The sequence below is a fragment of the Halobellus inordinatus genome (assembly GCF_024464655.1).
GTDB classification, from domain to species: domain Archaea; phylum Halobacteriota; class Halobacteria; order Halobacteriales; family Haloferacaceae; genus Haloquadratum; species Haloquadratum inordinatus.
This window is the reverse complement of record NZ_JANHAV010000009.1, coordinates 56,036-112,995: the sequence shown is the minus strand read 5'-3', so window position 1 is coordinate 112,995 and position 56,960 is coordinate 56,036. Positions and strand designations below refer to the sequence as shown.

The window sequence follows — 56,960 nt, the reverse complement described above, 5'->3', positions numbered from 1 at the left end:
GCGGATTCGTCCCGCCGACGCGGACGGATGACTTTTTGACTGGGGAGCGAGACGGGAGGTGTATGGTAATGGGCGATATCGCGACGGCGACGGATCTTCTCGTGATCGGTGCGGGGCCTGGGGGCTACGTCGCTGCGATCAGAGGCGCACAGTTGGGATTGGACACGACGCTCGTCGAGAAAGACGCCTACGGCGGCGCCTGTCTGAACCGCGGCTGTATCCCATCGAAAGCCTTCATCCACGGCGCCGACGTCGCCCACGAGGCGGGCAACGCCGAGGAGATGGGGATCCACGCCGATCCGGCGATCGATATGCTGCAGATGCAGGAGTGGAAGTCCGACGTCGTCGACCAGCTCACGAGCGGCGTCGAGAAGCTCTGTAAGGCAAACGGCGTCTCGCTGCTCGAAGGGACGGCCGCGTTCGAGGACGAACACACCGCCCGCATCGCCCACGGCGGGGAGGGACAGGGGATGGAGACCGTCGAGTTCGAGCACGCGGTGATCGCGACAGGCTCGCGACCGATTCAGATTCCCGGGTTCGACTTCGCGGACGACCCCGTGCTCTCCTCCTCTCAGCTCCTCCAGATGGAGTCCGTCCCGGATCGCCTCGTCGTCGTCGGCGCGGGCTACATCGGGATGGAACTCTCGACGATGCTCACGAAACTCGGCACCGAGGTGACCGTCGTCGAAATGCTCGACGACGTGCTCCCGGCGTACGAGGCCGACGTCAAGCGAATCGTCCGCAAGCGCGCCGAGGAACTCGGCATCGACTTCCACTTCGGTGAGGGCGCGACCGGCTGGGAGGAGACGGCCGACGGCGTGCTCGTCTCGACCGAAACCGAAGCCGGAGACGTGTCACAGTACGAGGGCGACGCCGTCCTCGTCGCAGTCGGGCGACAGCCTGTCACCGACACGATGGAACTTGACGCGATCGGCCTCGAACCGAACGACGCCGGATTCATCGAGACGGACGACCGTGCGCGAACGGACGTCGAGAACGTCTTCGCGGTCGGGGACGTCGCGGGCGAACCGATGCTCGCGCACAAAGCGAGCGCCGAGGGAATCGTCGCCGCCGAAGTCGCCGCCGGCGAACCGGCCGCGCTCGACCAGCAGGCGATCCCCGCCGCGGTGTTCACCGATCCTGAAATCGCCACGGTGGGTCTGACCGAGGACGATGCCGCAGACGCCGGCTTCGACCCCGTCGTCGGGGAGATGCCGCTCCGGGCTAGCGGGCGCGCGCTCTCGATGGGCGAGTCCGACGGGTTCGTCCGAATCGTCGCCGACGAGGCGAGCGAAATCGTCCTCGGCGGGCAGATTGTCGGCCCGAACGCCTCCGAGATCGTCGCCGAGGTCGCACTCGCAGTCGAGATGAGCGCGACGCTCGAAGACGTCGCCGGCACGGTGCACACGCATCCGACGCTCGCCGAGGCCGTGATGGAAGCGGCCGAAAACGCGCAGGGACAGGCGATTCACACGCTGAATCGCTGATCTGGGGGCAGTCACCGCTCGCGTCACGCTGCAATCAATTCGGTTTCACCCAAGGAACTTTCCCTCCGCAGTCGGTGGATCGGGTATGCCGAACGATCGAGCGATCCAGCGCGTCGGTATCCACGAGTGGGGAACGCATCCGGTTCCACCCGCACATCTCCGCGACCTTCTGCGGGAGATGGACGGACTCGACTGCGAGTTCGCGGTGTGTGACACCGACGACGTGAGCGACTTCGACGGCGTCGTCACTCTCTTTCATCACGACGAGTTCGTCGGGGCTGTCGAGTGGGTGCACAACATCCGATCGGGGTACAACGATTTCCCACTCGACGACTACCGCGAGGCCGGCGTGACGATGACCAACAGCACCGGCGTCGCGGGCGACCTCGTCGCCGAGACGGTCACCGGTTTGGTCCTGACGCTGGCGAAGGGACTCCACCGCTTCCGCGACCGACAGAACGACGGCGAGTGGGAGCGACTCCCCTGGCAGCGGCCCTTCGAGATAAGCGGTGCGAACGCCTGCGTCGTCGGTCTCGGCGAACTCGGGGGCAGCGTCGCGACCCGACTCGGCGTGCTTGGAATGAACGTCGAGGGCGTCGACATCCGTCCGGTCTCGGGCCTCGGACTCGACCGCGTCCACGACGTGTCGCGCATCGAGGAGGCCGTCGCCGATGCTCGTTTCGTCGTCCTCACGACCCCACTGACGGACGCGACCCGCGGACTCGTCGATGGAGACGTCCTCGACGCGATGCGCGAGGACGCATATCTGATCAACGTCAGCCGCGGACCGATCGTCGAGCAACACGCGCTCGTCGACGCCCTCGAAAACGACGACATCGCGGGCGCAGCCCTCGACGTCTTCGATCCAGAGCCACTTCCCGGAGACTCCCCGCTCTGGGAGATGGACGAAGTCGTCGTGACGCCGCACGCCGCCGCCCAAGCGAACACCTACGGCGATCGGATCGCCGACCTCGTCGAAACGAACATCGGCCGACTCAACGAGAGCGCGACGCCGTGGAACGAGATCGTGTGAGCCGAAGCGCGCGCGGACGTCTTTCCACTCCATCGCTCGTCGCTTCCGATCCGGGCCATCGGAACCGTTCATAGATTCTCGCCGGACGATACGACGTGAAGTTCACGAGACTGACGACAATCTCTACGAGTGGCTGGACAATTTTCGCCTACGACGTAGTCTCGTTCTGATCTCGCGAAATCTGCTAGCTAAGAGCGGCTCCCACGATCCGGACTCCTCACACTTCGTGTACGTTATCACCCAATTGACGATTCTCTCCGTGGTTCGAGCGGGAAAATTCTCACAGAGTCGTTCTTTTCTTACGAACAACTATTCGTATTTAGTTTGGACCGAGTAGTCTCTCGGTGCAAATGGGTTCGTCCGAAGGCGTGGTCCGACGCGATCCAGATGCCGACGCGCGTCACTGTTCGATACGTTCCGCCAACAAAAGCGGCCGACGGGGACTACGAATGTGTCTGGTTGAGTTCGATGATGTTCGCGGCCCGCCGAAGTTCCGGGAGGATTTCCTCGTCGATTCGCTCTTGATCCATTCGACTGACGGGGCCCGACACGCTCAGCGCGCCGGTGATGTCGCCGTCGCTCAGGATCGGCACGGCCACGCAGTTGAGTCCCTTGATACGCTCTTCGCGGTCGTACGCGCACTCGCGCTGTCTGATCTCGGCCAGTGCCTCGAACAGTTCCGCCCGGTCGGTGATCGTTCGGTCGGTTTTCGCCGGGAGGCCGTGGCGCTCGATGATCGCATCGACGCGGTCGCGCGGGAGATACGCGAGAACCGTCTTTCCGAGCGCGGTCGTGTGCAGTCGGACGGACTGTCCCGTGTACGAGTCGAGGCTGACGGCGTTCTCTCCGCGCTCGCGGGCCAGAAACACCCCGAGGCCGTGCTCTTCGACCAGCAGGTTGGCGTACTCGCCGGTGGCCGCCGCGAGGCGCTCCATCTCCGGGGTGGCAACCGTGTAGAGGCGCTCTCTGGACCGTGCGTAGCCGCCGAGGTCGAGGAACTGAAGCCCGACCTCGTACTGTTGGCCGTGCTGAACGACGTAGCCTTCGTGTTCGAGGGTCCGGAGGTAGTTGTGGGCGCTGCTCTTCGGGATGTCGAGATGAGTCGCGAGTTCGGTGACGGTCGCGCCGTCGTGGGACTTGAGCGCCTCGACGATCCGAAACGTCGTCTGCGCCGTCTTCACGGGCGTTTTCGGCTCCCCGCTTGTTCCATCCATACGATGTGCATCATCGTTCAGAATATAATAGTTGTCGTTCGTTTCTCGTGTACGCCCGTTCGAAGATCGGCGTATCGCGCTATGATTGCTCCCCACGCCGAGCACCACCCAGGGTGTCCCACACACTGGGATACCGACTGCCGTGTCTCGAATCGGGCTAGCGGACCCGGTAGACGGCCAGTCGCACGCCGTTCGGCTGGCGAGTCCCGGCGGCGACGAAGACGCTCTCGGTGAGCCACTCCAGATCGGGGGCGGCCGTCTCGAACTCCGGGACGGACGCGAAGTAGACGTCGTCGGGTTCGACCGGGAGTCCGTCGCGCAATCGCTGGCTCGTCTCCGGATCGGCGAGTCGCATCCCGCGGTTCTCGACGTACACTCGCTCGCCGTCGGTCGTCTCGAACGCGTACTTGGCGACGAGTTCCGTCGGTCGCCGCTCCCGGTAGAGTTGGTAGTCCGCACCCGCTTCGAGAACAGTCCCTTCGATACGCCCCGACACAGTCCCGCCCAGGATGGGGATGATCCGCCGCTGTCCGTCGCCGGTTTGACCGATCTCGATCGGCGACTCGACGTCGATCTCCAGTTCCATCACGCGTTCGAGGCCCAGTTCCAAGTTCGGATCGTCGGTCTGCCAGGTATCGTCTGCCATATTCTCCCTGTACCTCCAATATACATAATCGTTGCGCGTGAAACTCGATCCGCCGTCCGTCAATCCATCTCCGGCGGCGGGTATAACATATGTACCAGTGTTATCTTAATGTACTTTCGCCGCCAAGTGAAATCTAAACATTACGGTACAAGTAGTATATAATCTATATTTTGAATCTCTATTAGAACATTTGTAAATTTACTTAATGACATTGAATAACCGAGTTCTAACAGATATAGAGGACTGAATTTATTATATGGTATATGGTATAACACCGTAAATAACACTGAACAGATTGTACTCGGATGCAAAAGCCCCGATCAGTCTCGTCGACTCACTAGCTCCGACTCGAACGGAACGACGGCGTTCGGCTCGGCGGGCCGACCCCCGTCAGGCCCGTAACTCCGCTTCGACGAGCTCGACGGCATCTCGGACCGCGCCCACCGAGCCCAGGTGTCCCGCACCGACGGCCGTCTTCATCGCTTTCGCTGCCGCGCCGGTCACGACCTCCGGACCGAGTTGAGCTACCGTCCCTTCACCGACTGTCACGATCCAGCCCGGGACCTCGAAGCGGTAGGGATCGAGTCTGGGCGCGAAATCGTCACCGTTGGCACTCTCGTAGTCGACGAGGCGGGCGATGTTTGCAGCGACCGTTCGCGCCTCACGGAGCGCGGCGGACGCAGAGGCGGGCACGGGCTCGCCGTCGGCGTCGACGGCGCGGGCGGCGTCGCCGACAACGAACGTGTGCGTGTCGAGCCGCAGGTCCTTGCGAACGATCGGGCGGTCCCCAGCCATCGCGTCCGTGCCTCGGATTCCGCCGGTCCAGACGAACACGTCGGCGTCGAACCTTCCGCGGTCGGTCTCGACAGCGTCCGCCGTCGCGCGCTCTACCGTCGTTCCGGTCGAGATCGACACCCCACGGGGTTGGAGTTCCTCGCGAACCGCCTCCCGGAAGTTCGGCGGGAAGTTCGGCGCGACGTCGTCCAGTTGTTCGAGAAGCGTGACCTCGGCGTCGACGCCTTCCTCGCGTGCCAGCGCGGCCAGTTCGCCCGCGGTCTGGACGCCCGACAGGCCTGCGCCACCGACCACGACGTGCACCGCCTCACTTCCGCCATCGGCCGAATCTGCTCCGAGCGCGTCGAAGAAGGCCTCCCGGATCGCGAGCGCGTCGTCGACGGACGTCAGGGGGAGTCCGTGTTCTGCGACGCCCGGGATACCGTAGTCGGCGGTCGTCGATCCGAGACAGACGGCCGCGTAGTCGTACGCAAGCACATCGCCGCTGGCGAGGTGGACCCTCCGTTCGTCGCGATCCACTTCGGTTACGTGGTCGGTTCGGACTGTCGCCCGATCGAAAAGCTCCGACAGCGGGACCTGAATCGCGTCGGCGACGCTCGGGCGTCGGATGACGCGGTGGACTTCGTGTTTGACCAGGTGCGTGTCAGATTCGTCGACGACGACGAGGTCGACCGATGGCGGGAGTGTCGATTCGAGACGGCGCGCCAGCGTCACGCCGGCGTAGCCGGCTCCGAGGATCACGACTCGCATAGCCTGTCGTTCGGACCGGAGGGCAAAAGGGCGAACGGCCGTTTCGCGGCGACGACGAGAAACGCGGGTCGAGACGGGGCGACGTACGAGGGGCAGAGACGACGCGAGCGGCTGTGACGGCGCGAGCGCGGTCAGAACAGGGCGTCGGACTCCGGGAGGATCTGTGCGGGGCCGCCGACCTCCCAGACGTCGGTGTCGACGCCGACCGCTGCGATCCGGTTCTTGACGGCTTCGACGTGCTCGGCGGTCGTGTTGACGTAGACGCTCGCGCCCGTGTCGGTCGAGAAGAAGACCGGGACATCCTCGTCCTCGCGCAGCTCGCGGACGGCGTTGAACACGGCGATCGTGTCCGGCTGCCAGTAGACCCAGCCCGCGGGTCCGGTCATCGTCGTCGCCGTCAGCGACAGCGAGTCGTGTTCGGCCAACTCGAACGCGCGGTCGAAGTCGGCGTCGTAGAGTGCGTCGCGCATCTCGTCGATCTGGTGGTGGACGTGCGCCATTCGCGCCTGGAACATATGGCTCTCGGCGGCCTCGCGGTGGGCCTGCTCGGTCTCCTTGTAGGCGGGGACGTGCGCGGCGACGATCCGAAGATCGTCTTCGAGGTCCGTCTCGATCCGTTCGGACCGGCAGTCCCGATCGTTCATCCCCGAGTAGAGGTGCGAGAACGCGCCGGTGACGGCGCGGGCAGCCGACGACGAACCCCGACGTGCGATCGTCGAGACCTCGGGGCGAGTCATATCGAGGCCGGCAGCTTCTGCGAGGGCCATAGCGGCCGCGGCAAAGCCCGAGGACGAGGAGCCGAAGCCGATGTTCGAGGGGAAGGAGTTCTCGGATTCGAGTCGGACCGGGTGCTCGATATCGGCGAGGTCGCGGACGTGCTCGACGACGGCGTCGATGCGCTCGGCTCCGCGGCCCTCGACGCGGTCGCCGCCGATCAGGTAGACGTCCTCCTCGGCGTCCGGCTGAAATTCGACCGTCGTCGTCGTGGCGCTCGGTGCGGTGCAGACGCTGATGCTGTCGTGGTACGGGAGGCGAAGCTCCTCGTCGCGCATCCCGTGATACTTGATCAGTCCCTGGATCGGGTGCGCCTTGGCGGTCGCCTTCATACCCCTACGCGGGAGGGACGGCGGGTTAAACGTCCCGATGACTCGATCGGGTGGGTAGAAACGGTCCGTTCAGCGAGTACTTACAGCCCGACACCGACCGCGTACGGCCACGGGGCCCCGGAGAGCGCGAGAAAGACGAGCGCGCCGCCGAGAAGCGCGACGTTCTTCAGGAAGTTCGTCATCTCCGCCTGCTGCTGCTCTTGAGGTACGGCCCAGAAGTCGTGCATCGCCGGGGTCGAGACGAGCAGGAACAGCGCGACTGCGCCCGCAGCCAGCGCCGGGAACGCGCCGATCGCGATTCCGAGGCCGCCGAAGAGCAACATCCCGCCGCTGAAGACGACAGCCAGGCGCCCGGCCGGGATGCCCTTCGACTCGGCGTACCCGGCCATCTGGCCGACTCCCTGGAAGTGATTCAGTCCCATAAACGCCAGTACGACGCCGAACAGAACGCGTGCCAGGAGGAACGCGATTCCTTCGGAGCCTGCGTCGAGTTGCAGTACAACCGATGAGATATCAGGTATCATCACAGTATGTAGTTCGGAGACGAACCGATATATAATTTTCCTGACTTTAATGATACCTGGTGACGTCACTGTAACGTGCTGAAACGGCCAACGCTTTCTTGTTCTGACGGCGAGAAGTAGAATGGGAAATAGCCACTACGGGCCCGAGAGAGCATTTTCGCGTTCCGGCGTCGAGAACACGAACACTGTTTGTAGAAATTTACAATACCTTATATAGCAGGCGGTCGATAGTGTGGTATCGACCGTAATTCGCGTCGACAGTCGGTGGACTGTAGTGGTAGCACGCCGACTACGCCGGCGACGCGAGCGGGTCCCCACCTATGACACGCAAGGCACTGGCAGTCCTGATCGTCGCATCGCTCCTCGTAAGTACGGTTCCTGCTGCCGCGCTCACCTCCAATCCGAACATCCAGACAATCACGCCCGATCCCTCGCTCCAACCCGGCGGCGTGAACGAACTCTCCTTCCAGTTGGTGAACGACGGCGAGGGTGCCGAAGACGAAACTCGCTCGGCGCACAACGTCCACATTCGTCCGCGTGACGTCGGCCGGATCGACGTCGAGACCAGACACCTCTACGTCGAACAACTGCCCGACGGCACGCCCGCCGGTCTCTCGCTGAAACTGAACGTCCCTTCAGACATCGAGAGCGGCACCTACCGGATTCCCCTCCGACTCTCGTATGAGTACGACAGCGGCGCGGGCAACGACGTCGAACGGAAGACCACCATCTACCTCCCCGTTCGCGTCGAGTCCGGCCCCCGATTCGACGTCGTCGACACCAGTTCGACGGCGACCGTGAGCGGACAGGGAACCCTCGAAGTGACGGTCAAGAACGTCGGCGACTCCGCGGCGTACGACTCGACGTTCACGCTCTCGTCGTCGGCCCCGGACGTGCAACTCGGTGCCAGCCAATCGAGCACGCGCTTCGTCGACACCTGGGAACGCGGCGCGAACCGGACCTTCGAGTTCGAAACGACGCTCGGTGACAGCGCAACCGTCGGCAACTACTCGCTCGGCGCGCAGATCGACTTCGAGAAGCCCAGCGGCACGACCGGATCGACGCCCTCCCTCACCGTACCGTTGCGGGCACTCCCCGAGATGACGTTCTCGGTGGCCGACGTGAGCAGTTCGCTCCGCGTCGGTGAGACCGGAACGCTCTCCGGGACGGTCACCAACACGGGTCCGAAGGCCGCAAACAACGCGGTCGTTACGTTCCCCGATCCGGGTCCGACAGTCACGCCGATCGAAACGTCGGTCGCCGTCGGGTCGCTCGAACCGGGTGAGTCCGCGCCGTTCGAGTTCGACGTCGAAGTGACGAGCAGTGGGTCCGCAGGCCCGCGACAGTTCGACCTCGCCGTCGACTACCGCGATCAGGACGGCTCCTCGCGACAGGCCGACGACATTCCCACGCGCGTCGAGGTCGGTCCCCAGACGCCCGAGTTCGACGTCGAACCGGTCAACGGGACGCTCAGCGCGGGCTCCGACGGTGAGTTCGAGGTGACTGTGACGAACACCCGCGACTACGCGGTCTCGGACGTCTCCGCGAAGATCTATATGGACTCGCCGCTGTCGTCGGACGACGACGAGGCGTTCGTCGACCGCCTCGAACCCGGCGAGTCGGAGACGATCGTCTTCCAACTCAGCGCCGGCGGCGGCGCGACGGCGAAGACCTACCCGGTCAAGATGGACTTCCAGTACGACGACGAGGACGGTGACACGATCATCTCCGACACGTACCAGATCCCCGTCGACGTGACCGCTAGTTCCGGCGGCGGGCTTCCGATCGTCCCGATCCTCGTCGTGGTGGCGCTCGTCGTCGTCGCCGGCGGGTATCTCTACTACCGCCGGCAGGGCTGACCGATGCGGCTCGACTACCAGCGGTTCGTCGACTGGGCCGACGACAAGATCGTCAACTACTCCACGCGGGTGATTCTGACGTTCTTGCTCGTCACGGCGGTCTTCGCGGTCGGTCTGGGTGGCGTTTCGACCGAGGCGGGGACCCAGCAGTTCGCCGAAGACATCCCGGCAGCGAACGCGCTCGAACGGATCGAAAACGAGTTCCTGCCGGTGTTCTCGCCCAGCCCCGGTAGCACACAGCTCGTCCAGAAGGACGCCAACGTCCTCTCGAAGCAGTCGTTGCTCGCGATGCTCAGGGCACAGGAGGCGCTCGAAGATCGAAACGATATGTACGTCTCCGAGACCTCTTCGGCGGCGTCTGTCGTCGCCCAGACGATCGACCCGTCGGCGACGACGCTCGAAGAGCAGATCATCGCGCTGGAACGAGCGACCCAGACCGACGTCCGCCGGGCCGTGCGTGAGAACGCGGACAACCCCGGCTTCACGGGCACACTGAGCAACGACTTCAACCGGAAGGCGGCGTCGGCGTCGTCGACGATCGGCGTTGTCACGCACGATCTGCCGCAGGACGTCGGCGGCGGTGGGTCCGGACAGTCTGGCGATAGCCCGATGACTCCGATCCAGAACCAGGCCCAGCGGATCATCGACGCCGAACTGGATGCTGACATCACCGTCTTCGGGAGCGGGATCATCGCCGACGAGTTCGGGACTGTCGTTACCGATTCACTGCTCATCGTCACGCCCGCGGCCGTCCTCCTCATCGTCGGCTTCCTCGTCGTCGCCTACCGCGACCTGCTAGACCTGCTGTTGGGCGTCATTTCGCTCGGGATGGCCGTAATCTGGACGTTCGGCTTCCTTGGACTTGCAGGCATCCCGTTCAACCAGATTATGATCTCGGTCCCGCCGTTGCTTCTGGCGGTCGGGATCGACTTCGGAATCCACGCGATCAACCGCTATCGGGAGGACAGAGCGACCGGCCTCGACGTCGAGGAGGCGATGACCGTCGCGACCGATCAGTTGCTCGTCGCCTTCTTCATCGTCACCGGCACTACCGTCATCGGTTTCCTCTCGAATCTCGCCTCGGACCTGCCGCCGATCCGCGACTTCGGGATCGTCGCCGGCGTCGGCATCATCTTCACGTTCCTGATCTTCGGCATCTTCCTCCCCGCCGCGAAGGTGTGGCTCGACCGCCGCCGCTACGACTGGCCCATCCCGACGTTCAGCCAGAGCCCGATCGGTGAGGAGGGGTCGGCGCTCGGCGAGGTCCTCTCGGTCGGCGTCACGCTCGCGCGGTACGTGCCGATCGTCGTCCTCGTCTTCGCGCTGGTCTTCAGTGCCGGCGCCGGCGCGTATGCCACCGGCGTCGACACCTCGTTCACCCAGGAGGATTTCCTCCCGCCGGAGGAGGTCTCACCGCTGTTGAAGTCGCTTCCAGAACCGTTTGCACCCAGCGACTACGGCGTCGTCGGGACGCTGAACTTCCTCGAAGACAAATTCACGAGGACGCAGGGAGGGTCAGTGACCATATACGTCGAGACGCGGATGGAGAACGACGCCGCGCTCGAACAGATCTATCGCGCCGGACAAGACCCGCCCGAGGAGTTCGTCAGCGCGGACGACCGGCGCGCCGAGGCCACGAGCATCGTCACCATCATCCAGGACTACGCGGAGCAGAACCCCGAGTTCGCCGCGCTGGTCGAGCGGAACGACCGCAACGACAACGGCGTTCCGGACGACAACCTCCCGACGATCTACCGGGAACTGGAGACCTCACCGGTCGGCGACCGCGCGTCCGAGTACCTCTCTGAGGATCGCCGGAGCGCGCGAATCGTCTACTCGGTCTCCGCTGACGTGTCCGACGACGAAGCGACCGTGGCCGCGAGAGAGGTCGCAGAGCGGTTCCGCGGGGACGCGACGGCGACTGGCAACACCATCGTCTTCCAGGAGGTCTCCGATCTCATCTTCGAGTCCGCGGTGACGAGCCTCGGACTCGCACTCGGGGCCACGGTCGTCTTCCTCGTGGTCATCTACTGGGTGCTCGAAGGGCTCCCATCGCTTGGCGTCGCGAACCTGGCCCCGATCGTCGTCTCCGTCGCGGCCGTCGCCGGGACGATGCGAGCGCTCGGCATCTCGTTCAACGCGTTCACGGCGACGATCCTCTCGCTCACGATCGGGTTGGGGATCGACTACTCGGTGCACGTCGTCCACCGGTTCATCGACGAGCGTCGCGAGCGGGCGCTCATCCCGGCTCTCAGACGGACCGTCATCGGGACCGGTGGCGCACTCCTGAGTAGTATGGCGACCACGGCCTTCGGAATCGGCGTCCTCGTCCTCGCCGTCCTCTCGGTGCTCGGACAGTTCGGCGTGTTGACGGCGATTTCGATCATTTACTCGTTCCTCACGTCCCTGCTCGTGCTCCCCTCGGCGCTCGTCGTGTGGGATCGGATCGTCAACGACGACCCCGACGTGCCGATGGGGCATCCAACGGGCGAAACACCCGAGGAAACCGTCGCCGAGCCATCGCTCGACGAATCCAACGGCATCGACGGAGACCCGTTATGAACGCTGGACCCGGCTCCGATACGAACCAGAATCTCTCCGAGCACGAGGCGGTTTCGTCGCTCGAACGCCTCGGCCTGTCGAACTACGCCGCGCGGGTGTTCATCGCGCTGCAGCGACTCGGCGTCGGCACGGCCAAGCAGATCCACGAGGAGACGGACGTCCCGCGCTCGCAGGTGTATGGTGCGGCCGAGGAACTCGCGGATCTCGGCCTCGTGGAACTCCAGCAGTCCACGCCGAAACGCTACCGTCCGGTGAGCCTCGACACGGCGCGGCGGCAACTCGCCGAGTCGTTGAAACGGGAAGCCGATCGCGCTTTCGCCTTTTTAGAAGCCCAGCGCGCGGCCCGAACCGAAGAGGAGACGCGCGACGACGTCTGGACGGTCCGCGGTCGAGAGCCGGTGAACAGGCGGGTCGTCGAACTGGCCCGGCAGGCCACCGAGACCCTGTTGTTCGGCGCCCCAGCCCCCGAGTTCGTCCCCGAGGAATTCGTCGAGATCGTCGAGGAGCGTCGTGACGCCGGCGTCGCTGTCCGGATCGTCAGTGAGAGTCCGACTGTCCGCGAGATGTTCGCGGAGGTCGAAGGGATCGAAGTGGATACGCCCGTCCAAACGGAGGGGATGAATCACATCGGCCGCGTCCTCCGAATCGACGAACGCGCCGTTCTTCTCTCGGCCGTCTCTGCGGACGACCCGTCGGAGGAGACCGCGATCTGGTCGGCCGATACCGCGATGGCCGAGATCCTCGCCGGCGCGATCTCGGGGAGTATCGATTCGCTCGTTCGCGGTTCTAGATGAGGCCGAGGGCCGCCACGCCGTGCGTCAGGGCGGCGGCGATCGGGATCAAGAGCGCGGTCCGGAGCACCAGGATGAGGGTGAGATCACGGAACCGCATCGGGACGTCGTCGAACATATCGACCATCATCGGGGCCGACGCGGCGAAGAAGATTGCCTGCGCGCTCGTGATGATGACGACGAACACCTTCGTAGCGATGTCCGTCCCGACGGCGAGCGTCGCGCCGATGAAGTACTCGGCCGCGCCGCCGATGATGGCCGTCGCGGCCATCTGCGGATCCGGAATCGCGAGCGCCGACATCACAGGCACGAGCGGGGCCGCGAGATACTCGAAGACCGGGGTGTGTGCTTCCAGCAGGAGCACGGTCGTCGCGATCGTCAGGACCGTTCCGAGGATCATCGCCGTGAGCTTCGTCCCGTCGACGAAGCCGTCGATCGCGGCGCGGTGGATCGGGTCGCCGTCTTCGGCCGTCTGCATCGCCTGATTGAGGGCGAACGTGAAGTACTCACCGACCGTCCCGGTGAAGGCCGGCTCGGGGTTGGGCTCGGCGACGTACTCCTGTGGGACGTTCGAGAGCGGCGGCACGCGGACGAGGATCGCGGCGACGATGAGCGTCGCGATCATATAGAGCGCGACGAGCAGCGGGAAGATGTGGAGCAGTTCCAGCACGGCGGCGACCGCACCGACCGTCCCGAGATTTGCCGTCGCGAAGCAGGTACAGATCACGAACACCTCGCGCTTGTCGTAGCCGCCCCGATCAAAGACGTTCCGCGTGAGGTAGTACCCGACGCTGAACGATCCGAGCCAAGAGGCGGCACTGTCGAGGGCCGCCCGCCCGGGCAGATTGAACAGCGGTTTCATAATCGGCTGTGCGAGCGTCCCGATGAACTGGAGCCCGCCGAGTTCAGCGAGCAGGTTGACGAAGATCCCGCCCAGCGGGATCACGAGGACGATCGTGATCATCAGGACGTCCCAGACGATCCCGGCGATCCCGTCGGCGAGGATCAGTTCGGGACCGAACCCGAAGAACATCGGTACGCCGAGGAAGATCGCGATGACGCGGAACGCCCAGAACGGCTTCGACGTCTTCCAGTAGCCGATCTGGAGCAGTCGTTGCGTCCGGTCGTTCAGCGAGATCATACCCTGATAATGCAGCATCGAGATCGTCGTCAGGATCCCGCCGGCGAACAGGATCAAGAGCACGAAGACCTCGACCGCGAAGAAAGAGAAGTCCGTGATGAACGACATCAGGATGTCGAGCGGGATCGTCGTCTGTCCCTCCCACTGGACCGGGAAGAGGAAGAAGAACCCGCCCGTGATGAACGAAATGAGGAATTTCAGTAGCGGTCGCGTCCGCCATTCGATCGTTACGTCGTCTATGGACTTCTGTTCGGGCTGAACTGACTCGCCCGAGATGTGGTCGCTGTTTTCCCAGCTCTGGCCACCTATCATAGGTTGCCAAAAAATAATGCTATAAAAAAATACTCCGATCTTCTGTGAGCAACGACTACATTATTTATGAACAATACGGGTGAATTGTGTTACAATACGTAACAATACCTTATCCACCCAGTTTTTTGTCCCGTATCCCGGGACACCGTTCAGTGGCGTTGGCGCCGGCGTCACTCAGCCGTACTGAGGATCACCGGGCGGTCGGATTTGAGGCTGACGTCCTGGGTGACGCTCCCGAAGAGCGCTTTGCCGGCGGGCGACCGTTTTCGCCCGGCGAGACAGAGCATCGCGGCGTCGACTTCCTCTGCCTTCTCTATGATGTGCTGGACGGCGTCGCCGCTGGATTGACTCACTTCCACGGGGAACCCGGCCGCTTCGAGACTCTCGGTGGCCGCTTGCACCGATTTGAGGTCTTCGGCGTTCGCCCCCTCGTCGTCGGTCCGGAAGACGTGATAAATCACGACCCGGACCTGCTCGGTATCCATCGGCAGCGCGGTGATCGCTGAAACCTGTTCGTTCGCCCGTTCGACGTCCGTGTCGATGCAGAGTAGTATCGTTTTCATCGTGGGTCAGTTGTGTGATTGCGGGTGGCGCGCACGGTCGGTGTCGGAAACCGACGGTCGCACTCCGCCGTGTTCGGAGTATCCTCTCGGTCTCCCATTAATGCCTATCGTTACCGCGGTCCCGGTCGTCGAAGCCGCGGTTCCGGTCATCCCTGCCCGTTGCGTGCCGCGTTCTCACCAGCGGACCTTGAAGCCTGACGCACCCGCTGGTGCTTCGTACTCGACCTCGACGTCGTCGACTGAAGCGGCCGAACTGCCGGTGTGGCACCAATCGATCATCTCTTCGACCGCGGACTCGGGACCCTCGAAGACGGCCTCGACGCGGCCATCGTCGAGATTCTTCACCCATCCGTCGACGTCGCGCTCGCGGGCCGCATCGCGTGTCGACGCGCGGTAGTAGACCCCCTGGACGGTTCCGCTGACGAAGACGTGCGCTCTGGTTCGATCGTCGCTCATCCCGCTCGACGATTGCGGCGGCGGACAAAAAGAGGCTGTCGTCAGGTGGCCTGTCGGAACCACCTCGAAGGCGCAGATGCGACCCCTCGCTCGAACTCACGGCTGAGCGGCTGTCACGAGTGGGTCTCGCTGGCGTACGAGTCCGACCCGACGGTCGTTGTCCTCGGCGTGCTCCTCGCGCTCGCGCTCGGCGGTCTGTCTCAGCTATGCGACGGCATCTGCTCCTGTGTGACCCGGATCATCACCCACACCGAGAACCACGCGAAGATGAACAGGAAGACGAGCGCGGTGGTCGACAGCACTCCGAGAGGGTTCGCCAACTCGACCAAGATCGGCATCGCGAACAGAAAGACGACCGCGACCGTAGCCCCACCTGCGAGGAATTCGAGGTACGTCGAAAGCGTGATGCAGTCCGCACTGGGCTCTGGCTCCCGGCGACTATGGTGCTCCGCTTCCGTGGTGTCTGGTGTGAACATACATACCACTGTTTGAAATTACAGGGTCGATTGTGATAAATATATCTCGTCGCCGATCGTACGTGTGACGACGTGCTCTAGATGGGATCCGGTGTTACCCGAGTAGATATCGCGCCCAGGGGTACCGTTCGACGAGCGTCTCACCGCCGAGATCGTACTGTTCGATGTACGCATCCAGGCCGAGGATCCGACCGGCACCGAACGCCGCCACCGAGAGGAACACGAGCATATACGCGAAGTCGCCGTTGATGTACCCGTGGGAGACGCTCCAATTCCCGAGGTAGAACATAAGCATCATAAACGCGCCGAAGAACGCCGCGAGGCGGGTCAGCGCGCCGAAAATCAGCCCTAAACCGATGAGTACCTCTCCCCACGGGACGGCGACGTTCACGAAGTCGACGAACCAGGGCGTCTGCCCCATCGCGACGAACAGTCCAGCCACTGGGCTGCCGTTCGCCGGCGGTGCGTTCTGGAGGTAGCCCGCCGCGCTGAAACTCCCCGAGAGCACCTTGTCGAAGCCGCTCTGGAAGAACGCCAAGCCCATCATTAACCTGAGCGCGAGGATGAACCAGACGCTCAGCGAGTGTAGTTTGCCTTCCGCTGTGAACCCTGCCAGTGTACTGCGGAGTTGAACTTCTTGTACAGACATCGTTGAAGCATCTCGAAGGTGGCTATTAAATGTATGTGCCCAAATCGAATCTAAATCCAGAATACGCCGTAAATATGTACACTATATTTTCAATATTGTACAATACATAAAATGCGGGTGTACGATCGTCGCGGACCGCGGGCGACGCCTCCAGTCCACTGTTAAGGCGACGTGAGACCGACGCGATTCGGAACGCAAGCGTGAGTTTATAGGCGATCGGCGGGCCAGATAGCGTATGGAACTTTTCGGGACCGCCGGGATTCGCGGATCGGCCACAGAGCGGGTGACGCCTGAACTCGCACTCGACGTGGGACGGGCGGTCGGCGCCGACGCCGTCGAATCTGCGGGCCCACCGACGGTCGTCGTCGGTCGCGACGGACGGACGACCGGCCCGGCGCTTGCGGCGGCCGTCGAGGCGGGACTCGAATCAGCCGGGGCGGACGTCAGACTGGTCGGTGTCCTCCCGACGCCGGCACTCGCATATGCCTCACAGGGACGACACGGCGTGATGCTGACTGCGTCGCACAACCCACCGACCGACAACGGAATCAAACTGTTCGTCGACGGGGAGGAGTACGATCGGACGCTCGAACAGACGATCGAAGCGCGGGTCGCGAGCGATCACCCGCCCACCGCGTGGGACGAGTGGGGGGCGTCCGAGGATCTCGCTGTCCTCGAAGACTACCGACAGGCGGTCGTCGAGTACGCCCGCGACTACGGCGCGGCCGCCGACGGTCTCGACGTCGCGGTGGACAGCGGGAACGGAATGGCCGCGCTCGGAACGCCGCAGGTCCTCCGGGAACTCGGCGCTCGCGTCGTCACGCTGAACGGACAGGTCGACGGCCACTTCCCCGGTCGGGAGTCGAAGCCGACGCCGGAGTCGCTCGCCGACCTCCGGGAGTTCGTCCGCGAGGGCGCGTTCGACTTCGGAATCGGGCACGACGGCGACGCCGACCGGATCGTGATCGTCGGTGCCGACGGGGAGGTCGTCCACGAGGATACGATCGTGGCGATTCTGGCCGCACACTTCGTTCGCGCCAGCGACGCGGCCGACCCGGTCGTCGTGACGACGCCGAACGCCTCCGGTCGGATCGACGAGCGGGTGCGCGACGCCGGCGGGCGCGTCGAACGCGTCCGACTCGGGGCGCTCCACGAGGGCATCGCTGCGGCCCGCGCCGAGGGCGGCGACGTGGTCTTCGCCGCCGAGCCGTGGAAGCACATTCACCCGCGACACGGCGGCTGGATCGACGGTGTCGCCTCCGCGGCCGTCTTGACGCGCCTCGTCGCGTCCAAAGGCCTCGACGGCCTCCGCGCACCCGTGACGGAACGGCCCTACCGGAAAGCGAGCGTCGACTGCCCCGACGACCTGAAATCGACTGTGATGGAGCGACTCGAGACGGCGCTTCCGGAGGCGTTCCCCGACGCCGGCGTCGACACCGAATACGGCGTCCGACTGGAGTTCCCCGACGCGTCGTGGACGCTCGTGCGACCCTCGGGGACGGAACCGTACGTCCGTGTGTACGCGGAAGCCGACGACGTGGACGCGCTCGTCGGCGAGGTGACTGACGTCGTCGCGGCCGCCGTCGACCGGGCGGACGCCTGATCTGCGTCTTCCGGGCTGCTCGACACGCACTCGCTGGCCGACGCACACCTCGCTACCCGACGCATACCTCGGCTCCGCAAACTCTCGGATGCGTGTCCAGTTTTTCGTCCACACAGAGACGTGTGCAGACGCGGAAACGACGAATTTATGCACATCTCGCTTCCCAGTGTTCAATAGGAGTACATAATATGGATAGACGTACGTTTGTCAAGGCCACTGGTGTCGCGGGAATCGCTGGACTAGCCGGCTGTAGCGGCGGTCCCTCTGGGGGATCCACGGCCGAACCGACGACCGAGTCGGGCGGTTCTGACAGCAGCGGCGAAGGCGGCGAGACGACCGCTGCGGAGACGACCGAGAGCAACGTGGCGGCCAACGTCGGGATGGTCTACGCGACTGGCGGCCTCGGCGACGGCTCGTTCAACGATCAGGCCCAGCAGGGCGCGCTCCAGGCCGAAGAGGAGCTCAGCATCTCGTTCAACGAGGCACAGCCCGACGAGGTGGCCCAGTTCAAGACGTTCCAGCAGCAGTTCGCGCAGTCGACGGACCCGAACTACGACCTGATCTGTGCGATCGGGTTCCTGCAGGCTGACGCGCTCTCGCAGACGTCCGAGAGCTATCCGGACCAGAACTTTATGCTGGTCGACAGCGTCGTCGACGCGCCGAACGTCGCGAGCTACACGTTCAAGGAACACGAGGGCTCGTACCTCGCGGGCCTGATGGCGAGTCTCCTCACCACGCGAGACTTCTCGGCCGGCGCGGGATCAACCGCCGGCGACTCGACGAGCGTCGGCTTCGTCGGCGGCGTCGAGTCCGACCTGATCAAGAAGTTCCAGGCCGGATTCGAGGCGGGCGTGAACGCCGGCAGCGGCGACGTCGACGTCCTGACGAACTACGTCGGCGGCTTCAACGACGTGGCCGGTGGCAAAGAGGCCGCGACGGCGATGTACAACAGCGGTGCCGACATCGTCTATCACGCCGCGGGGAACACCGGAACGGGCGTCTTCCAGGCCGCCCAAGAGCAGGGCAAGTTCGCGATCGGCGTCGACCGCGACCAGTCGATCACGAAGCCCTCCTACGCCGACGTCATCCTCGGGAGTATGGTCAAGCGGGTCGACACGGCCGTGTACAACGCGATCGAGTCGATCGTAAACGACAACTTCCAGGGCGGTAGCGTCGTCTCCCTCGGCCTCGAACAGGACGGCGTCGCGCTGATCGAAGGCGACCAGCTCGGCTCGGAGCTTCCGCAGGACGTCACAGACGAGGTCGCCAGCGCACGTGAGAGCATCATCGCGGGCGACATCTCGGTCCCCTCGACCCCGCAGTAGGCCGACGCAGCGGAGTTCGAGCCACTACACATCCAAACCTATTCGTTTATCACCGAACCACGGAGAAACAGATCTATGGCCACAGCCGTCCACCTCGACGGAATCACGAAGCGGTTCCCCGGGGTCGTGGCGAACGACGACGTGGACCTCGCCGTCGAGCGCGGGACCGTACACGCACTCTTAGGAGAGAACGGGGCCGGGAAGACGACGCTTATGAACGTCCTCTACGGACTCTACGAACCCACCTCTGGTCGCGTACTCGTCGACGAGGAGGTCCGCTCGTTCGACTCGCCGAGAGACGCGATCGACGCCGGCGTCGGGATGATCCACCAGCACTTCATGCTCGTGGATCCGATGACGGTCACCGAGAACATCACCCTCGGCAACGAACCGCGGAAGTGGGGCGGCCTCGCTGTCGACCGCGCGGCCGCCCGCGAAGCGGTCGTCGAACTCTCGGATCGCTACGGTTTCGACGTCGATCCCGACGCCCGAGTCGAGGACATCTCAGTCGGCGAGCAACAGCGCGTCGAGATCCTCAAAGCACTGTATCGCGGCGCCGACGTACTCATTCTCGACGAACCGACGGCCGTCCTGACGCCGCAGGAAGTCGAGGAACTGTTCGGCGTCCTCGAAGAACTGACCGCTCAGGGCAAGACGATCATCTTCATCACGCACAAACTGGGCGAAGCGATGCGCGCAGCCGACGATATCACCGTCCTCCGGGACGGTCGCAACGTCGGCAGCGTCAAAGCCGACGAGACGACCCGCGAGGACCTCGCGGAGTTGATGGTCGGCCGCGAGGTCTTACTCGACGTCGATCGCCCACCCGCGGAGACGGGCGACGTCGTCGCCTCCGTCTCGAACGTCGTCGTCGACGACGACCGGGGCGTTCGCGCCGTCGACGACGTCTCGTTCGACGTTCGGGCGGGCGAAGTGTTCGGAATCGCCGGGGTGGACGGCAACGGACAGTCCGAACTCGTCGAGGCACTGACGGGACTTCGACGCCCCCAACACGGCCGGATCGAATTTCTGGGCGACGACGTCACCGCCGACTCCCGCCGACAGCGGATCGAGGAGGGGATGGCATACATCCCCGAAGACAGACAGGAACGCGGCCTCGTGATGGACTTCGACCTCACCGAGAACGCGCTGTTGGGGAGTCAGCATAGCAAAGAGTTCGGTCCGAACGGCCGCATCGACTGGCCGGCGACCAGAACCCACGCCGAGGCGATCATCGACGAGTACGACGTTCGACCGCCGGACGCCGACGCAATCTCGGAGTCGCTGTCGGGCGGGAACCAACAGAAGTTCATCGTCGGCCGCGAGTTCGAGCGCGACCCCGAACTCGTCGTCGCCTCACATCCCACTCGCGGCGTCGACGTCGGCTCGATCGAGTTCATTCACGAGCGGCTCTTGGAACTCCGCCAGCAGGGCGTCGCGGTCCTGCTCGTCTCCTCGAAGTTAGAGGAGGTACAGGGGCTCTCGGATCGACTCGGCGTGATTTACGAGGGCGAGTTCATCGACGTGGTCGACCCCGACGAGACGACAGAAGAGGAGCTCGGATTACTGATGGCCGGAGAGCACCCGGACGAAGACGACGCGGACGCATCGACCGACGCGACAGAGAGCGGTTCGGCCGAGGCAGCCACGGGCGGTGACCGCCCGTGAGCGTCGGCGACCGCGCCCGCGACGTGCTCGCCCGCCTGGCCAACGCCTCGGCGACCGAGCGGATCCTCATCAGCACGGCGGCGCTCCTGCTCTCGATCCTCGTCGGTGCCGTCTTAGTGCTCGTCGCCGGTCGGATGACGGCGTGTACGCCGAACGAGGCGGTCTACTACTTCGGCACCGGCTTCTGTTACGACCCGATCCTCGTCTTCGATCGGCTCTTCCTCGGCGCACTGGGTGACCCCCTCAGCGGTGGCTGGTCGCCCGACGGGCAGTTCTCGGTCACGCTCCGCGAGACGACGCTCCTGATCTTCGCTGGGCTGTCAGTCGCGCTCGCGTTCCGCGCCGGCATCTTCAACATCGGGACGCAGGGCCAGATGGTCGTCGGCGCGCTGGCGACGGCGGTCGCCGTCCTCTGGGGCGCGACGCTCGTCTCGGGCGTCCTCGGAACCGTCGTGTTGGTCCCGTTCGGGATCCTCGTCGGCGCGGTCTTCGGCGGCCTCTACGGCGCCATCCCCGGGTTCCTGAAGGCGTACGCCGACGCCAACGAGGTCATCACCACGATTATGCTCAACTTCATCGCGACCGGAGTGACGCTGTATCTGGTCAGCGGTGTGTTCAAAGACCCCGAGAGCGCGGCGAATCAGACCGTCCCGTTGCCGGAGTACGCGCAGTTCCCGACGGTGCTCTTCGGCGGTCGCCAGGACTTCTCGCTCGTGGCGCTGTTCTTCGGACTTCTCGCGATCGCCGGGCTGTACTACCTCCTCGAACACACGGCGTTCGGATACGACGTCCGCACCAGCGGGATTCAGCCCGAGGCCGCCGAGTACAGCGGCGTCGACGCCCCGCGGACGGTCGTCGCGAGTCTGACGCTGTCGGGTGCACTCGGCGGCGTCGCCGGGGCGATGTACGTGATGATGATCCTCGGGACGTTCCAGACGGGCGTGCCCTCCTACGGATTCGACGGCATCACGGTCTCGATCCTCGCCGGCAACAACCCGCTCGGGGTCGGTATCGCCGCGCTCCTCTTCGGCGTGCTCAAGAGCGGGACGACCGTCGTGCAGTTCGCGACCGACGTCCCGCCGCAGTTGGTCGGCGTGCTCCGCGGGCTCATCATCCTCTTCGTCGCGATGCCGGAGTTCTTCCGGCTCGTCGGCAAGCGCATCACAGACACCGGATCTCGCGCGGTCGCAACCGACGGCGGACGACCGGAGCCGGCCGCCGGAAGTTCTGGCACGTCCGGCGACGACGGGGGTGAATCCGATGAGTGACGCGACGGGCAGCGCGCCGGAGGAGCCCCGACGCGACGAATCGGACGGCCTGCTCGATACGCACTCGCCGCGGAAGATCGTGGCGTGGGCCACGGTCGGCGGACTGGCCGTCCTGCTCGCGGCCGGCGCGCTCTTTCCGGACTCGCTCGCCGGCACGCTCTCGGACGTCATCACCAGCCGCAACACGCTCGCGTCGGCGCTGCGGCTCTCGGTTCCGATCGCCTTTGCCGCGCTCGGCGGCATATTCGCCGAGAAGTCCGGCGTGATCAACATCGGACTCGAAGGCCTGCTCATCATCTCGGCGTTCACCGCCGTCTACGTGACCGACGTCACGGGCGGCGTCTGGCTCGGCTTCGGTGGCGGAATCATCGCGAGCACGCTTCTCGCGGCGCTCTTTGCGGTCGTCACGATCCGGTTCCGGGCCGATCAGATCATCGCCGGGCTCGCGGTGTGGCTGATCGCGCTCGGTCTCGCGCCGTTCGCCTCGCAGGTCATCTACGGCGGGCCGAACACGTCGACCGTTCCGACGATCGGCGCCATTTCGGTGCCGGTCCTCTCAGAGATCCCGTTCTTCGGAGCGCTCTTTTCGGCGTCGCCGTCGGTGTATCTGCTCTTTCTGGCGGTCGCACTCTCGTGGTACGTCTTCGAGCGCACGTCGTTCGGTCGGTGGATCCGCGCCAGCGGCGAGAACCCGAAGGCGCTCGACACCGCCGGGGTGAACGTCGCACACGTCCGGTACGCCGCGGTCCTTCTCTCCGGTGTGCTCTCTGGGATGGGTGGCGCGGCGCTGTCGCTCGACCTCGGGCAGTTCACCGGAAACGGTCCGACGATGGTCAACGGCAAGGGATTCATCGCCATCGTCGCGTACCTGTTCGGCAACTACAATCCGATCGGCGCGTTCCTCTCGACGATGCTGTTTGCGGGCCTGGACGCGATACAGACCGCACTCCAGCTGCAGGGCATCGGCGTCCCCCGACAGCTCATCCGGATCACGCCGTTCGTGATCGTGATCGTCATCCTCGCGCTGGTCGGCCGGACGCGGACGCCCGAGGCGGCCGGCGAGTACTACGAATCCGGCGAGGAGTGAGGCTGCGACCGGCCCACTCGGGCCGTCGCACAGATAAAGAGTTTTCCGCTCGCACGCGAGAGACGGAACGATGAGTACCTCCCACGAGTACGACGTCGTGGTCGTCGGTGCGGGGACGGCTGGCTGCTACGCGGCGGCCACCGTCGCCAGAGAGGGCCTCGACGTCGCCATCGTCGAGCGGAAGACAGCCGAGGAAGCCGGACACATCGCGTGCGGTGACGCGCTGAAGGGCGCGGACGCGTTCCCGGAGGCGATTCCGAAGTCCCAGATCGAGGGCGCCTTCACGAACACGGGCGTCGACCACGGGCGCTTCGAGATCCCACAGGAAGACACCGTCCTCGATATCCCCGTTCCGGGTGAACTCGCGGTCATCGACCGCTGGGAGTACGGTCGTCTGCTCATCGAGGGCGCAGAGTCCGCCGGCGTCGACTTCCACTACGACACGGTGGTTCAGGACGTCACCCAGGACGACGGCGGAACTGTCACCGGCATCCGCGGGACGCACAAAGGCGACGTCGTCACCTACGACGCCGACGTCGTCGTCGACGGTGCGGGCTCGCTGTCGCTCCTGCAGGACAAGACCGACTTCTCGAACGCCACCTTCGATACGAACGTCTCGTACTCGCAGTTCTGCTCTGCGTATCGGGAGATCGTCGAAGTCCCCGAACCCGTCGAGTGGGACGACGCGCTCGTGTTCAAGCCCACCGAGCGCGCCGCGGGCTACCTCTGGTACTTCCCGCGCACCGAGACCACGATCAACGCCGGATTGGGCTTCCAGATGAACGAAGAGCCGATGAAGCTCGTCGACGACTTGCGCCGCGACCTCCGGCACCGCCCCGAGTTCGAGGGTGCGACGGTCACGGACAAACTCGGCGCGGCGCTGCCGACGCGCCGCCCCTACGACTCCGCGGTCGCCCCCGGCTTCCTCGCCGCTGGCGACTCGGCGGGCCACGTCAACCCCACGACCGGCGGCGGCATCGCCGGCGCGGCTTACGCGGGCACCTACGCCGGCGAGCAGGCGGTCAAAGCGATCTCCGAGGGCGACGTCGGCGAGGAGAACCTCTGGCGCTACAACGAGCGCGTGATGGACCACTTCGGCGCGCGTTACGCCGGCCTCGACGTCTACAACATCCTCTCTACTGCGGTCGACGTCGACGACCTGATGGGCCTTCTCGCGTCGCTCCCCGGCGAAAAGCTCGCCGAGGCGCTGTACTCCGGCACGACCTCTTTCGGCCCGACGCTGCTCGCGAAGACCGTCAAGGATTCGTACGGCTACTGGGGGCAGATCCTGCACTTCTACAAGACGAAGAACCTCGCAGACGACCTGATGCAGCACTACGGCCGGTATCCGGGTCGTCCAGAGGCGCTCGACGTCTGGCAGGAAGAGCGCGACCGCCTGATGGACGACATCTACGCGGTCACCGGCGCGGAACCGAAGTACTGATCTCTACCCAGGTTCCGGTTTCGATCCTCGTTTACGGCGTTCTCTATCCGCTACGACTCGCGTTACCGCCGGAGCCGAGCGATCGCGCCGGCGTCGTCTGTCGCGTCGGGGTCCTCCTGTAACTCGACCAGCCCGTCGTCGACGAGATCGTCGAGCAGCCCCCGGAGCCACTCTCTCCCGTACGTTCCGTCGGGCGAGTAGTCGACTCGCACCCGCGGCCCCAACTCGTCCAGCGCGAGTTCGTCGTACTCTTTGAGCGTCGAGACGACCCGCCCGCGCATCTGTCGACGGCTTCCCTCGAACTCGGGTTGTGTGGGCACGTCGGGCGCGGTGAAATCGCCCGTCTCGTAGGCGTGACACCACTCGCGCCACGGGCAGCCGGCCTCGTCGCACTTTGGCACCTTCTCGCAGGCGACGCCGCCGAGTTCCATTATCGCGTTGTTCCAGACGCGAGATCGGCCGTCGGGCATCAGTCGTTCGGCCCCGCGTTCGAACGCCGCGTCGTCGTCGGGGAGGTCGAAGGCGCGGTACAGCACTCGCTTGACGTTCGTGTCGACGACGGCGTCGCCGTTGTTGAACGCGAACGACGCGACCGCGTTCGCCGTGTACGGGCCGACGCCCATCAGTTCGGAGAGTTCGCCGGGCGTCCGCGGGAACGATCCGTCGTACTCGTCTCTGACCTGCTGTGCCGCCTCGTGGAGGTACTTCGCGCGGTTGTTGTAGCCGAGCGAGTGATCGCTCCAGAATGCGACGACGTCGGCGCGGTCGGCGGCCGCGAGGTCGGCCGCGGTCGGCCACCGGTCGAGGAAATCCTCCCAGGCGTCGACGATGCGGTCGAGTTGCGTCTGCTGGCTCATCACCTCCGAGACGAGAATCTCGTAGGGGTCGTCGGTCTCGCGCCAGGGGAACGCGCGGTGGTCGGCCTCGTACCACGACACGAGCGCCTCGCGGACGCTCGATAGGGTTTCTTCGTCGATCCGGAGCGCCTCGCCGTCCGTCATCGTCGGAGTCTGGAACCGGCGGGGCTTGTGGATTCTGATCGGCGCGCGCGAACCCCATCGAGAGCGCACCGAGACGAAAGCCGTTTGGCCGCGCCACCCCAGAACCTGGGGTATGAGTCTCGACGAACTCACCGCGGACGTGGAGTCGGCCTACGGCGACCTCGACGAGGAGCAGTCCGTCTCGCTGGACCGGGAGACGCGCCACGAACTCGCGATGCTCGCGGCGGCGTTCGGCACCGAGGAGACAGACGAACTGCTCCGGCGCGCGGTCCATCTGCTCTTTCAGACGACCGTCGACCGCGGGACGCTCGATTTCCATCTCCGACAGGACTACGACGTGACCTACGACGAGTATCTCTCGGGGATGACCTTCGAGGAGATGACCGGGCAGAACCAGTACCCGCAGCGCGACGACGAACGCCGCTATCAGATGTAGCGTCCGCCGTCGGCAGGCGGCGCTGTCGAAGCGGAGAACTTTATCCCGACTCGCCGACGAAACCCGGTATGGACACCGACGAAGTCGAACGACGGATCGAAGCGGGGATCGAAGACGCGGACGCACAGGTCACGCTCCCGCGCGTCCCCGACGAGGACCACGAGGACGCGCACTTCGCCGCCGTCGTCGTCTCGCCCGCGTTCGAGGGGAAGTCACTCGTCGAACAGCACCAGATGGTCTACGACGCGCTCGGCGACGCGATGACGACCGAGATCCACGCACTGGAGATGAAGACCTACACGCCCGCGGAGTACGAGGAGTTCGCGGGCGACGCGGCCTGATCGCCAGGCGATCGCGAAACGGCTCTCACGTTTGTCTCGACAGCGTCATCCGCTGAACTGCCGCTCGAACCGCGTGATGGCGTCGTCGGTGCCGGCGACGACGACCTCGTCGTCGGCCCGGAAGGTGAACTCGGCCGGCTCGAACTCGGTGATCGTCGCTTCGTCTCTGATGATCGCGACGACTGTACTTCCGGTTTCGGCTCTGACGTCCGCCTCGACGAGCGTCTCACCGGCGAGGTCCGCTGCCGGCATCCGGACGACGCTGATCTGTTTGTCGTACGCGAGCACCTCCTCGTCCTCGAACGCGGTCGACGCCAGCATCCGACCGCTGACGGTGGCGAGCGATTGAACGTAGTCTGCGCCCGCGCGGTACAGTTTCTGCACGTCTTCTTCCTCGTTGGCTCTGACGACGATCTGGAGGTCGGGATTCAGTTCGCGGGCGATGAGCGTCGTGAAAATCGCGGTCGTGTCGTCGGCGACCGTGAGGACCAGTGCCGACGCGTCTTCGATGCCCGCTTCTCGCAACACGTCCGGGTCGCGCGCGTCACCGATCACGTCGACGTTCTTCGCGGCCTCGATGTCGAGGACGGTCAGCCGAGAGCTGGTTCGTGCCAGTGCCTCGTAGGCCGCTTTCCCGGAGTCTCCGTAGCCGGCGAGGACGATGTCCTGTGAGGAGAACCGCCGGACGGCCGAGGTCGTCGCCTCGCGAAGTTCCTCCACCTGCGAGTACTCCCCGGCCACCAGCAATCGCGTGCCGTCCTCCAGCACGTCCCCGGGCTCGATCGGCGTCTCGAACTGGCCGTCGAACCAGACGCCGATGACGTTCACGCCGAAGCGTTCGCGCAGTCGCGCTTCGGCGAACGTCTGGTCCGCGAGGTCGCTGTCGGCTGCGACCGTCACCTCGATTACCTCGAAGTCCTCGTCGATGGCGACGCCTGCGTCGAGGTTCGTCCTGACGGTCGTCGGCACCTCCTCGGCCAGGCTCTCGCCGAGCAACTGCCGCGGCGAGAGGACGCTCTCGGCGCCGGCGACGCGGTGGTACTGCGCGAGATCTGTGTCTTGGACGAGCGTGATGATTCGTACTTCGGGAGCGGCATCGCGCGCCGCAAGCGCGATGCTCGCGTTGGTGTCGTCGGCGACGTCGGCGACGACGGCGACCGCCGACTGCACCTGCGCGTTTTCGAGCGTCTGCGTCGACTCCGGGTCGCCGTGGATGACCTGATAGTCGTCTTCGTGTAACTCCCGCGCCGTGTCGGCGTCGGCTTCCACGAGGACGTACTCGCGGTCGCGGGCGTCCAGTTCCGTGATGAACGTGTCCGTGTGTGGCGTGTGTCCGCAGATGACGACGTGGTCTCGAAGATCCGCCATCGACTCGGGCGCGGAGGGGGTGAGCACGTCGCGGAGCCACGGCACGGCGAGCACGTCGACTGCAGTGAGGATGAGACCGATGCCGGTGAGTTGCATCACGATCGCTAAGGCGTTCATCCGGAACGTCTGCCAGGGGGCGTCCTCGCCGTAGCCCGTCGTCGTGAAGGTCTGGATGACGACTTCGAGCGATCGATACAGCGGCTGTGGCCGGTTCTCCCAGTGGGCCATCCCGGCGTTGTACACGGCGGTGAAGACGAGCGTCGTCAGGACGACTAACGCGAGGTAGTAGACCCCCCGACGGGTACGGAACGCCATATCTGCGCGTACAGGGCACCGATAGTTATACTGTCGGACGCGAGCCGGGACGGCGACGCGTCGGGAGGATCAGAAACGTCGGGAGCGCCGGGAGCGTCTGGTACATCGGGTACGTCGGGCGCGTCGGTACGACCCTGTCGGGACACAGGAGAATCGAACCGACGGGTTTTACGCGCCGGCCGGTCGTCGCTCCGAGTATGTCCGACGACGAGTATCGCATCGAGCGGGACAGCCTCGGAGAGATGCAAGTGCCGGCGGACGCCTACTGGGGCGCACAGACCCAGCGGGCGGTCGAGAACTTCCCGATCTCGGGGATCGGCTTCGGCCGGCGCTTCGTCCGGGCGCTCGGCGTCGTCAAGAAGGCCGCCGCGCAGGCGAACCGCGACCTCGGCCTCCTCGAAGCGGAGACTGCCGACGCCATCGTCGAGGCGGCCGACGAGGTCATCGCCGGCGAGCACGACGAACAGTTCCCCGTCGACGTCTTCCAGACGGGGTCGGGAACGTCCTCGAATATGAACGCCAACGAGGTCATCGCCAACCGCGCCGCGGAACTCCGCGGTGAGTCCATCGGCGACCGCGTGGTCCACCCGAACGACCACGTCAACTACGGGCAGTCCTCGAACGACGTAATTCCGACGGCGATGCACGTCGCCGCGCTCGAAGCGGTCCAGAAGGACTTGGTGCCGGCGCTAGAGACGCTCGCGGAGGCACTCGAAGCGAAAGAAGCGGAGTTCGACGGCGTCGTCAAGACCGGCCGCACGCACCTCCAGGACGCGACGCCGATCCGACTCGGCCAGGAGTTCGCCGGCTACCGGACGCAGGTCGAGAAGGGAATCACGCGCGCTGAGAACGTCAGCGACCATCTCGGTGAACTCGCGCTCGGCGGCACCGCCGTCGGGACTGGCCTCAACACCCATCCGGAGTTCCCCGAGCGCGCCGCGGAGTACATCTCCGAGGAGACCGGTCTCGAGTTCCGCCCGGCCGACAGCCACTTCGAGGCGCAGGCCGCCCACGACGCGATGAACGAGGCCCACGGCGCGCTGCGGACGGTCGCAGGCTCGCTCAACAAGATCGCGAACGACCTCCGACTGCTGGCGTCGGGTCCGCGCAACGGCCTCGGCGAGGTCGAACAGCCGGAGAATCAGCCCGGCAGTTCGATTATGCCCGGCAAGATCAACCCCGTCGTCGCCGAAGCGGTGAATCAGGTCCACAAACAGGTCGTCGGCAACGACGCCGCCGTCTCGGCCGGGGCCGCCGAGGGTCAGATCGATCTGAACCTCTACAAGCCGGTCATCGCCCACAACTTCCTGCAGTCGAGCGAACTCCTCTCGAACGCCTCGGAGGTCTTCGCCGAGCGCTTCGTCGCCAAACTGGAAGCCAACGAGGAGGTCTGTGAGGAGCAGGTCGAGCGCTCGATGGCGCTGGCGACGGCGCTGAATCCGACGATCGGCTACGACAAGGCCAGCGAGGTCGCAAAGACCGCGCTGAAAGAGGACAAGACCGTCCGCGAAGTCGTGATCGAGAAGGGCTACCTCACGGAAGACGAGGCCGACGAGGTGCTCGACCCCGAGACGATGACGCATCGCGGGATTCTCGGCGACGACTGAGGGTCGATCGGAATCGACGATTTCGATTCACGCGCCGTTTCCCCCCGACCACGTCCAGAATTTTTACGCTCGCCGTCGTATCGGGTGCTATGGCGGGTCCACCACCCCAGGAATTGCGCCACGTCGTCGAGCAGTTCCCGACGCCGCCCGACTCCGAACCGTTCGACCGCGCCGACGAACTCCTCGACGGCGTCTACAGCGCGATGGCGCGGTCGTGGTACCCCGAGTTGCAACGCCGCGCCGACGCCTACGCAGACGGCGACATCCTCCGGGAGACGGTGCTCGAACACGTCGAGTCGGTGCCGTCGTTCCGACTGTCCGACGGGGCGACGCCGCTGCGTGACCGTCGAGACGCGCTCCGACAGGCGGCTGATACTCTCGACGAGATCGCGGCCGTCTCGGCGTGGTACGCGGATCTGCGGGCGGTGGTTTCGGACCGACCCGAGGAGTTGACGCGCTTCGAACGCCTCCTTCACGACTTCGGGTACGCCCTGGCGCACGGGCTGTTTCTGGGCGTGTCGTCGCCCGAACAGGTAGTCCGACGGCTCCGCGTGGCCTACCGCTCGGTCGGCGTCCGAATCGACGAAACCGGCTCCGACGCCGGGTGCGAGCGGACGACGTTCACCTGCCCGTATCGCACCGTCGCGGCCGGTCGCTACGGCGAGCGGTGGGTGTGTCACGAGAAACTGGACCGCGTCGACGACGGCTACGTGACGTACCTGCGAGAGCGCGGGATCGACTACCAGCGGCCGCGAGGCTGTCCCGACTCCGAGCAGTGCTACTCGACGGTCGCGAGAGACGGTCCGCGGCAGTGGTGGCCGCGTACGTCGCCCGCGGCGGTAAGGGAAAACGCCGGCCCGTGACCCGAAGCGAGCGCTCCCGCGACGGCGCCGGATTCGATCTGGAGAGCGTTCGGCGCATCCAGCGCAGCTATGGGACCTGGGCGCCGCTCTACGACTGGTTCGCGCGAGCGACGTCCTCGATCGGCGGCGTCCGCGCCGGGTGCGTGGCGGCGCTCGATCTCGACCCCGGAGACACGGTCGTCGAGTTCGGCTGTGGTCCCGGTGTCAACCTCCCCGCGCTGCGTGAGGCCGTCGGCCCCACTGGGCACGTCGTCGGCGTCGACATCACGGGGCCGATGCTCGACCGAGCCCGGTCGCGCGTGGCCCGACACGGCTGGGAGAACGTCTCGCTCGTGCGGGGCGACGCCACTACGCCGCCGATCAGCGCGGTCGACGGCGTCCTCGCGACGTTCGTGACGTCGCTGTTCGATGATCCTTACGGGGTCGTGAGTCGGTGGTGCGGCCTCGCCGACAGCGTCGTCGTGGCGAACTTCGTCCCCCGGGGAAGCCGACCCGCGAACGCGGCACTCGATCTGTTCGTTCGGCTCAACGGCCGACTGTTCGACGTCGAGAGCGCGGACGCGCTTTCCCTCCTCGACGAGCGGACGGCCGACTCGCGACGCGCGCTCGTCGACTGTATGGACGAGGTCGCCTCCGAGGAGTACGTTTTCGGGACCATCGCGGTGAACGCCGGCCGCAGAAGCCCCGAACACAGCGCCCGAGAGTAACCTGTCGCGAACGCGACACCGACGCGGTACCGCACCAGTTCGTATCGCGGCATACCGTTTCTCGTCCCCGCGAAAAGATCGATACGTTGATACCAGAACCCGTCGATTTTCAGGTATGCAGGGTCTCCAGTACAGTCGCGACAGCGGTCGGGATCTCCTCGAATGCCGACACTGCGGCGCGACGTTCCCGGAGGGAAAGGCGACGACCGACGGCTGGCACTACGCCTGCCCCGAGTGCGAGGAAGGACGCGGCATCGGCGACGGACTGCGCCGGCTGTAGTCGACGCCGACCGATCGCCCGTTGCGGTGTAGGTGCGCTACCAATAAACGCGCCACCCGTGAACGCGAGCCCCGCCGTACCCGCCGGCGCGGACTGAATCATTTTTTACGCCGGGGGTTCGCACTCATTCGTAATGACCGCGTACGACTACGACGATCTCGGCCTCGTCGCGGGCCTGGAGATCCACCAGCAACTCGATACCGCGACGAAGCTGTTCTGTGGGTGCCCGACCGAGGAGCGCGACCCGGACGCGGCGACGCGCTCGTTCACGCGCTACCTGCACCCGACGAAGAGCGAACTCGGCGAACTCGACGAGGCGGCGCTCGAAGAGAGCCGCGTCGAACGGGAGTTCGAGTACCTCGCCTACGACACGACCTGTCTCGTCGAGGAAGACGAGGAGCCGCCGCACCGACTCGACGACGAAGCACGAGACGTGGTGCTGCAGATCGCCGAACTCCTCGATATGGAACCGGTCGATCAGGCCCACGTGATGCGAAAGCTCGTCATCGACGGCTCGAACACCTCGGGCTTCCAGCGGACGTCGCTCATCGCTCAGGACGGCGCAATCGAGACCAGCGACGGCCCCGTCGGCGTCGAAGACCTGATGCTCGAAGAGGAGTCCGCCCAGCGCGTCGAAGAGCGCGGCGACGACGTCACGTTCTCGCTTGATCGCCTCGGCGTTCCGCTCGTCGAGATCGGGACGCGCCCCGACATCGACTCCCCGGAGCAGGCCCAAGAGGCCGCCGAGACGATCGGGATGCTCCTCCGCTCGACCGGCGCGGTCAAGCGCGGTCTCGGGACGATCCGCCAGGACGTGAACGTCTCGATCGCGGAGGGTGCCCGCGTCGAAATCAAAGGCGTGCAGGCGCTCGACCAGATCGACGAGATCGTCCGCCAGGAGGTCGGCCGCCAGGTCGAACTGCTGGACATCCGCGAGCAACTGCGCGAGCGCGACGCGTCCGTCGGAGACGTAACCGACGTCTCTGACGTGTTCGCCGACACCGACTCGGGCGTGATCGGCGGGGCGCTCTCGGACGGCGGCTCCGTGATGGCCGTCCCACTGTACGGCTTCGACGGACTCGTCGGGCGCGAGATCCAGCCCGACCGCCGGCTCGGAACCGAACTCTCCGATCACGCCAAGCGGCACGGCGCGGGTGGCATCTTCCACACCGACGAACTGCCCGCGTACGGCGTGACCGAAGACGAAGTCGACGCGCTGCGGGCGGCGGTCGACGCCGGCGACGACGACGCGGTCGCTATCGTCGCGGCCGACACCCAAACCGCCGAACTCGCCATCGAGGCGGCCGCCGAGCGCGCGGAAACGGCCATCGAGGGCGTGCCCGAGGAGACGCGCGGCGCCAACGACGACGGGACGACGCGCTACCTCCGGCCGCTCCCCGGCGCGGCGCGGATGTACCCCGAGACGGACGTGCCGCCGGTCGAACTCGACCCCTCGGAAGTCGAGACGCCGGAACTCCTCACCGAGAAGGTCGAGCGCTACCAGTCCGAGTTCGACCTCGACGCGGGACTCGCCGAGCAGGTCGCCTACGGACGGCGGATGCCGCTGTTCGAGCAGGCGGTCGAGGAGGGCATCGACGCGACGTTCGCGGCCGGACTCTTGGAGTCGACGCTGACCGAACTCCGCCGCGACGACGTCGCCGTCGCGGAACTGACCGACGAGCACCTCCTCGCCGTGATGCACCTCGTCGAGGACGGCGACCTCGCGAAAGAGGGCGTCCAGGACGTCCTCGCGACGCTGGCCGAGAACCCCTCGCTCTCGGCCGAGGAAGCCGTCGAGGAAGCCGGCCTCTCCGGCGTCTCCGAGGACGAAGTCCGCGAGGCCGTCTCGGAGGTCGTCGACCGCAACGCAGACCAGGTGGAAGCCGAGGGAATGGGCGCGTTCTCGGCGTTGATGGGCGAAGCGATGGGCGCGCTCCGCGGGAAAGCCGACGGCGAGATCGTCAGCGACGTGCTGCGCGAGGAGATCCAAAAGCGGGCCTGAGCGCCGACGCGACCGACAGGACTGTATACCTCTGCGTACCGTTTTCACCGACTGCTCGGTGCGCAATCAGTTGCAAACGCTACTATATCCGTGCTACCAATCCCCAATACCAGATGTGATATCTGGTGGCAACTCTTTTCACCGTGGTGATATCTGACGGAATATGGCGGATACCACGAACGAATGGGAAAATACTGCGGGGAGCGGGGACGGACACGAGGGGATTTTCGAAAAACTCACCAAGTACACCCCGAGCGGTCATTCGATTCCGGAAGACACCTGGCGCGGTCGGCACAGAAATATCGTCCTGCTGTTACTTGCGCACATCCCGTTTCTGTTCGCACTCGGGGTGTACGAGGGGACCGAATCGATCAGTGGGGCGACGTTCCCGGCGTACTCGCTGCCAGAAATCTTTCTGCGGCTGGGCGTCCTGTTTGGGTTCGCCCTCCTCGCGAGTTGGCCTCGACTCGGCCGCCGCGCCCGGACGTCGCTGGCGACGATCGGGCTGGCGACGGGATCTGCCGTCCTCGTGTACTTCTCTGGCGGCCTGATCGAGGCGCACTTTCACTTCTTCGTCGTGATGGGCGTCGTCGCCGTCTACGAGGACTGGCTGCCGTTCCTCGTCGGTATCGTCTACGTTGCGATCCAACACGGCTACTTCGGGATGACGGCACCGGAGGCCGTCTACAATCACACCGCGGCGATCGCAAATCCGTTCGTGTGGGCGTTCATCCACGCGGCGTTCGTGCTGGCGCTCGCGGCCGCGCTGATGACGAACTGGTACTCGATCGAACGCTCCCGCGAGCAGGCCAGACAGCGGTTAGCCGAGACGGAAGCGGCCGAGGAAGCTAAAGCCGAGGTCGAGGCGAAACAGCGGGAGGTCGAACGCCTGAACGAACATCTCGAAGCCAAGGCAGACGCCTACAGCGCGACGATGGCCCGCGCCGCCGACGGCGACCTCGGCGCTCGACTCGACGCCGAAAGCGAGAGTGAGGCGATGGTTCAGATCGCCGAGGGCTACAACGAGATGATGGACGAGATGGAGACGGCGGTCCAAGACATCCAGGCGTTCGCACAGGAGGTGACGGCAGCGAGCGAGGAAGCCTACGTCGGCGCCGAGGAAGTCAAACAGGCGAGCGCGGACGTGAGCGAGTCGGTTCAGACGATTTCGGGGGGGACCGACGAACAGCGTGAGATGCTCGAAGAGGTGTACGCGGAGATGACTGACCTCTCGGCGACCGTCCAGGAAGTGGCGTCGTCTGCCGAAGGGGTCGCAGAAACCTCACACGAGACGGCGACCATCGCCGACGCCGGCGAGGAGACCGCACGACAGGCGATCGACGACGCGCAGGGCGCCCAGTCGTCGATCGACTCGACTGTCGAGCACGTCGAACGCCTCGAACGCCAGATGGCCGAGATCGGCGAGATCGTCGAACTCATCAGCGACATCGCAGAACAGACGAATATGCTGGCGCTGAACGCGAACATCGAAGCCGCGCGCTTCAGCGGCGGGAGTGGCTCCGGCAGCGGGGACGGCTTTGCGGTCGTCGCCGACGAGGTCAAGCAGTTGGCCGAGGAGACTCAGGAGTCGGCGAACGACATCGAGCAACTCATCGAGGAGACGCAAGCGCAGACCGAGCGCACGGTCACGGAGGCTCCGCGGCCGACCAGCAGATGCAGGAGGGCGTCGAGGCCGTCCAAGACGTGCTCGACGCGTTCAGTCAGGTGGCGACGAACACCGAGGAGACCGACAGCGGCATCCAGGAGATCAGCGAAGCCACCGACGACCAGGCCGTCAGCGCCGAGGAGGCGGTCGCGATGGTCGAGGAGGTCTCCGAGATCAGTCAGACGACCGCCGAGGAGTCCGCAGACGTCTCCGCGGCCGCAGAAGAGCAGGCCTCCTCGATCACCCAGGTCAGCGCCAACGTCGAGTCGCTCACCGAGCAGGCCGAGCAGCTCCAGGCGCTGCTGGCGAAGTTCGAGGTCTCCGCAGCACCGTCGCCGGTCGAGAGCCCGAGCCCGACGTCGCGAGCGGGGTCGGACGTCGCGCTGGGCGACGGCGGCCGCTGATTCGGCCCACAGTCGCCGTTTTCTGATTCCCCGCCGCTCTCATTCGATCGGGACCCGTACCGCCGATTCCGCCGCGCGTTCTCGGAGCCGCGCGATGCGGTCCTCGATCCGTGGATGCGTCGAGAAGTACTCGCGCAGTCGACGCTCCTCCTCGGAAGGCACCTCGCCGTGCGTCCACAGCGGCGAAACCGAGCCGAAATCGGGCCTCGTGGCTCGATCGAGTTTCTGGAGTGCGCTCGCGAGCGCGAGCGGTCGACCCGTCACCTCTGCGGCGCGCTCGTCGGCCGCGAACTCCCGTCGGCGCGCGTGCGCTCTGAGGAACAGCGTCGCCGTCACACCGAGAAGTGCGATCCCCATCTCGATCCGTGCTCTGAGTCGCCCTGGAACCGTCTCGGCCCACGACCGAGGCTCGCCGCGGAGCCACGCGATGCCGAGCGCGGCCCCCGTCACGAGGAACACGAGCGGTGAGAGGAGCAACTCCAGCGTGATGACGACGAACTGAGTGAGGCTGAGCGCCGTGGTCTGGACGAGACTGTCGTGCCGTTCGAGGTGCGCGAGTTCGTGGGCCAAAAGCGACTCGAACTCCGCGGCGTCGAGCAGGCGAAACAGCGAGGCGTCGACGACGAGCGTGCCACGGCCGGGCGTCGGGAGCGCGAGCGCGTTTGGCATCCCGAGACGTGCGACCAACAGCCGGGGTTGCTCGACAGCCATCTCGTCTGCGACCGCCGCGAGCAGATCGTAGACGACCGGCGCACGCGACGCTGGCAGTTCCCACGCGTCGACGGTAGCGAGGATTTGCCGCGTTCCCAGACGCAGGCTCAGAAACGCGACGACGAGCGTCCCGACGACGACGCCGAGGACGAGTACGACCGGACTGGGACGGAACTGCCAGATCGTCGTGAGAACGACGATGCTCCCCAGCGCCAAGAGTCCGTAAAACGACAGCACTGCGACCCCGACGGCCGTTCGCTGGAGGCGACTCGGCCGGGGTGAATCTCCCTGGTGCTGACTTCCAGGCGGGGGTGCCGACATCTGTTTCGTTACCGTTCCGTTAGGCCGCTCGTTCAGTCGGTGTGGACGCTGTCCGCTGCTGTCCGGTTCTCGCGCTCAGAGTCGGCAGCGTCGGCGTCGACGAGGTCGGTTTGGCCGTTGTCGGGGTCGTCTGCGGCGTCACCGTCCGTGTGATCGCCGAAGGTACGGTCGCCGAGCAGGTCGTTCGCTCGCCGGAAGATGCCGGTGAGCGTGGTGATCTCCCGCTCGGTCGGGTGCGCGCGGCCGAGCAGCCGTCGCATCATCACCCGCGTCTTCTCGCGTTTGTGCTCGCGGCTCTCGATGGAGCGGTGGAACTCCTCGAAGAAGTCGTAAAAGCGGTCGATGTCGGATTCGTCGGCGCGTTCGCGCTCGACGTCCGGCAGTTGCGTCTCCTCGACGGTCAGCGACCGGAGTTCGTACAGGAGGATCGTGGCCGCCTGCCCGAGGTTCAACACGGGGTAGTCGCCGCTGGCGGGGATCGAACAGACTTCGTCCAGTCGGGTCAACTCGTCGTTGTCGAGGCCGGTCCCCTCGCGCCCGAAGACGAGCGCGGTCTGTGTGTCGACCGTTTCCAGGCTCTCGCGGACCTCGACGGGCGTTTTGAACGGGAACCGCTCGTGCTTTCGGCTGTCCTCGTTCGTGATCGCCGTGGTCCCGATCGTGTGGTAGTTCTCGACGATCTCCTCGAAGGTGACCTCGTCGGCGTTCGGGAGGACGTCCTCGCGAGCGTGCCCGGCGAAGCCGTACGCCTCGCCGTCCTCGCTGAGTTCCGGGGGATCGACGAGCTTCAGGTCCGTGAGCCCGAAGTTCTTCATCGCGCGGGCGATCGTGCCGACGTTCCCGGGCGTCTTCGGTTCGACGACGACGACGACGGGGTCGTGACTGCGTCCCGTCATCTACTTCGTCGGGTACTCCCGACCCAGATCGACGTCGTCGAGCGGTTCGTCGTCCGCATCGTCGTCGACAGTCGTAATCTCGCCCGTCCGCAGGTCGATACGCTTGCGCTCGCCCTCGTACTCTTCGTTCAGGCGGCGGTTGAGCTCCGCCGGGTCCGGCGGCGTCGGCAGTTCGTCGGGGTCGGTGTCGACGTGTTCGAGGCCGCCGTAGCCCTCGGGAGCGCGGTTGCCGGCGACGAACCACTCGTGGAACTCGTCGCGGAACGTCTCCGTGCCGGCGGCGTCCTTCCCGCCCGCCTCACGGAACCAGTAGAGGAAGTCGGCCTCGTGCTCCGAACAGAGGAGCACTTCCTCCATCGGCTCGCCGTAGACGATCTCGGCCTGGTTGCAGCGCTTTTTGTTCTCCTCGCCGTGGACGAGATAGCAGGCGTCGCAGGGTTTGCCCTGCAGGTACGTCAGACGGATGAGTCGCTTTCGCGTGTCCTCCGGTACGTCGTCGAGCGACCGGAACTCGCCGTCGTCGGTAAACACCTCCTCCTCGTCGAAACGCCAGCCGCGGAGGCCGATGCTGACTTTGGCCATCGACGAACGGTAGCGTGCGATCGGATAAAAAGAGCGTGCCTCGGGGTTCGGCCGTGACGTTCCAGCAGAAGACTCCGGGGGAAGTATCAAGACGCATCGTCGGAAACGCCCTTCTATGCCTGCGGACGAGCCCTCGTCGTCATCACCTTCGTCGTCGCCTTCACGGTCCGGCACCGAGCAGTCCTCGTATCCCGACACGTCGCCGCTGTCGCCGCGGATGGAGGCGCTGCTCCTCGGCCGCGACCCCGACACGGCGGTTCGCCTGTCGGCCGTCGCGGGCACGCTCTTCGCCGTCACGTTCGTCCTGCACCTCCCGCCGCGGCTCGTCGGCTGGCTGTCGTTCCCGTTCGGACTCTTTCTGCCGCTTCTCGTCGGCACAGCATTCCTCGCGGCCGCGGTCGGTGCGTATCGCAACGACGGCTTCTTCGTCGCGCTCTCGCTCGCCGGCGGCCCGAGTTTCGGCTTTTATCTCCCCCTCGGGCTCTTCGAGTTGACGTATCCCAGTGCAACGGTCCTCGAAGGACTGACGATCGGCGCGACGGTCACCGTCGCCGCCGGCACAGCCGGATTCCTCGTCGGAGCGGGCGGGCGGCGAGCGATCCGCCGAATCCGCGACTGACGACGGAACTCGGTCGCCGATTCTCCGATGCGCGAATCGCTTCACCGTCGGCGCTCGGAGCGTGCGCCTTTTCCTTCCCCCGCGAGAACGCAGGGGTATGGACCCGAAGCGGGAGCTCACGAGCGTCGACCTGGCCGCCCTCGTCACCGAACTGAACCGGTACGAGGGAGCGAAGGTCGACAAGGCCTACCTCTACGGCGACGACCTGCTCCGCTTCCGGATGCGCGATTTCGACCGCGGCCGGGTGGAACTCATCCTCGAAGTCGGCGACGTCAAGCGGGCACACGTCGCAGACCCCGAACGCGTCCCCGACGCACCCGGACGACCGCCGAACTTCGCGATGATGCTGCGGAACCGACTGTCGGGCGCCGACTTCGCGGGCGTCGAGCAGTTCGAGTTCGACCGCATCCTCGTCTTCGAGTTCGAGCGCGGCGACGAGAACACGCGCATCGTCGTCGAACTGTTCGGCCAGGGCAACGTCGCCGTCCTCGACGAGACGGGCGAAGTCGTCCAGAGCCTCGAGACGGTCAGGCTCAAATCACGCACGGTCGCCCCCGGCTCGCAGTACGAGTTCCCCTCCTCGCGCCTCAATCCGCTCACGGTCAGTTACGACGCGCTCGCCCGGCGGATGGAGGACTCCGATACCGACGTGGTGCGGACGCTCGCGACGCAGTTGAACCTCGGCGGCCTCTACGCCGAGGAACTCTGTACCCGCGCGGGCGTCGAAAAGACGATCCCGATCGAGGAGGCCGGTGACGACGAGTACCGCGCGCTCCACGACGCGATCGAGGACCTCCGGACGCGACTCCGCTCGGGCGACTTCGACCCCCGCGTCTACACGGATGACGACGGCGCGGTCGTCGACGCGACGCCGTTCCCGCTCGAGGAACACGAGCGCAAGGGACTCGACAGCGAGGCGTACGACACCTTCAACGACGCGCTCGACGAGTACTTCTACCGGCTCGAACTGGAGGACGACGAGCCGGAGGAGACGGGTCGCGAGCGCCCGGACTTCGAGGCGGAGATCGAGAAGAAAAAGCGGATCATCGACCAGCAGGAGGGCGCGATCGAGGGGTTCGAAGAGCAGGCCGACGCCGAGCGCCGTCGCGCCGAGTTGCTGTATGCGAACTACGACCTCGTCGACGAGGTGCTCTCGACCGTCCGTGAGGCTCGCGAGAACAGCGTCCCCTGGGACGAGATCCGCGAGACGCTCGCGGCGGGAGCCGAGCAGGGGATCCCCGCGGCCGAAGCGGTCGTCGACGTCGACGGCGCCGAGGGAACGGTCACGATCCAACTCGACGACACCGAGGTGGAGGTCAACGTGGACACCGGCGTCGAGAAGAACGCCGACCGGCTCTACACCGAAGCCAAGCGCGTCGAAGAGAAGAAAGAGGGCGCACTCGCCGCGATCGAGAACACCCGCGAGGAACTCGAAGCCGTGAAACAACGGCGCGAGGAGTGGGAAGCCGACGACCAGGACGAAGACGAAGCCGAGGAGGAAACCGAACCCGAAGACCGCGACTGGCTCGAGATGGAGTCGATCCCGATCCGCACCTCCGAGCAGTGGTACGAGCGCTTCCGGTGGTTCCACACCTCCGACGGCTTTCTCGTCATCGGCGGCCGCAACGCCGACCAGAACGAGGAGATCGTCACGAAGTATCTGAACAAACACGACCTGTTCTTCCACACGCAGGCCCACGGTGGCCCGGTGACGGTCGTGAAGGCGACCGGGCCCTCGGAGCCATCCGAGGCGGTCGAGTTCCCGGAATCGACGAAACAGGAGGCCGCCCAGTTCGCGGTCTCGTACTCGTCGATCTGGAAGGAGGGCCGCTACGCCGGTGAGGCGTATATGGTCACGCCCGATCAGGTCTCGAAGACGCCCGAGTCCGGCGAGTACATCGAGAAGGGCTCGTTCGTCATCCGCGGCGACCGGACGTACTTCAGAGACGTCGCTGCCGAGGTCGCGATCGGCATCCAGTGTGAGGGCGTCACCCAGGTCCTCGGCGGCCCGCCGTCGGCGATCGAAGAGCAGGTCGAGACGTCGATTCGCGTCCGGCCCGGTCGCTACGCCCAGAACGACGCCGCGAAGATGCTCTACCGGGAGTTCCGCGAACGCTTCACCGACCAGAAGTTCCTCCGAAAGGTCGCGACCCCGGACAAGATCCAGGAGTTCCTGCCCCCCGGCGGGAGCGAACTCGTCGAGTAGCGCGATTTTCGTACGGCAGGCAGTCCCGAATCCGCCCTGTGACCGTTGTTATCACCGGCCTCGGGGGTAAGCCGCGCGTACTCTCCGTACGTGGTCTATATTTATCTTTGATGACATCGTACTGTACGCTTGGAGTAAATCGGCTGTTCTGCGTCACAGCCGCGACGGGACGCCCGTCGACGGTCACGGCGCAGCATACAGCCACGCTCGGTGATCATTATGATACAAGACTCACTGCAGTACCTCAGAAACGACGAGAATTGGGTTACGACTGTCCTCATCGGGGGGATCCTCAGTCTGCTGGGCGTCCTGATCGTCCCGACGCTTCTGGTCCTCGGATATCTGGTACGGGTCGTCCGCGGGACGATGCACGGCGAGGAACAGCCGCCAGTGTTCGACGAGTGGGGTGACCTGTTCACTGACGGGCTCAAGGCGTTCGTCGTCGTCTTCGTCTACGGGCTGATCCCCGGGATCATCGCGGCGGTCGTCGTCGGCGGCGGGATCTTCTCGTTCGTCGTGGGCGGCGGATCCGACTCTGCGGGCCTCGTCGGCCTCGGAATGGCAGGGATTCTCCTGGGAAGCCTACTCGCGCTCGTGTTGAGCCTGCTGGCGGCGTACGTCGTCCCGGCGGCGATCTCGAACCTCGCGCAGACCGATCAACTCGGATCCGCGTTCTCGATCAGTGAACTCCGTCCCGTGCTGACATCGGGCACGTACGCGACCGCGTGGGTGTACGGCTTCGCGCTCATCATCGCGGCCAGCCTCGTCGCTGGCGCGCTGAACGTGATTCCGCTACTCGGGCTTCTCGCGGGCGGATTCCTCGGGTTCTACGCCGCGGTCTCTGCGTACTACCTCATCGGCCAGGCGTGGGGCGAGATCCGCGACGTCGAGATGCGCGAGAGCGACTCCCTCGACGAGCAAGCGGCCGTCTGAGAGCCGGAACTTCGACACCCAACGTCGGCTCTCACACCGCGTTCTGACTTTCGCTACGGATCTGCTCTTGAAACCCGCAGCCGGCGGTCGTTTTCGGGAGTGCTGCAGTATCTTGGGTGCGAACTTCTTCCGCCCCGTCGGACCGACTCAGGCTCCCCCGACTAGTTGTGATTGTCCAATCAATCACCATAAATTAGTTTATTTTAATATACTACCTGAGATACCAACCCTCGTTGCTTTACCACTTGGATGATTAATAATACACATTATGAGAGGGCGTCAATCAGAGTCACGGAGACGGTTTTTACAGCTGGCAGGAAGCTCAGCGATTGTTGGTGCCGCTGGCTGTGCGGGCACGCCCGAACAAGAGTCATCTCCAACCGAACCGGCAGATGGCGAGGACGGGGATCGGGAGACTGATACGGACGAAGAGCTCCCCGAGGGCGTCTCGGCGGACGAGTTCGAGCACGGCCCGGTGCCTCAGGAGTATCGGACGGCGGACTCGATCGGCGGTGAAACGCGCACTCCGGACGAACTCCAGATCAAGGTCGACGTCCAGTTCTCGGAGTACGACGAGGCGCTAGAGAACGCGGCCCACCAACCCGGGCGGTGCTGCGCGAATTGCAGTGAATATATCGCTGACAGGAACGGCGACGGGTTCGGTGCCTGTGCCGCGGTCGAGGGCTATATCGGTGGCGCTGATTGGTGTACCATCTGGGAGGAGCTACCGGAACCCGAGGTTCCCGAAGGGATGAGCGAGGACGAACTCGCGACGGCCGAGGTCCCTACCGAATACCGGACGGCGATCTCCCAGGCCGGAGAAGAGCGCGACCCAGACGAACTCCTCGCCCAGGCGAACGTGAGCTTTGGCGAGTCCGTCGAGAAAATCGCCGACGGCGTAGCCCAGCCTGGGATGTCCTGTGGTAACTGTGCGGAGTTCATTCCTGACAAGAACGGCGACGGATGGGGCGCGTGCGCAGCGGTTGAAGGGTACATCGCTGTCGAGGACTGGTGTGCGGCCTGGGAAGCTGTCAGCGAAGAACTGGAATAGAGCCATCCAGAGTGGAGAACTCCACTCGGCCTATCGGTCCCTGACAGAAAGCACTGAATCGGTCTGGGCTCACGGCGCTAGCGTGGGGGTCTGGTCACGCTCTGAAAGTCTCGACGAGGCCGACGATTCCCTAAACTTACCTTTCTCCACTGATTCCTCCGAGTCGATGCTGTCGGATGCCCTCCACTATCCGCTCGATAGCGACGACTGGCTTCGCACGATACTCATCGGGGGACTGTTGAGCGTCCTCTCGGTGCTCGTTCTCCCGATTCCGCTCCTTCAGGGGTACTACGTTCGCGTGTTGCGCGGCACGACCCGCGGAGACGCCACCCCGCCGGCCTTCGACGAGTGGGGCGACCTGTTCGTCGACGGCCTGAAACTGATCGGCGTCAACATCGCCGTCTCGCTCGTCGTCGTCGTGGCGATGTTCGTCGTCGGGATCGTCACGGGATTCGGCTCCGCGATCGGGTCCGGCGCCGGCCCCGTAGTCGGAACCGGATCGGACGGCGGTCTCGGCGGACTCGGCGGGCTCTTGACCGTCGTCGCGTTCTTCGCCTTCGTCGCGTTCGCGCTGCTGCTCGGCTACGTCGCGCCGGCGATGTTCGCGAACTTCGCCCGCGAGGACTCGATGGCGGCCGCCTTCGACGTCTCGACGGTGCTCGCGGCGGCGACGACCTCCGATTACCTGATCGCGTGGGTGCTCGCCGTCGTCGTCGGGCTCGTGCTCGGGACTATCGCGAGCCTGTTGGGTATCGTCGTCGTCGGGATTTTCGCCCTCTTCTACGTGCAGGTCGTGACGTACTACCTGTTCGGTCGCGGGTTCGCCGACGGACTGGCGGACGCCCAGCGCGGGTCGCTATAGCAGGATCTTTCTCCCCGCGTCCGAAATCGGGGATATGCGAATTTCGAGCCGCGGCCGCGGCGAGGAGGGGCGCGAGCGGATGACGCTCGTCCCCGAGAACGTCGACGACCTGTGGCACCTCTCGCACGTCCTCGAATCCGGCGATCTCGTCTCCGGCGACACCACGCGCCGTATTCAGCGCGACGACGAGAACCTCCGGGACACGGGCGGCCAGCGCGAGCATCTGTTCGTGACGATCGAAGTCGACGACGTCGAGTTCGCGCGCTTCGCGAACCGTCTTCGAGTCGGCGGCGAGATCGTCGACTGCTCGCGCGAGGACCAGCTCGGGCACCACCACACGCTCAACGTCGAGGAACACGACGAGATCACGATCGAGAAGCACTTCAAGCCGGACCAGGTCGAACGGATCGAGGAGGCCGAAGAGGCCGCCGAGAACGCCGACGTCGCCATCGCGACCGTCGAGGAAGGCGAAGCACACATTCACACGGTCGCACAGTACGGCACCGAAGAGCGCTTCTCGTTCACCGCGCCGACCGGCAAGGGCGAGTACGCCCGCCCGCGCTCGGAGCTGTTCGCCGAGCTGGGGAAGGCGCTCTCGCGGATGGACGTCGACGCGATCATCCTCGCCGGTCCGGGCTTCACGAAGCAGGACGCACGGGATTACATCGAGGAGAACCACCCCGACGTCGCCGACCTGCTCACCGTCGTCGACACGGCGGGCGTCGGCGACCGCGGCGTCCACGAGGTGCTGAAACGCGGCGCCGTCGACGAAGTCCAGACGCAGACCCGGATCTCGAAGGAGGCCGAACTCCTCGACGATCTGATGGAAGGCATCGCGACCGGCGAGAAAGTCGCCTACGGGATCGACGAGGTCGCCGAGGCCGCAGAGTTCGGCGCCGTCGAAGAACTGCTCGTCGTCGACGACCGCCTCCGACAGGAACGGCAGGGCGACGGCGACTGGGACGTCGACGTCAACGACGTCATCCAGTCGGTCGAACGGCAGGGCGGCGAGGTCACCGTCTTCTCCGGCGAGTTCGACCCCGGACAGCAACTCCGGAATCTGGGCGGCATCGCGGCGCTGCTGCGCTATCGGCTGCAGTAACGTGTCGCTTTGCCTCCGACTTATTCGCCAGTGAGCGCCTGGCTGCCGGGCGCGAAGTCGATCGTCTCTCCCAGGCCGGCCTCCGTCGCCTTCTCGTAGAGCAGGTACGCGCCGGCGACCGTCTCGATACCGGTTCCGCCGCTGTCGAAGACGGTGATCTCCTCGTCGGACTCCCGGCCGGGGGCGTTGCCGGCGACGACGTCGCCCAGCTCGGCGTGGACGTGGTCCTCGTCGACGACGCCTTCCTCGAGTGCGTGGAGGAACGAGCCGGCGTCCTGGAACGCGCGGTCGCGGAGGTCGGGCACGTACTTCGCGCGCTCGATGGTCGCGGCGTCGAGTTCGCGCTTCTCGGGGTTGTACTGACCCATCGCGGTGACGTGGGTCCCCTCTTCGAGCGCGTCGCCGTCGAAGACCGGTCCGCTGGCGTTCGTCGCAGTCACCACGATGTCGGCGCCCTCGATGGCCGCGGCGGCCGAGGCGACGGCGGCGACGCTGCCGTCGAGTCGGCGGTCCATCTCGCCGGCGAACGCTTCGCGGTGCTCTTTCGTCGGCGAGTAGACCCAGACGGTCTCCAGATCGCGGACCGTCGCCAGCGCACGGAGTTGGCCGCGCGCCTGTGCGCCGCTGCCGATGATCGCCGCGGAGCTGGCGTCCTCGCGTGCCAGTTCGTCGGCCGCGACGGCGCCTGTCGCACCGGTCTTGAAGGGATTCATACTCGCGCCGTCGAGCAGCGCGAGCGGTTCGCCGGACTCCGAATCGAAGATCGGCGTCGTGAACCACGCGTCCTCGGCTCCGAAGCCGGCGGTGTACATATAGCCGCCCATCGCGCCGGTGTCCGGGAGGATCGCCGCATACGTCGTGAGAAAGCCCGGTGGATCGGCGTTGCCGAGTTTCGTTCGCGGTTCGGCGGGAGCCCCCTCGCCGCGCTGTCGGTACGCGTCGCGGACGGCGTCGACGAACTCCGCGGGCGTCGCGAGGCCGTCGACGTCCGAACTTTCCAGAAACAGCGTCTCAGTCATACGACCGCGTTCGACGGCCAGCGGTAAGAACGTGCGGGAAACTGTGAGGTGCGGGATTCAGAAACGAATACGCGGGACGTATCGTACAAGAAACGGCGATGCGACAGGGAACTGAGAGGGAGTATCGTAAGCCCTCGTAGATTTCTCGCCGGACGGCACGGCGAGTATATCCGGACAGTTACGAGAATCCCTCTGAACGTTCAGTCGGCGTTCTGCAGCCGAACGTTCTTTCGGGTGTCGGTCCCGTCGAAACTGGATCGGGCACCGGTGGAAACCGGCGCGCGGACGAAGAGTGCGTGTCCGATGATTCCTGCCGCGACGGCGGCCGCGATGGGCACTGCTTGGGTGAGAGAGAGGCTGGTCTGCACAAGGCCGCCGGTCAGGCCGAACAGTGCGAGTGGAATGAGTCCGAGAACGTAGTCGTAGTACCCTGTCATAATACAATATATACTACGGAAGTAGGGAATATAATTGTTTCCCATCTCTAACTGATATATTTGTCGTCGCTGTTTGGATGGTTTCACATAAGTTATGAAGGCAAGTCACGACGCAGAGGCACTCAGAACCAAAATAATGGGGTCGCCGGATTGTACGATTCGTACGTTTTTTGCCTGTGTCTTAGTGTGACACAGCAACACACTAACCGATGCAGCGTGTCCCACACCGGAGCGTTGAACTAACCGGTCCCCGGAACGTACGACGTGAACTCGAACGATCGGTCGATCGTCGCGTTGGTGATGCTCGCCCACGGGATGGTCCACACCTACGAGCTTTCGATCCCGATCTTCGTCTCGATCTGGCTCACGGAGTTCGACGTGCTCTCGCTCGGCGTCGCCGAGTTCGAGGTGACGGCGGCCACGCTGGGACTGGTCGTGACCGCGGGATACGGTCTCTTCGGCGTGGGCGCGCTTCCGGGGGGCGTGCTTGTCGATCGAATCGGCTCGCGGCGACTCATCACGCTCTGTCTGTTCGGGATGGCTGGCTCGTTCGTCCTCCTCGGCGTCGCGCCGAACCTCCTCGTGGTCACGCTCGCGCTGCTCCTGTGGGGCGCGGCCGCGAGCGTCTACCACCCGGCGGGCCTGACGCTCCTCTCGAAAGGCGTCGAAGAGCGCGGCACGGGGTTCGCCTACCACGGAATCGCCGGGAACGTCGGAACCGGCTTGGGACCATTGCTGACGGCGATTCTCCTCCTGTTCGTGGACTGGACGATCGTCGCCGTCGTTCTCGCCGTGCCGGCGCTCGTCGCCGGCGCGTACGCGATCCGTGCGCGGTTCGACGAGACTGCGGCCGTCGCATCTGATACCACGGCCCCCGACGGTGGAGGGGGATCCGACGGCGACAGCAGAACCGAAGGCGGCGTCGCCTCGTTCACGGAGTTCGCCTCCGAGACGCGGCGGCTCTTCGCAGGGGCGTTCGCGCTCGTCTTCGTCGTCGTGATGGCGTCGGGACTCTACTACCGCGGCGTCCTCACCTTCCTCCCGAACCTTCTCGAATCCTTCCCGGCGTTCGCACCAATCCCACTGACGTCGCTACTCCCGCCGTTCCTCACCGACGCCCTGGGCATTCCCCCCGGATCGGGACGCTCACTCAATCCTGAGCGGTACTTCTACTCTGGACTGCTGATCGTCGGCGTCTTCGGCCAGTATCTCGGCGGCAAACTCACCGATCGGATGCCGGTCGAATACGGATTGGCGGGCGGTTTCGGCTTGCTAGCCGTCCTCGCGGTCGTGTTCCTTCCCGCCGCGAACGCGGGGCTCGCACCACTCTTGGCCGTCGGTGCGATCCTCGGCTGTGCGCTCTTTCTCGTCCAGCCGTTCTACCAGGCGACCGTTGCGGAGTACTCGCCGGCCGGCACGCGCGGCCTCTCGTACGGCTTCACGTACCTCGGCGTGTTCGGCGTCGGCGCGCTCGGCGGTACTGTCGCCGGCGCGATTCTGACCTATGCGACCCCGACAGCGCTGTTTGCGACGCTCGCAGGATTCGCTGCCGTCGGCTCGGGAATCGGCGTCGTGCTCGCCCGGCGCGGCCGATAACAGCGACGTGGCGACGACGTTCGACAAAAAGAACTTCCGGCAATTACCGGAGTAGGGCGAAGAACAGCCAGCGACCCGCGATCAGTGCGACGCCGCCGACGAGGAGCACGACGACGCCGAACGAGACCTGGAAGCCGCCCGAAAACAGCGGCGAGGCACGGAGCACGAAGCCGATGACCGCTGCCGGAATCCACGCCCGGATCGCGAGCGGGATCGCTGCTTTCGCCGACTCGGCTGCGCCGGCGGAGTACGCGCCGATGAGCGGGCTCGCGACCGCCCAGCCGACGAGGAACGGGACGAGCGTCAACAGCCACGCGACGGGGGCCGTCGAGAGATACTCGACGCCGTTGTGGTTGATCACGCCGATCGTGAGGACGGCCGAGAGCGCCAACACGTCGACGACTGCGAGGGGAAAGGCCTCGGCGTCGATGCGTCGTGCGAGGAACGACTCCTCGGATGATGCCATACTCGTCGATTTGGACGCTCCCTAATGGCTCTCTCGGATTCCATCTCGTGGCAGATCCAGTCGAATCCCGACTGTCGTCCCGACTTACTCCCGGGGGACGCGGCCGACGACGACGTATCCGAACCCCTCGCGGACGATCCGCGCCTCGAATCCCGCTTCCGACAGCGCCTCGCAGAGTTCCTCGGGCGTCCAGAACGTCGGATCGAAGCCGACGAGTTCCTCGGCGGCGACGAGCGCACGGCCGCGGACCCCTCGCGGATGGAACTCCTGGACGACGAGCACGCCGCCGGGACGGATGACGCGCGCTGCTTCGGCGAGCCCTGCCATCGGGTCCGGGAGATGATGTAGCGCGTCCACGACGACCGCGGCGTCGACCGCGTCGTCGGCGATCGGTAGGTCGCCGGCGTCGCCGCGGACGGCCTCGTGGCCCGCGGCCCGAGCGCGCGCGAGCATCCCGGCGGAGACGTCGACGACGACCGGATCGATTCCCACGCTAGCGAGCCCCCGCGAGGCCCGGCCGGTCCCGCCCGCCAGGTCGATCACGCGGTCGATCGGCCGGTCGGCGAAGGCGAAGGCGTCGCGCAATCGACCCACCCGCGCCGGCGGCATCGCGACGTCGTAGAGTCGAGCGACACGGTCGAAAAATCGGACATCGCCGGGTCCGAAACGAGAGGACATAGACTCGCTACGGCAGCGGCGGGAAAGGAACTGTCGGACCGCCGCACTCTTTTCTGTGCCCTCCGTCTCCCTCCACGATGGAGTACGTCGTGCTGGGCTGGCCGTCTGACGGGCCGACGCTCAGGCTCGATTACAGACGGTTCGCCTACGCCGGGAAGTTCGTGATGTCGAACACGGGCAAGGCGGTCGTCCGGGATGGAAGCAGTGACAGCGAGGAGTTCGACACCGACGTACTGGCCGCGCTCGCGTTCAACGCCGACCGGACCGAGTCGGACACGCTCTGGTACCGCTACGTCACCGTCCGCTCGGACGCGAAGGGCGAGGGCCTCGGCCCCCGACTCGCGGTCTTCGTCGCCCCACGCGCTGCCGAACGGGGCTACGATCGACTGCGGATCGCCGTCAACAACCCATTCGCTTACGAGGCGATGTACAAAGCCGGGTTCGAGTGGACCGGCCGGGAAACGGGCCTCGCCGAACTCGTTCTCGAACGGCCGGCCGACGCGTCCGAAGACGTGCTCGCGACGGCGGATGCGGGGACGTACCAGGACGGACTCGACCGATACCGCGAGCGCGGCCTCGGAGAGCCGGAAGCGTCGTTTCTGGCCGACCGCGTCGGCGCTGCCCCGCCCGCGGTCCTCCCTGCGCACCGCCAGTCCTGATCGCGTTCCAGAAGCCGGCTCGGACCCGGACGATTAAACTGCCGTGCGGTCGAATTCCAGGCAATGGGTAACGCAGATCTGCGGAGTCTGGCGGTGCTTTCGGAGGTCGACTTCGACGAGGTGGCCGGGAGCGTCGTCGCCGTCGACGCGCACAACTGGCTGTATCGGTATCTGACGACGACGGTCAAGTTCACGCGCGAGGAGGCGTACACCACAGACGCGGGCGAGGAGGTGGCGAACCTGATCGGCCTCGTGCAGGGATTGCCGAAGTTCTTCGAACACGACCTCGTGCCGGTGTTCGTCTTCGACGGCGGCGTGACGGAACTGAAAGACGACGAAGTCGCCGAGCGACGCGCCGCTCGCGAGAAAGCCGAGGAACAGAAGGCGGCCGCCGAAGAGCGCGGCGACGACGTCGCCGCCGCCCGCCTCGAAGCGCGGACCCAGCGCCTCACGGACGTCATCCACGAGACGACGCGTGAACTCCTCGAACTCTTGGACGTTCCGGTCGTCGAGGCACCCGCGGAGGGGGAGGCTCAGGCGTCGCATATGGCACTTCGCGGCGACGCCGACTACGTCGGCAGCGAGGACTACGACACGCTGCTGTTCGGTGCGCCGTACACGCTCCGACAACTCACCTCGAAGGGGAATCCGGAACTGATGGACCTCGAAGCGACGCTTTCCAAACACGAGATCGCCCGCGAACAACTCGTCGACGTCGCGATCCTCTGTGGCACGGACTTCAACGAGGGCATCTCCGGCGTCGGGCCGAAGACGGCGCTGTCGGACATCCGCGAGCACGGCGACCTCTGGGCGGTGCTCGACGCCCGCGGGGCGTACATCGAGAACGCCGACCGCGTCAGAGACCTCTTTCTCGACCCGCCTGTCACGGACGATTACGCGTTCGATACCGACCTCTCGCCCGATATCGAGGCCGCGCGTGCGTACGTCACCGAGGAGTGGGAGGTCGCCGCCGACGAGGTCGCACGCGGCTTCGAGCGCATCGAGTCCTCGCTCGTCCAGACCGGCCTCGACGAGTGGACCTGAGCGGCGAGCGTGTCGGGAGCGTGAACCGGACGGCAGTGAACCGAGGACGTAAACCGGGAGCGTAAACCGGGAGACAGCGGACCTGTGACGGCCGTCCCCACCGCTAGCCGGTAACTCAAACGAGCGTTCCACCTATCCCAACTGGTATGATACCGTCAATCATCTGTAGTGACAATGCGTCGCCGCCGCCTCCTCTCGCTCGCCTCCACCCTCGCGTTCGGCTGTCTGTCGGGGTGTCTCTCTCCGACGGGATCCGACCCCGCCACGAGGTCGCAGACGCCCGAATCGCTGCCTCCGAGTGGCTACGGAACCATCTCGGAGTTCGACGCTGGCGACCCGTTTGAGACCCGTCGCGTCGGTGATCCCTCCGAGGACCACCACCACCGCGTCGTGGTCTGGAACGACGACTCCGAGCGCCGGTCGATCGGCATCCGCCTCCGGGACGTCGACGCCGACGCGTCCGTTCTCGACGCCGCGCCCACGTTCCCGGCCTACGGCTCGCTGCTCGTCGAGGTGTATCGCCCGACCGACTACGTCCTCGACGTGGCGCCGCCGACGGATACTGATCGCACGCTTGGCATTCGCCGAGATTTCGTCGACTGCAACGACTCGGCGACGCACGTCGCCGTCCGCCCCGACAGCAGCATCCGCGCACGCGTTGTCTCGACGGCGCTCGCCTGCAACGTCGGATCGACAGCGGCAGGCGCAGCCGAGGCGACACCCGCTTCGACCGCGAATACGACCGGAGACCGAGCGTGATTCTCGTCCGTTCGCGCCGCGTCCTGTCGCGTTCGCACGTCTTCGGGCACTCGATCGTACGACACCGTCGATTTGCGCGGTAGCTTTTTGTCCCGTCGCGGTCCCTCGTTCGGTATGTCCGTTCTCGAGATGGGTCGTTCGCGACTCTCGTGGTGGGTGGTGGGACTCGCCCTCGGAGCGGCGCTCGCGTACATCGTCTACTCCTTTATCGGGACGTTCGTCTTCGGCCTCTTCCTCTATTACGCCACTCGGCCGATCTACCGGCGGATCAAAAAGCGGATCCGACCGCCCAGCCTCGCGGCCGCGATCGCGCTCTTCGTGTTGGCGTTGCCCGCGCTCGCGCTCATCACGTACACGGGAGCAGTCGCCGTCAGCGAACTGGTTCGACTCACGAACCAGGGCGTCTTCGACCTCTCGCAGTATCCGATCTCGGCCGATCAGCTCGAACGGTTGACCGACTTCGAGCAGCTCCTCACCTTCGATCCAGCGTCGCTGACGTTCGCGCAGGTCCAGCAGGTCGTCTCCTCGATCGGCTCTGCGAGCAACGTTCTCGCGTTCGTCGGCGTCGGCCTCGTGCATCTGTTCGCGATGATCGCACTGGCGTTCTACCTGCTCAGAGACGACGCGAAGCTCTCGCGCTGGCTCAACTCGCGAATTGCCGACGACCGCGGTGTGATGGAGGCGTTCCTCGGCGGCGCCGACCGCGACTTCACGAACATCTTCTTCGGAAACATCCTCAACGCCGTCCTCACGGGGACGATCGGCGTCATCGCGTACTCGATCCTGAATCTCGTGGCTCCGCCTGGGGTCGCGATTCCCGCGGCGGCCCTCATCGGCCTGCTCGCTGGCGTCGCGAGTCTCGTCCCCGTCGTCGGGATGAAACTCGTCTACGCCCCCGTCGCGATCTATCTCGGCGTTACGTCGTATCTCTTCGATCCGACGACGCTGTGGTTCACGGCCGTTTTCGTCGCCGTCTCGTTCGTCATCGTCGATACAATTCCGGATCTCGTGCTTCGCCCGTACGTCTCCGGCCGCAACCTCCACGTCGGCGCGGTGATGATCGCCTACACGCTCGGCCCGTTGCTGTTCGGCTGGTACGGCATCTTCCTGGGGCCGATCGTGCTCGTGCTCATCGTGAACTTCGCCCGCCACGTGCTGCCGGTGCTGATCGCCCGGGAGCCGCTCGTTCCGTACACGGTCGATCCGGGTGTGGTGACGCCGCGGGGATCGACACAGGTACCAGCGGCGAATCCCGACGTCGTCGCCGACGGGCCGAAAGCCGAATCCGACGACTCAGCCGATGGGCCGGCAGATGACTCCCCGGAGACGGACGGTGGCACGGAGACGGCAGGCGGCTCCTCACGCGGCGACCGGGACGGCGGCGACGCTACTGGCGAGTTCGAGTTCGGAGCGGAACTGGCAGAATCACGAGACGAAGAGCCGACCACAGAGTGAGGTACCATCCTGGGCGCGAGGTGGCTTACTGCCCGGATCGACGATTACGGGCCGACGACGTAGCAGCCACCTCGCGCCGTTTCATACTGTCGGACAGAACGATGTGGAGCGTAACGACACCCCGTGGGTGCCAACGTGATTCACGAACTGCTGTCCGACAGTATCAGTCGTCGATGCCTTCGAAGGAGACGTTGATGTACGTGCTCTCCCAGTCTTTGCGTGCCGCGATCTCGCGGCGGCCGCGGCGGGTGAGCGTGTAGTAGTTCGTACGGCGATCACGCTGCCCTTTGTCGACGAGTCCTTTCTCGACGAGCGTGTCGAGGTTCGGATAGAGCCGGCCGTGATGGATCTCCTTCTCGTAGTACTCTTCGAGTTCTTCTTTGATCGCGAGCCCGTGGGGTTCGTCGAGTCCGGCGATCACGTACAGCAGGTCGCGCTGAAATCCTGTCAGGTCGTACATCGGTGGATTCTACTTGTATATTAGTGTTCTCCAAAATAAACATATCGACCCACTGTGCGCTTGGGAGTGCCGATCACGGGCCGAAAACTCGATACGTATCGATGAGCTTTCCTAAACATATCGTTACGCTTACCACTACCTGATCAGGGTCCTAATATGTCTGATTAATTATTATCACACGCCCGGTAGCGGACTCCATTCGCGGCCCGATCGCGTCCGACAACCGTTACAGATATCTTACGATTCCATCCACCACGGATTTCGCTCGTCGTCGACGCCCGACCACAGGAGGCGACACTGCTCGCTGCGTGATCAACCTCTATACAGGCGAGTGACAGAGGCGTTTCTCTTCGATACTGGTCGGAAAAGGAAGCAAGCCGCGTGAAAAGCACGCGGATGCTTGCCGCCCTGAATTGGTCCCCGCTGACGCTTCGGCCCTCCAGACGAAGCGTCACCCGATTGTAACCGACTGCTGCACATAAATATGTCGGCTACGACGGGAATTCGTTCCCCCTCGCGCTCGTCGAGAGCCGACGTATCCCGGCCGCTCACAGCTGACATCGCCGTTTTACCGATTGTGTTTCGGCGTCGCATCCCGCGCCTGTCCTGCGGTTTTGTTTCGTGAATCTGTCACAGCGCGGAGTCGGCATCGCCATCGCGACGCGCTTTTCTCGCTCGCCGGAGAAAGGCCGGTATGCGAATCCGTGGCCGCCGCCGCTGCAAAGACTGCGGGCGGGAGTGGTCGTACTTCGATACGGGCCAGGTGAACTGCCCGGACTGTGGGAGTATGCGGAGCGTCGGGACCGGTGACCGAGAGCGACACACTGACAGCGCGGTCGAGTTGGACCTCTCCGCGCCCCGCGCCGAACTCGACGACGCGACCGATATCGACGATATCGCCTCGGAGTTGAAAACGACTCTCCGTGATTACGTCCGTCAGCGCGGCTTCGTCCGCGCCGGCGAGCTCCAGTCGGTCGACGACACGGTCCTCGCCGCCGCGGAACTGCTACACGCGGTCGACATCTTCGGACGGACTCGGGACCCGGACGACGAGATGCAGTGGTACGTCCTCGAACTCCTCCGTGGCGCCGACGACGGCCAGCGCCCCGATCCGTCGTCGGTTCCGGCGTCGATGACCGACGCGCGCGGCCTCGCGTACGCCGAGGTACTCGACGCCTTCTGTTCGGACCTCGGGACGTGGCTCGACGACAATCCGGACCCGGCCGCACGACAGGTCCGAGAGACGCTCGCGACGCACGTCAAGCGCGTCGACGCGGTCTACGGCGACGTCCCAGCCGAGGAGTCCGAACTCCTCGTTCGAGCGGCGCGCGACCTCGTCTCGTATCTCGTCGACGACGACGAGATGGCGCTGACGACGGCTCAGGACCGCCTCTCTCGACTCGGCTGAAGAGGGGCGCAACACCGACCGCACGACCTCGACCGCGCGACGGCAACGACTTTATCGCCCGCAGGCACTTCTCCCGCTGATGGCTGATCGCTTCGACCAGCACGCCGTCCGGCATCGAATGAAACTCCTCCGAGAGGACGGCGACGTGACGCTGTACGAAAATCGGGACGGCGTGGAGTGCCCGGCCTGCGGGGAGCCCTTCACGCGACTGCTGCTGACCGAACGCCGAACGCACTCGTTCGGCCTCGCCGGCTCCGAACGGCTGTGCGTCGCCCGCGAAGACGACCGGCTCGTCGTCTGCACACACAGCGAGTAGTGCCGCGACACCGACCACTCCCGGCTCGCGCGAGGCTTTTTATACGATACCGGGGCCAGCACCCGCGTGGTCTGAACGCAGACCGTGACGGTCACGGCGGGTGTGTGGCGCGCCGTCGCGGGGTCGTAGTCGTCGGAGGCGCCACCTGCTCGCCCTCTCGTCACACAGAGCGCCTGCTGGTCCCGTGGGAAATCAGCCCTTGATGTTACAGACCGGGAACGTCCGTGCGACCTTGTCGCCGATGCCGAGTTCGTCTGAGACGCGAACCACCTCGTCGACGTCCTTGTAGACGCCCGGGGCTTCCTCGGCGACAGTCGCGCCCGACTGCGCTTTCACGTAGATCTTCTGCTGGTCGCGCAGCTCCTCTTGGACGGTCTCGCCCCAGAACTCGCTTTTCGCCTGCGTTCGGCTCATCGTCCGCCCAGCGCCGTGTGCGGTCGACCCGAACGAGAGCTCCATCGAGTGCTCGCCGCCGCGGAGGACGTACGATCCTGAACCCATACTCCCGGGGATGATGATCGGCTGGCCGACGTCACGGTACGCCGACGGGATCTCGGGCCGCCCGGCCGGGAACGCGCGAGTCGCGCCTTTCCGGTGGACGTAGAGCTCACGCTCGGCCCGGTCGACCGCGTCCTCGGGGTTGGTCGGGTGGCCGTCGGCGTCGACGGCGACCTCGTGGACCTCCTTCTTGCCGATGTTGTGGGCGACGTCGTAGAGGAGTTCCATCTCCATCTCCTCCCAGTCGCGGTCGAAAATGCGCTCGAAGACGCGTCGCGTCCGGTGCATTATCAGTTGTCGGTTCACCCACGCGAAGTTGATGGCCGCACACATCGCGCCGTAGTACTCCTCGGCGAGGTCTGAGCCTGCGGGCGCCGCTGCCAGCTCTTTGTCCGGGAGCTCTGCGAGCAGGTCGCCGTGTTCCTGTTCGATCTTCCGGAGGTAGTCCGAACAGATCTGGTGACCGAGTCCCCGAGAGCCACAGTGGATGAGGACGACCACCTGGTCCTCTTCGAGGCCGAACTCCGCGGCGACGTCCGATCGATAGACGTCGGTCACGCGTTGGACTTCGAGGAAGTGATTTCCTGAGCCGAGGCTCCCGATCTGGTTTTTCCCGCGGTCTTTGGCCTTCTGTGAGACGGCGCTCGGATCGGCGTCGGGGCGCATCCCCTCGTCCTCGCAGTGGGTGAGGTCGTCTTCGACGGCGTAGCCGTGTTCGAGCGCCCAGTCGACGCCACGGTCGAGAATCTGCTCCATCGTCTCTATATCAGATTCGACGACGCCGCCGCCACCGAGTCCAGAGGGGATGTTCGAAAAGAGGGCGCTGACGAGTTCCTCCTCGTGCCCGCGGAGGTCGTCGTACGTCAGGTTCGTGCGCATCATCCTGACGCCGCAGTTGATGTCGTAGCCGATCGACCCCGGTGAGATACAACCGGTTTCGACGTCGGTCGCGCCGACGCCGCCGACGGGGAAACCGTAGCCCTGGTGCCCATCGGGCATACAGACGGCCCGTTCGGCGATACCCGGCAAGTGCGTCGCGTTGCGGAGTTGCTGGAGCGTCTTGTCGTCGCTGATCTGTTCGAGCAACGCTTCACTCGCGAGCACCCGCGCCGGAACGCGCATCTCGTCTTCCC

The 56,960-nt window shown here is 65.3% G+C and carries 52 protein-coding genes and 1 pseudogene (1 of these 53 cut by a window edge); 32 read left to right on the top strand and 21 right to left on the bottom strand.

All coding sequences use genetic code 11. From position 1 onward, the window contains the following. Nucleotides 1-62: 62 nt before the first annotated feature. Nucleotides 63-1,487 carry a dihydrolipoyl dehydrogenase gene (lpdA, locus tag NO347_RS14930; RefSeq protein WP_256290454.1) on the top strand — a complete coding sequence of 475 codons (1,425 nt, stop codon included), beginning with the start codon at nt 63-65 and terminating at the stop codon, nt 1,485-1,487. An 85-nt stretch (nt 1,488-1,572) separates the two neighbouring features. Further along, nucleotides 1,573-2,520 (top strand): D-2-hydroxyacid dehydrogenase, encoded by a 948-nt coding sequence (locus NO347_RS14925; protein ID WP_256290453.1) that lies wholly within the window; start codon nt 1,573-1,575, stop codon nt 2,518-2,520. Between the two features lie 443 nt (nt 2,521-2,963). Here NO347_RS14925 and NO347_RS14920 read toward each other — a convergent pair whose 3' ends face one another. From NO347_RS14920 to NO347_RS14900, 5 genes are all read right to left on the bottom strand, one after another. Beyond that, the gene (locus NO347_RS14920; RefSeq protein WP_256290452.1) at nt 2,964-3,734 is read right to left on the bottom strand and encodes an IclR family transcriptional regulator; all 771 of its coding nucleotides are present in this window, start codon (nt 3,732-3,734) and stop codon (nt 2,964-2,966) included. A gap of 157 nt (nt 3,735-3,891) precedes the next feature. Further along, nucleotides 3,892-4,380 carry a DUF3237 domain-containing protein gene (locus NO347_RS14915; protein ID WP_256290451.1) on the bottom strand — a complete coding sequence of 163 codons (489 nt, stop codon included), beginning with the start codon at nt 4,378-4,380 and terminating at the stop codon, nt 3,892-3,894. Between the two features lie 390 nt (nt 4,381-4,770). Further along, the gene (locus NO347_RS14910) at nt 4,771-5,925 is read right to left on the bottom strand and encodes an NAD(P)/FAD-dependent oxidoreductase (protein ID WP_256290450.1); all 1,155 of its coding nucleotides are present in this window, start codon (nt 5,923-5,925) and stop codon (nt 4,771-4,773) included. 131 nt (nt 5,926-6,056) lie between these two features. Next, nucleotides 6,057-7,031, bottom strand: a complete 975-nt coding sequence (mvaD, locus tag NO347_RS14905) for a phosphomevalonate decarboxylase MvaD (RefSeq protein ID WP_256290449.1) — start codon at nt 7,029-7,031, stop codon at nt 6,057-6,059. Between the two features lie 80 nt (nt 7,032-7,111). Beyond that, nucleotides 7,112-7,555 (bottom strand): DoxX family protein, encoded by a 444-nt coding sequence (locus tag NO347_RS14900; protein WP_256290448.1) that lies wholly within the window; start codon nt 7,553-7,555, stop codon nt 7,112-7,114. Between the two features lie 320 nt (nt 7,556-7,875). Here NO347_RS14900 and NO347_RS14895 point away from each other — a divergent pair, with 320 nt between their 5' ends. From NO347_RS14895 to NO347_RS14885, 3 genes are read left to right on the top strand one after another with little or no spacing between them, the layout of a single operon-like run. Then, nucleotides 7,876-9,414, top strand: a complete 1,539-nt coding sequence (locus tag NO347_RS14895; protein WP_256290446.1) for a COG1361 S-layer family protein — start codon at nt 7,876-7,878, stop codon at nt 9,412-9,414. A gap of 3 nt (nt 9,415-9,417) precedes the next feature. After that, nucleotides 9,418-11,976, top strand: a complete 2,559-nt coding sequence (locus NO347_RS14890) for an efflux RND transporter permease subunit (RefSeq protein ID WP_256290444.1) — start codon at nt 9,418-9,420, stop codon at nt 11,974-11,976. After that, nucleotides 11,973-12,770, top strand: a complete 798-nt coding sequence (locus NO347_RS14885; protein ID WP_256290442.1) for a TrmB family transcriptional regulator — start codon at nt 11,973-11,975, stop codon at nt 12,768-12,770. The genes NO347_RS14890 and NO347_RS14885 overlap by 4 nt, the downstream gene beginning before the upstream one ends. On the opposite strand, the gene NO347_RS14880 is transcribed toward NO347_RS14885, so the two are convergent. The 5 genes from NO347_RS14880 to NO347_RS14860 form a co-directional block, all read right to left on the bottom strand. Continuing rightward, entirely contained in the window at nt 12,763-14,220 is a 1,458-nt protein-coding gene (locus NO347_RS14880) for a YjiH family protein (RefSeq protein WP_256290440.1), read from the bottom strand. The two genes, NO347_RS14885 and NO347_RS14880, sit on opposite strands and share 8 nt — an antisense overlap. A 170-nt stretch (nt 14,221-14,390) precedes the next feature. After that, nucleotides 14,391-14,783 carry a universal stress protein gene (locus tag NO347_RS14875; protein WP_121570318.1) on the bottom strand — a complete coding sequence of 131 codons (393 nt, stop codon included), beginning with the start codon at nt 14,781-14,783 and terminating at the stop codon, nt 14,391-14,393. 174 nt (nt 14,784-14,957) lie between these two features. Continuing rightward, nucleotides 14,958-15,239 (bottom strand): acylphosphatase, encoded by a 282-nt coding sequence (locus tag NO347_RS14870; protein ID WP_256290439.1) that lies wholly within the window; start codon nt 15,237-15,239, stop codon nt 14,958-14,960. Between the two features lie 200 nt (nt 15,240-15,439). Beyond that, nucleotides 15,440-15,715, bottom strand: coding sequence for a hypothetical protein (locus NO347_RS14865; RefSeq protein WP_256290438.1), 276 nt, complete (start codon nt 15,713-15,715; stop codon nt 15,440-15,442). A gap of 94 nt (nt 15,716-15,809) precedes the next feature. Then, a complete protein-coding gene (locus tag NO347_RS14860; protein WP_256290437.1) occupies nt 15,810-16,364 on the bottom strand; it encodes a DoxX family protein in 555 nt (184 codons plus the stop codon). 235 nt (nt 16,365-16,599) lie between these two features. On the opposite strand from NO347_RS14860, the gene NO347_RS14855 reads away from it, so the two are divergent. The 6 genes from NO347_RS14855 to NO347_RS14830 all read left to right on the top strand — a co-directional run bounded on the left by NO347_RS14855 (nt 16,600) and on the right by NO347_RS14830 (nt 24,759). After that, nucleotides 16,600-17,967 carry a phosphopentomutase/phosphoglucosamine mutase gene (locus NO347_RS14855; protein WP_256290435.1) on the top strand — a complete coding sequence of 456 codons (1,368 nt, stop codon included), beginning with the start codon at nt 16,600-16,602 and terminating at the stop codon, nt 17,965-17,967. A gap of 188 nt (nt 17,968-18,155) precedes the next feature. Beyond that, complete coding sequence (locus NO347_RS14850; RefSeq protein ID WP_256290433.1) at nt 18,156-19,292, top strand: BMP family lipoprotein; 1,137 nt, start codon at nt 18,156-18,158, stop codon at nt 19,290-19,292. 75 nt (nt 19,293-19,367) lie between these two features. Next, nucleotides 19,368-20,960: an ABC transporter ATP-binding protein gene (locus NO347_RS14845; RefSeq protein ID WP_256290431.1), complete on the top strand. Its 1,593-nt coding sequence runs from the start codon at nt 19,368-19,370 to the stop codon at nt 20,958-20,960. Beyond that, nucleotides 20,957-22,228, top strand: a complete 1,272-nt coding sequence (locus NO347_RS14840) for an ABC transporter permease (RefSeq protein ID WP_256290429.1) — start codon at nt 20,957-20,959, stop codon at nt 22,226-22,228. Before NO347_RS14845 ends, NO347_RS14840 begins: the two co-directional genes overlap by 4 nt. Then, the gene (locus NO347_RS14835; protein ID WP_256290427.1) at nt 22,221-23,315 is read left to right on the top strand and encodes an ABC transporter permease; all 1,095 of its coding nucleotides are present in this window, start codon (nt 22,221-22,223) and stop codon (nt 23,313-23,315) included. Before NO347_RS14840 ends, NO347_RS14835 begins: the two co-directional genes overlap by 8 nt. Before the next feature lie 70 nt (nt 23,316-23,385). Beyond that, nucleotides 23,386-24,759 (top strand): geranylgeranyl reductase family protein, encoded by a 1,374-nt coding sequence (locus NO347_RS14830; protein ID WP_256290425.1) that lies wholly within the window; start codon nt 23,386-23,388, stop codon nt 24,757-24,759. A gap of 62 nt (nt 24,760-24,821) precedes the next feature. Here the strand turns inward: NO347_RS14830 and NO347_RS14825 are convergent, their stop codons facing one another. Continuing rightward, a complete protein-coding gene (locus NO347_RS14825) occupies nt 24,822-25,760 on the bottom strand; it encodes an HhH-GPD family protein (protein WP_256290424.1) in 939 nt (312 codons plus the stop codon). Nucleotides 25,761-25,872: 112 nt separating this feature from the next. On the opposite strand from NO347_RS14825, the gene NO347_RS14820 reads away from it, so the two are divergent. Together NO347_RS14820 and NO347_RS14815 are read left to right on the top strand one after the other, a co-directional pair. After that, nucleotides 25,873-26,196, top strand: coding sequence for a ribbon-helix-helix protein (locus tag NO347_RS14820; RefSeq protein WP_256290423.1), 324 nt, complete (start codon nt 25,873-25,875; stop codon nt 26,194-26,196). 68 nt (nt 26,197-26,264) lie between these two features. After that, nucleotides 26,265-26,537, top strand: coding sequence for a BolA family protein (locus NO347_RS14815; RefSeq protein WP_121570305.1), 273 nt, complete (start codon nt 26,265-26,267; stop codon nt 26,535-26,537). A 45-nt stretch (nt 26,538-26,582) separates the two neighbouring features. On the opposite strand, the gene NO347_RS14810 is transcribed toward NO347_RS14815, so the two are convergent. Then, nucleotides 26,583-28,220, bottom strand: coding sequence for a potassium channel family protein (locus tag NO347_RS14810; RefSeq protein WP_256290422.1), 1,638 nt, complete (start codon nt 28,218-28,220; stop codon nt 26,583-26,585). Nucleotides 28,221-28,417: 197 nt separating this feature from the next. On the opposite strand from NO347_RS14810, the gene NO347_RS14805 reads away from it, so the two are divergent. The 6 genes and pseudogenes from NO347_RS14805 to NO347_RS17400 all read left to right on the top strand — a co-directional run bounded on the left by NO347_RS14805 (nt 28,418) and on the right by NO347_RS17400 (nt 35,749). Next, the gene (locus NO347_RS14805; protein ID WP_256290421.1) at nt 28,418-29,827 is read left to right on the top strand and encodes a class II fumarate hydratase; all 1,410 of its coding nucleotides are present in this window, start codon (nt 28,418-28,420) and stop codon (nt 29,825-29,827) included. An 89-nt stretch (nt 29,828-29,916) separates the two neighbouring features. After that, nucleotides 29,917-30,690, top strand: a complete 774-nt coding sequence (locus tag NO347_RS14800; protein WP_256290420.1) for a hypothetical protein — start codon at nt 29,917-29,919, stop codon at nt 30,688-30,690. After that, entirely contained in the window at nt 30,687-31,397 is a 711-nt protein-coding gene (locus NO347_RS14795) for a class I SAM-dependent methyltransferase (protein WP_256290419.1), read from the top strand. The genes NO347_RS14800 and NO347_RS14795 overlap by 4 nt, the downstream gene beginning before the upstream one ends. 115 nt (nt 31,398-31,512) lie before the next feature. Further along, the gene (locus tag NO347_RS14790; protein ID WP_199723082.1) at nt 31,513-31,677 is read left to right on the top strand and encodes an HVO_2901 family zinc finger protein; all 165 of its coding nucleotides are present in this window, start codon (nt 31,513-31,515) and stop codon (nt 31,675-31,677) included. A gap of 133 nt (nt 31,678-31,810) precedes the next feature. Then, nucleotides 31,811-33,679, top strand: a complete 1,869-nt coding sequence (gene gatE, locus NO347_RS14785; RefSeq protein WP_256290418.1) for a Glu-tRNA(Gln) amidotransferase subunit GatE — start codon at nt 31,811-31,813, stop codon at nt 33,677-33,679. A 163-nt stretch (nt 33,680-33,842) separates the two neighbouring features. Continuing rightward, nucleotides 33,843-35,749: pseudogene (locus tag NO347_RS17400) on the top strand (methyl-accepting chemotaxis protein). 39 nt (nt 35,750-35,788) lie between these two features. Here NO347_RS17400 and NO347_RS14760 read toward each other — a convergent pair. The 3 genes from NO347_RS14760 to NO347_RS14750 all read right to left on the bottom strand — a co-directional run bounded on the left by NO347_RS14760 (nt 35,789) and on the right by NO347_RS14750 (nt 38,259). Next, entirely contained in the window at nt 35,789-36,697 is a 909-nt protein-coding gene (locus tag NO347_RS14760) for a M48 family metallopeptidase (protein WP_256290414.1), read from the bottom strand. Nucleotides 36,698-36,813: 116 nt separating this feature from the next. Next, complete coding sequence (locus NO347_RS14755; RefSeq protein WP_256290413.1) at nt 36,814-37,677, bottom strand: RNA methyltransferase; 864 nt, start codon at nt 37,675-37,677, stop codon at nt 36,814-36,816. Beyond that, nucleotides 37,678-38,259, bottom strand: a complete 582-nt coding sequence (locus tag NO347_RS14750; protein ID WP_256290411.1) for a DUF8114 family protein — start codon at nt 38,257-38,259, stop codon at nt 37,678-37,680. 115 nt (nt 38,260-38,374) lie between these two features. On the opposite strand from NO347_RS14750, the gene NO347_RS14745 reads away from it, so the two are divergent. From NO347_RS14745 to NO347_RS14720, 6 genes are all read left to right on the top strand, one after another. Next, complete coding sequence (locus NO347_RS14745) at nt 38,375-38,878, top strand: hypothetical protein (protein ID WP_256290410.1); 504 nt, start codon at nt 38,375-38,377, stop codon at nt 38,876-38,878. A gap of 97 nt (nt 38,879-38,975) precedes the next feature. Next, the gene (rqcH, locus tag NO347_RS14740) at nt 38,976-41,084 is read left to right on the top strand and encodes a ribosome rescue protein RqcH (protein WP_256290408.1); all 2,109 of its coding nucleotides are present in this window, start codon (nt 38,976-38,978) and stop codon (nt 41,082-41,084) included. A 219-nt stretch (nt 41,085-41,303) separates the two neighbouring features. Continuing rightward, nucleotides 41,304-42,017, top strand: a complete 714-nt coding sequence (locus NO347_RS14735) for a DUF4013 domain-containing protein (protein WP_256290406.1) — start codon at nt 41,304-41,306, stop codon at nt 42,015-42,017. Nucleotides 42,018-42,285: 268 nt separating this feature from the next. Continuing rightward, entirely contained in the window at nt 42,286-43,068 is a 783-nt protein-coding gene (locus NO347_RS14730; RefSeq protein WP_256290404.1) for a high-potential iron-sulfur protein, read from the top strand. A gap of 166 nt (nt 43,069-43,234) precedes the next feature. Further along, complete coding sequence (locus tag NO347_RS14725; RefSeq protein WP_256290402.1) at nt 43,235-43,930, top strand: DUF4013 domain-containing protein; 696 nt, start codon at nt 43,235-43,237, stop codon at nt 43,928-43,930. Between the two features lie 34 nt (nt 43,931-43,964). Then, nucleotides 43,965-45,032, top strand: coding sequence for an mRNA surveillance protein pelota (locus NO347_RS14720; protein WP_256290400.1), 1,068 nt, complete (start codon nt 43,965-43,967; stop codon nt 45,030-45,032). A 20-nt stretch (nt 45,033-45,052) separates the two neighbouring features. Here the strand turns inward: NO347_RS14720 and NO347_RS14715 are convergent, their stop codons facing one another. Together NO347_RS14715 and NO347_RS14710 are read right to left on the bottom strand one after the other, a co-directional pair. Then, nucleotides 45,053-46,051: an ornithine cyclodeaminase family protein gene (locus NO347_RS14715; protein ID WP_256290399.1), complete on the bottom strand. Its 999-nt coding sequence runs from the start codon at nt 46,049-46,051 to the stop codon at nt 45,053-45,055. A 200-nt stretch (nt 46,052-46,251) separates the two neighbouring features. Continuing rightward, nucleotides 46,252-46,488 (bottom strand): DUF8015 family protein, encoded by a 237-nt coding sequence (locus NO347_RS14710; protein ID WP_256290398.1) that lies wholly within the window; start codon nt 46,486-46,488, stop codon nt 46,252-46,254. 264 nt (nt 46,489-46,752) lie between these two features. On the opposite strand from NO347_RS14710, the gene NO347_RS14705 reads away from it, so the two are divergent. Further along, a complete protein-coding gene (locus NO347_RS14705; RefSeq protein ID WP_369335086.1) occupies nt 46,753-48,084 on the top strand; it encodes an MFS transporter in 1,332 nt (443 codons plus the stop codon). A 43-nt stretch (nt 48,085-48,127) separates the two neighbouring features. On the opposite strand, the gene NO347_RS14700 is transcribed toward NO347_RS14705, so the two are convergent. Together NO347_RS14700 and NO347_RS14695 are read right to left on the bottom strand one after the other, a co-directional pair. After that, nucleotides 48,128-48,550: a DUF3054 domain-containing protein gene (locus NO347_RS14700; RefSeq protein ID WP_256290397.1), complete on the bottom strand. Its 423-nt coding sequence runs from the start codon at nt 48,548-48,550 to the stop codon at nt 48,128-48,130. Between the two features lie 84 nt (nt 48,551-48,634). Beyond that, complete coding sequence (locus NO347_RS14695; RefSeq protein ID WP_256290396.1) at nt 48,635-49,228, bottom strand: class I SAM-dependent methyltransferase; 594 nt, start codon at nt 49,226-49,228, stop codon at nt 48,635-48,637. 77 nt (nt 49,229-49,305) lie between these two features. Here NO347_RS14695 and NO347_RS14690 point away from each other — a divergent pair, with 77 nt between their 5' ends. The 4 genes from NO347_RS14690 (at nt 49,306) to NO347_RS14675 (ending at nt 53,145) form a co-directional block, all read left to right on the top strand. After that, the gene (locus NO347_RS14690) at nt 49,306-49,887 is read left to right on the top strand and encodes a GNAT family N-acetyltransferase (RefSeq protein ID WP_256290395.1); all 582 of its coding nucleotides are present in this window, start codon (nt 49,306-49,308) and stop codon (nt 49,885-49,887) included. A 63-nt stretch (nt 49,888-49,950) separates the two neighbouring features. Next, nucleotides 49,951-50,931 (top strand): flap endonuclease-1, encoded by a 981-nt coding sequence (gene fen, locus NO347_RS14685; protein WP_256290394.1) that lies wholly within the window; start codon nt 49,951-49,953, stop codon nt 50,929-50,931. A gap of 174 nt (nt 50,932-51,105) precedes the next feature. Then, nucleotides 51,106-51,690, top strand: coding sequence for a hypothetical protein (locus NO347_RS14680; RefSeq protein WP_256290393.1), 585 nt, complete (start codon nt 51,106-51,108; stop codon nt 51,688-51,690). A 114-nt stretch (nt 51,691-51,804) separates the two neighbouring features. Beyond that, nucleotides 51,805-53,145, top strand: a complete 1,341-nt coding sequence (locus tag NO347_RS14675; RefSeq protein WP_256290391.1) for an AI-2E family transporter — start codon at nt 51,805-51,807, stop codon at nt 53,143-53,145. Between the two features lie 163 nt (nt 53,146-53,308). Here the strand turns inward: NO347_RS14675 and NO347_RS14670 are convergent, their stop codons facing one another. Next, complete coding sequence (locus NO347_RS14670) at nt 53,309-53,605, bottom strand: PadR family transcriptional regulator (protein WP_121570282.1); 297 nt, start codon at nt 53,603-53,605, stop codon at nt 53,309-53,311. 694 nt (nt 53,606-54,299) lie between these two features. Between NO347_RS14670 and NO347_RS14665 the strand changes: the two genes are divergently transcribed. Both NO347_RS14665 and NO347_RS14660 read left to right on the top strand, forming a co-directional pair. Beyond that, complete coding sequence (locus tag NO347_RS14665) at nt 54,300-55,013, top strand: hydrogenase maturation nickel metallochaperone HypA (protein WP_256290390.1); 714 nt, start codon at nt 54,300-54,302, stop codon at nt 55,011-55,013. Nucleotides 55,014-55,092: 79 nt separating this feature from the next. After that, nucleotides 55,093-55,329 carry a DUF7385 family protein gene (locus NO347_RS14660; protein ID WP_256290389.1) on the top strand — a complete coding sequence of 79 codons (237 nt, stop codon included), beginning with the start codon at nt 55,093-55,095 and terminating at the stop codon, nt 55,327-55,329. Between the two features lie 192 nt (nt 55,330-55,521). Here NO347_RS14660 and NO347_RS14655 read toward each other — a convergent pair whose 3' ends face one another. After that, a protein-coding gene (locus tag NO347_RS14655) for an RtcB family protein (RefSeq protein WP_256290388.1) crosses the window boundary here: on the bottom strand, nt 55,522-56,960 show its 3' portion. Its footprint extends 82 nt past the window's final position; only the last 1,439 of its 1,521 coding nucleotides appear in the window; the start codon falls outside the window, past its right edge; its stop codon occupies nt 55,522-55,524.

Excerpts from the sequence above, each read along its gene's own strand:
- NO347_RS14875 (WP_121570318.1), bottom strand. The coding sequence starts at position 14,783 with ATGAAAACGATACTACTCTGCATCGACACGGACGTCGAACGGGCGAAC.
- NO347_RS14915 (WP_256290451.1), bottom strand. The coding sequence starts at position 4,380 with ATGGCAGACGATACCTGGCAGACCGACGATCCGAACTTGGAACTGGGC.
- NO347_RS14910 (WP_256290450.1), bottom strand. The coding sequence starts at position 5,925 with ATGCGAGTCGTGATCCTCGGAGCCGGCTACGCCGGCGTGACGCTGGCG.
- NO347_RS14715 (WP_256290399.1), bottom strand. The coding sequence starts at position 46,051 with ATGACTGAGACGCTGTTTCTGGAAAGTTCGGACGTCGACGGCCTCGCG.
- NO347_RS14675 (WP_256290391.1), top strand. The coding sequence starts at position 51,805 with ATGTCCGTTCTCGAGATGGGTCGTTCGCGACTCTCGTGGTGGGTGGTG.
- NO347_RS14730 (WP_256290404.1), top strand. The coding sequence starts at position 42,286 with ATGAGAGGGCGTCAATCAGAGTCACGGAGACGGTTTTTACAGCTGGCA.
- NO347_RS14870 (WP_256290439.1), bottom strand. The coding sequence starts at position 15,239 with ATGAGCGACGATCGAACCAGAGCGCACGTCTTCGTCAGCGGAACCGTC.
- NO347_RS14820 (WP_256290423.1), top strand. The coding sequence starts at position 25,873 with ATGAGTCTCGACGAACTCACCGCGGACGTGGAGTCGGCCTACGGCGAC.
- NO347_RS14900 (WP_256290448.1), bottom strand. The coding sequence starts at position 7,555 with ATGATACCTGATATCTCATCGGTTGTACTGCAACTCGACGCAGGCTCC.
- NO347_RS14895 (WP_256290446.1), top strand. The coding sequence starts at position 7,876 with ATGACACGCAAGGCACTGGCAGTCCTGATCGTCGCATCGCTCCTCGTA.
- NO347_RS14825 (WP_256290424.1), bottom strand. The coding sequence starts at position 25,760 with ATGACGGACGGCGAGGCGCTCCGGATCGACGAAGAAACCCTATCGAGC.
- NO347_RS14790 (WP_199723082.1), top strand. The coding sequence starts at position 31,513 with ATGCAGGGTCTCCAGTACAGTCGCGACAGCGGTCGGGATCTCCTCGAA.
- NO347_RS14725 (WP_256290402.1), top strand. The coding sequence starts at position 43,235 with ATGCTGTCGGATGCCCTCCACTATCCGCTCGATAGCGACGACTGGCTT.
- NO347_RS14665 (WP_256290390.1), top strand. The coding sequence starts at position 54,300 with ATGCGAATCCGTGGCCGCCGCCGCTGCAAAGACTGCGGGCGGGAGTGG.
- lpdA (WP_256290454.1), top strand. The coding sequence starts at position 63 with ATGGTAATGGGCGATATCGCGACGGCGACGGATCTTCTCGTGATCGGT.
- NO347_RS14850 (WP_256290433.1), top strand. The coding sequence starts at position 18,156 with ATGGATAGACGTACGTTTGTCAAGGCCACTGGTGTCGCGGGAATCGCT.
- NO347_RS14810 (WP_256290422.1), bottom strand. The coding sequence starts at position 28,220 with ATGGCGTTCCGTACCCGTCGGGGGGTCTACTACCTCGCGTTAGTCGTC.
- NO347_RS14855 (WP_256290435.1), top strand. The coding sequence starts at position 16,600 with ATGGAACTTTTCGGGACCGCCGGGATTCGCGGATCGGCCACAGAGCGG.
- NO347_RS14920 (WP_256290452.1), bottom strand. The coding sequence starts at position 3,734 with ATGGATGGAACAAGCGGGGAGCCGAAAACGCCCGTGAAGACGGCGCAG.
- NO347_RS14695 (WP_256290396.1), bottom strand. The coding sequence starts at position 49,228 with ATGTCCTCTCGTTTCGGACCCGGCGATGTCCGATTTTTCGACCGTGTC.
- gatE (WP_256290418.1), top strand. The coding sequence starts at position 31,811 with ATGACCGCGTACGACTACGACGATCTCGGCCTCGTCGCGGGCCTGGAG.
- NO347_RS14720 (WP_256290400.1), top strand. The coding sequence starts at position 43,965 with ATGCGAATTTCGAGCCGCGGCCGCGGCGAGGAGGGGCGCGAGCGGATG.
- NO347_RS14680 (WP_256290393.1), top strand. The coding sequence starts at position 51,106 with ATGCGTCGCCGCCGCCTCCTCTCGCTCGCCTCCACCCTCGCGTTCGGC.
- NO347_RS14755 (WP_256290413.1), bottom strand. The coding sequence starts at position 37,677 with ATGACGGGACGCAGTCACGACCCCGTCGTCGTCGTCGTCGAACCGAAG.
- NO347_RS14860 (WP_256290437.1), bottom strand. The coding sequence starts at position 16,364 with ATGTCTGTACAAGAAGTTCAACTCCGCAGTACACTGGCAGGGTTCACA.
- NO347_RS14890 (WP_256290444.1), top strand. The coding sequence starts at position 9,418 with ATGCGGCTCGACTACCAGCGGTTCGTCGACTGGGCCGACGACAAGATC.
- NO347_RS14700 (WP_256290397.1), bottom strand. The coding sequence starts at position 48,550 with ATGGCATCATCCGAGGAGTCGTTCCTCGCACGACGCATCGACGCCGAG.
- NO347_RS14670 (WP_121570282.1), bottom strand. The coding sequence starts at position 53,605 with ATGTACGACCTGACAGGATTTCAGCGCGACCTGCTGTACGTGATCGCC.
- NO347_RS14865 (WP_256290438.1), bottom strand. The coding sequence starts at position 15,715 with ATGTTCACACCAGACACCACGGAAGCGGAGCACCATAGTCGCCGGGAG.
- NO347_RS14845 (WP_256290431.1), top strand. The coding sequence starts at position 19,368 with ATGGCCACAGCCGTCCACCTCGACGGAATCACGAAGCGGTTCCCCGGG.
- fen (WP_256290394.1), top strand. The coding sequence starts at position 49,951 with ATGGGTAACGCAGATCTGCGGAGTCTGGCGGTGCTTTCGGAGGTCGAC.
- mvaD (WP_256290449.1), bottom strand. The coding sequence starts at position 7,031 with ATGAAGGCGACCGCCAAGGCGCACCCGATCCAGGGACTGATCAAGTAT.
- NO347_RS14885 (WP_256290442.1), top strand. The coding sequence starts at position 11,973 with ATGAACGCTGGACCCGGCTCCGATACGAACCAGAATCTCTCCGAGCAC.
- NO347_RS14660 (WP_256290389.1), top strand. The coding sequence starts at position 55,093 with ATGGCTGATCGCTTCGACCAGCACGCCGTCCGGCATCGAATGAAACTC.
- NO347_RS14830 (WP_256290425.1), top strand. The coding sequence starts at position 23,386 with ATGAGTACCTCCCACGAGTACGACGTCGTGGTCGTCGGTGCGGGGACG.
- NO347_RS14690 (WP_256290395.1), top strand. The coding sequence starts at position 49,306 with ATGGAGTACGTCGTGCTGGGCTGGCCGTCTGACGGGCCGACGCTCAGG.
- NO347_RS14750 (WP_256290411.1), bottom strand. The coding sequence starts at position 38,259 with ATGGCCAAAGTCAGCATCGGCCTCCGCGGCTGGCGTTTCGACGAGGAG.
- NO347_RS14835 (WP_256290427.1), top strand. The coding sequence starts at position 22,221 with ATGAGTGACGCGACGGGCAGCGCGCCGGAGGAGCCCCGACGCGACGAA.
- NO347_RS14815 (WP_121570305.1), top strand. The coding sequence starts at position 26,265 with ATGGACACCGACGAAGTCGAACGACGGATCGAAGCGGGGATCGAAGAC.
- NO347_RS14925 (WP_256290453.1), top strand. The coding sequence starts at position 1,573 with ATGCCGAACGATCGAGCGATCCAGCGCGTCGGTATCCACGAGTGGGGA.
- NO347_RS14745 (WP_256290410.1), top strand. The coding sequence starts at position 38,375 with ATGCCTGCGGACGAGCCCTCGTCGTCATCACCTTCGTCGTCGCCTTCA.
- rqcH (WP_256290408.1), top strand. The coding sequence starts at position 38,976 with ATGGACCCGAAGCGGGAGCTCACGAGCGTCGACCTGGCCGCCCTCGTC.
- NO347_RS14880 (WP_256290440.1), bottom strand. The coding sequence starts at position 14,220 with ATGATAGGTGGCCAGAGCTGGGAAAACAGCGACCACATCTCGGGCGAG.
- NO347_RS14800 (WP_256290420.1), top strand. The coding sequence starts at position 29,917 with ATGGCGGGTCCACCACCCCAGGAATTGCGCCACGTCGTCGAGCAGTTC.
- NO347_RS14710 (WP_256290398.1), bottom strand. The coding sequence starts at position 46,488 with ATGACAGGGTACTACGACTACGTTCTCGGACTCATTCCACTCGCACTG.
- NO347_RS14805 (WP_256290421.1), top strand. The coding sequence starts at position 28,418 with ATGTCCGACGACGAGTATCGCATCGAGCGGGACAGCCTCGGAGAGATG.
- NO347_RS14735 (WP_256290406.1), top strand. The coding sequence starts at position 41,304 with ATGATACAAGACTCACTGCAGTACCTCAGAAACGACGAGAATTGGGTT.